This is a genomic window from Burkholderia sp. IT-111MI5 (genome assembly GCF_949752865.1).
Classification (GTDB): Bacteria; Pseudomonadota; Gammaproteobacteria; order Burkholderiales; family Burkholderiaceae; genus Burkholderia; species Burkholderia pyrrocinia_C.
This window is the reverse complement of the sequence record NZ_CATKIF010000012.1, coordinates 1-57,671: the sequence shown is the minus strand read 5'-3', so window position 1 is coordinate 57,671 and position 57,671 is coordinate 1. Positions and strand designations below refer to the sequence as shown.

The 57,671-nt window shown below is 62.8% G+C and carries 37 protein-coding genes and 2 pseudogenes (1 of these 39 running past the window's edge); 9 read left to right on the top strand and 30 right to left on the bottom strand.

What is annotated here, in order from left to right; translation table 11 throughout:
- A protein-coding gene (locus ACM6JT_RS14850) for a hypothetical protein (protein WP_034183690.1) crosses the window boundary here: on the bottom strand, positions 1 to 724 show its 5' portion. Its footprint begins 254 nt before the window's first position; the window shows 724 of its 978 coding nt (coding positions 1-724); it begins with the start codon at positions 722 to 724; its stop codon lies beyond the left edge, outside the window.
- A 121-nt stretch (positions 725 to 845) separates the two neighbouring features.
- Between ACM6JT_RS14850 and ACM6JT_RS14845 the strand changes: the two genes are divergently transcribed.
- The 4 genes from ACM6JT_RS14845 (at position 846) to ACM6JT_RS14830 (ending at position 7,878) form a co-directional block, all read left to right on the top strand.
- Positions 846 to 1,691, top strand: coding sequence for a M15 family metallopeptidase (locus tag ACM6JT_RS14845; RefSeq protein WP_131947073.1), 846 nt, complete (start codon positions 846 to 848; stop codon positions 1,689 to 1,691).
- Positions 1,692 to 1,992: 301 nt separating this feature from the next.
- On the top strand, positions 1,993 to 5,937 hold the full coding sequence (tssM, locus tag ACM6JT_RS14840) for a type VI secretion system membrane subunit TssM (protein WP_175750195.1): 3,945 nt from the start codon (positions 1,993 to 1,995) through the stop codon (positions 5,935 to 5,937).
- On the top strand, positions 5,934 to 6,923 hold the full coding sequence (tagF, locus tag ACM6JT_RS14835) for a type VI secretion system-associated protein TagF (protein WP_034183687.1): 990 nt from the start codon (positions 5,934 to 5,936) through the stop codon (positions 6,921 to 6,923). Before tssM ends, tagF begins: the two co-directional genes overlap by 4 nt.
- A gap of 4 nt (positions 6,924 to 6,927) precedes the next feature.
- Positions 6,928 to 7,878, top strand: a complete 951-nt coding sequence (locus tag ACM6JT_RS14830) for an OmpA family protein (RefSeq protein ID WP_131947071.1) — start codon at positions 6,928 to 6,930, stop codon at positions 7,876 to 7,878.
- 93 nt (positions 7,879 to 7,971) lie between these two features.
- Here the strand turns inward: ACM6JT_RS14830 and ACM6JT_RS14825 are convergent, their stop codons facing one another.
- The 15 genes from ACM6JT_RS14825 to ACM6JT_RS14755 form a co-directional block, all read right to left on the bottom strand.
- A complete protein-coding gene (locus ACM6JT_RS14825; protein WP_034183685.1) occupies positions 7,972 to 10,251 on the bottom strand; it encodes a phospholipase effector Tle1 domain-containing protein in 2,280 nt (759 codons plus the stop codon).
- On the bottom strand, positions 10,244 to 11,080 hold the full coding sequence (locus tag ACM6JT_RS14820) for a DUF3304 domain-containing protein (RefSeq protein WP_034183684.1): 837 nt from the start codon (positions 11,078 to 11,080) through the stop codon (positions 10,244 to 10,246). Before ACM6JT_RS14820 ends, ACM6JT_RS14825 begins: the two co-directional genes overlap by 8 nt.
- A 132-nt stretch (positions 11,081 to 11,212) precedes the next feature.
- Complete coding sequence (locus tag ACM6JT_RS14815; RefSeq protein WP_414856758.1) at positions 11,213 to 12,049, bottom strand: hypothetical protein; 837 nt, start codon at positions 12,047 to 12,049, stop codon at positions 11,213 to 11,215.
- Positions 12,046 to 12,894 (bottom strand): DUF3304 domain-containing protein, encoded by an 849-nt coding sequence (locus tag ACM6JT_RS14810; RefSeq protein WP_152603991.1) that lies wholly within the window; start codon positions 12,892 to 12,894, stop codon positions 12,046 to 12,048. The genes ACM6JT_RS14815 and ACM6JT_RS14810 overlap by 4 nt, the downstream gene beginning before the upstream one ends.
- Positions 12,854 to 13,903: a DUF4123 domain-containing protein gene (locus ACM6JT_RS14805; protein WP_051983800.1), complete on the bottom strand. Its 1,050-nt coding sequence runs from the start codon at positions 13,901 to 13,903 to the stop codon at positions 12,854 to 12,856. The genes ACM6JT_RS14810 and ACM6JT_RS14805 overlap by 41 nt, the downstream gene beginning before the upstream one ends.
- Complete coding sequence (locus ACM6JT_RS14800) at positions 13,903 to 16,461, bottom strand: type VI secretion system Vgr family protein (protein WP_414856757.1); 2,559 nt, start codon at positions 16,459 to 16,461, stop codon at positions 13,903 to 13,905. Before ACM6JT_RS14800 ends, ACM6JT_RS14805 begins: the two co-directional genes overlap by 1 nt.
- Before the next feature lie 67 nt (positions 16,462 to 16,528).
- Complete coding sequence (gene tssA / locus ACM6JT_RS14795) at positions 16,529 to 17,650, bottom strand: type VI secretion system protein TssA (protein WP_407971115.1); 1,122 nt, start codon at positions 17,648 to 17,650, stop codon at positions 16,529 to 16,531.
- Positions 17,651 to 17,694: 44 nt separating this feature from the next.
- A complete protein-coding gene (tssH, locus tag ACM6JT_RS14790; protein ID WP_414856756.1) occupies positions 17,695 to 20,364 on the bottom strand; it encodes a type VI secretion system ATPase TssH in 2,670 nt (889 codons plus the stop codon).
- A gap of 44 nt (positions 20,365 to 20,408) precedes the next feature.
- Positions 20,409 to 21,509 carry a type VI secretion system baseplate subunit TssG gene (tssG, locus tag ACM6JT_RS14785; protein ID WP_034183679.1) on the bottom strand — a complete coding sequence of 367 codons (1,101 nt, stop codon included), beginning with the start codon at positions 21,507 to 21,509 and terminating at the stop codon, positions 20,409 to 20,411.
- Positions 21,473 to 23,308 (bottom strand): type VI secretion system baseplate subunit TssF, encoded by a 1,836-nt coding sequence (gene tssF, locus ACM6JT_RS14780; RefSeq protein ID WP_105392229.1) that lies wholly within the window; start codon positions 23,306 to 23,308, stop codon positions 21,473 to 21,475. The genes tssG and tssF overlap by 37 nt, the downstream gene beginning before the upstream one ends.
- Positions 23,309 to 23,384: 76 nt before the next feature.
- On the bottom strand, positions 23,385 to 23,870 hold the full coding sequence (gene tssE, locus ACM6JT_RS14775) for a type VI secretion system baseplate subunit TssE (RefSeq protein WP_034183677.1): 486 nt from the start codon (positions 23,868 to 23,870) through the stop codon (positions 23,385 to 23,387).
- A 62-nt stretch (positions 23,871 to 23,932) separates the two neighbouring features.
- On the bottom strand, positions 23,933 to 24,436 hold the full coding sequence (locus tag ACM6JT_RS14770) for an Hcp family type VI secretion system effector (protein ID WP_006477093.1): 504 nt from the start codon (positions 24,434 to 24,436) through the stop codon (positions 23,933 to 23,935).
- Positions 24,437 to 24,506: 70 nt separating this feature from the next.
- Positions 24,507 to 25,997, bottom strand: coding sequence for a type VI secretion system contractile sheath large subunit (gene tssC / locus ACM6JT_RS14765; RefSeq protein WP_039320274.1), 1,491 nt, complete (start codon positions 25,995 to 25,997; stop codon positions 24,507 to 24,509).
- A gap of 15 nt (positions 25,998 to 26,012) precedes the next feature.
- Positions 26,013 to 26,528, bottom strand: coding sequence for a type VI secretion system contractile sheath small subunit (gene tssB / locus ACM6JT_RS14760; RefSeq protein ID WP_006484395.1), 516 nt, complete (start codon positions 26,526 to 26,528; stop codon positions 26,013 to 26,015).
- A 47-nt stretch (positions 26,529 to 26,575) separates the two neighbouring features.
- Positions 26,576 to 27,223, bottom strand: coding sequence for a tetratricopeptide repeat protein (locus ACM6JT_RS14755; RefSeq protein ID WP_072442952.1), 648 nt, complete (start codon positions 27,221 to 27,223; stop codon positions 26,576 to 26,578).
- Between the two features lie 374 nt (positions 27,224 to 27,597).
- Between ACM6JT_RS14755 and tssJ the strand changes: the two genes are divergently transcribed.
- From tssJ to icmH, 3 genes are all read left to right on the top strand, one after another.
- The gene (gene tssJ / locus ACM6JT_RS14750) at positions 27,598 to 28,209 is read left to right on the top strand and encodes a type VI secretion system lipoprotein TssJ (RefSeq protein ID WP_034183675.1); all 612 of its coding nucleotides are present in this window, start codon (positions 27,598 to 27,600) and stop codon (positions 28,207 to 28,209) included.
- Between the two features lie 102 nt (positions 28,210 to 28,311).
- Positions 28,312 to 29,658: a type VI secretion system baseplate subunit TssK gene (gene tssK / locus ACM6JT_RS14745; protein ID WP_034183674.1), complete on the top strand. Its 1,347-nt coding sequence runs from the start codon at positions 28,312 to 28,314 to the stop codon at positions 29,656 to 29,658.
- Entirely contained in the window at positions 29,655 to 30,437 is a 783-nt protein-coding gene (gene icmH / locus ACM6JT_RS14740) for a type IVB secretion system protein IcmH/DotU (protein WP_034183673.1), read from the top strand. The genes tssK and icmH overlap by 4 nt, the downstream gene beginning before the upstream one ends.
- Before the next feature lie 85 nt (positions 30,438 to 30,522).
- On the opposite strand, the gene ACM6JT_RS14735 is transcribed toward icmH, so the two are convergent.
- The 4 genes from ACM6JT_RS14735 to tssI all read right to left on the bottom strand — a co-directional run bounded on the left by ACM6JT_RS14735 (position 30,523) and on the right by tssI (position 39,321).
- A complete protein-coding gene (locus ACM6JT_RS14735) occupies positions 30,523 to 30,840 on the bottom strand; it encodes a hypothetical protein (protein WP_034183672.1) in 318 nt (105 codons plus the stop codon).
- A gap of 304 nt (positions 30,841 to 31,144) precedes the next feature.
- Positions 31,145 to 31,453 (bottom strand): hypothetical protein, encoded by a 309-nt coding sequence (locus ACM6JT_RS14730; RefSeq protein WP_034183671.1) that lies wholly within the window; start codon positions 31,451 to 31,453, stop codon positions 31,145 to 31,147.
- Positions 31,454 to 31,461: 8 nt separating this feature from the next.
- The gene (locus tag ACM6JT_RS14725; protein WP_414856755.1) at positions 31,462 to 36,084 is read right to left on the bottom strand and encodes an RHS repeat-associated core domain-containing protein; all 4,623 of its coding nucleotides are present in this window, start codon (positions 36,082 to 36,084) and stop codon (positions 31,462 to 31,464) included.
- Positions 36,085 to 36,141: 57 nt separating this feature from the next.
- Entirely contained in the window at positions 36,142 to 39,321 is a 3,180-nt protein-coding gene (gene tssI, locus ACM6JT_RS14720; RefSeq protein ID WP_414856754.1) for a type VI secretion system tip protein TssI/VgrG, read from the bottom strand.
- 369 nt (positions 39,322 to 39,690) lie between these two features.
- Between tssI and ACM6JT_RS14715 the strand changes: the two genes are divergently transcribed.
- Positions 39,691 to 40,491, top strand: coding sequence for a cystine ABC transporter substrate-binding protein (locus tag ACM6JT_RS14715; RefSeq protein WP_034183669.1), 801 nt, complete (start codon positions 39,691 to 39,693; stop codon positions 40,489 to 40,491).
- Positions 40,492 to 40,550: 59 nt separating this feature from the next.
- Here ACM6JT_RS14715 and ACM6JT_RS14710 read toward each other — a convergent pair whose 3' ends face one another.
- The 9 genes and pseudogenes from ACM6JT_RS14710 to ACM6JT_RS14670 all read right to left on the bottom strand — a co-directional run bounded on the left by ACM6JT_RS14710 (position 40,551) and on the right by ACM6JT_RS14670 (position 55,380).
- Entirely contained in the window at positions 40,551 to 40,754 is a 204-nt protein-coding gene (locus ACM6JT_RS14710) for a hypothetical protein (RefSeq protein WP_034183744.1), read from the bottom strand.
- 719 nt (positions 40,755 to 41,473) lie between these two features.
- The gene (locus ACM6JT_RS14705) at positions 41,474 to 42,073 is read right to left on the bottom strand and encodes a hypothetical protein (RefSeq protein ID WP_414856753.1); all 600 of its coding nucleotides are present in this window, start codon (positions 42,071 to 42,073) and stop codon (positions 41,474 to 41,476) included.
- Between the two features lie 211 nt (positions 42,074 to 42,284).
- Positions 42,285 to 42,545: pseudogene (locus tag ACM6JT_RS14700) on the bottom strand (GNA1162 family protein); the annotation flags it as partial.
- An 88-nt stretch (positions 42,546 to 42,633) separates the two neighbouring features.
- Positions 42,634 to 42,978, bottom strand: coding sequence for a hypothetical protein (locus ACM6JT_RS14695; RefSeq protein WP_414856752.1), 345 nt, complete (start codon positions 42,976 to 42,978; stop codon positions 42,634 to 42,636).
- Positions 42,979 to 43,501: 523 nt separating this feature from the next.
- Positions 43,502 to 44,422 carry a hypothetical protein gene (locus ACM6JT_RS14690; RefSeq protein ID WP_414856751.1) on the bottom strand — a complete coding sequence of 307 codons (921 nt, stop codon included), beginning with the start codon at positions 44,420 to 44,422 and terminating at the stop codon, positions 43,502 to 43,504.
- A 57-nt stretch (positions 44,423 to 44,479) separates the two neighbouring features.
- Positions 44,480 to 44,839: a hypothetical protein gene (locus ACM6JT_RS14685; protein ID WP_217590710.1), complete on the bottom strand. Its 360-nt coding sequence runs from the start codon at positions 44,837 to 44,839 to the stop codon at positions 44,480 to 44,482.
- 591 nt (positions 44,840 to 45,430) lie between these two features.
- Positions 45,431 to 54,799, bottom strand: a complete 9,369-nt coding sequence (locus ACM6JT_RS14680; protein ID WP_414856779.1) for a hemagglutinin repeat-containing protein — start codon at positions 54,797 to 54,799, stop codon at positions 45,431 to 45,433.
- Positions 54,800 to 54,814: 15 nt separating this feature from the next.
- A pseudogene (locus ACM6JT_RS14675) lies at positions 54,815 to 54,922 on the bottom strand (ESPR-type extended signal peptide-containing protein); the annotation flags it as partial.
- A gap of 71 nt (positions 54,923 to 54,993) precedes the next feature.
- Positions 54,994 to 55,380 carry a hypothetical protein gene (locus tag ACM6JT_RS14670; RefSeq protein ID WP_414856750.1) on the bottom strand — a complete coding sequence of 129 codons (387 nt, stop codon included), beginning with the start codon at positions 55,378 to 55,380 and terminating at the stop codon, positions 54,994 to 54,996.
- 278 nt (positions 55,381 to 55,658) lie between these two features.
- On the opposite strand from ACM6JT_RS14670, the gene ACM6JT_RS14665 reads away from it, so the two are divergent.
- Positions 55,659 to 55,919 carry a hypothetical protein gene (locus ACM6JT_RS14665; RefSeq protein WP_414856749.1) on the top strand — a complete coding sequence of 87 codons (261 nt, stop codon included), beginning with the start codon at positions 55,659 to 55,661 and terminating at the stop codon, positions 55,917 to 55,919.
- Positions 55,920 to 55,994: 75 nt separating this feature from the next.
- On the opposite strand, the gene ACM6JT_RS14660 is transcribed toward ACM6JT_RS14665, so the two are convergent.
- A partial coding sequence (locus ACM6JT_RS14660; RefSeq protein WP_414856748.1) for a ShlB/FhaC/HecB family hemolysin secretion/activation protein occupies positions 55,995 to 57,671 on the bottom strand: 1,677 nt, incomplete at its 5' end.

Below are 57,671 nucleotides of genomic sequence, written 5' to 3'. Positions count from 1 at the left end.
CCTTCCCGGCCGCCTTCGCATTCGCGGTACGCGTCGACGCCGCATCGCGGCGCTTCTTCGCCTGCGCGAGCTCGGCTTCCTGTTCCTTGCGATGCTTGCGGGCTTCAGCCTTCGTCTCGGCCTTCGTCTCAGCCTTCGTGTTGGCCTTGCCTTGCGCGACCTTCGTGCTCTTCGCGGCGTCGGCCTTCGCGGTTTTCGTCGTCGCTGCCGCGGCGGCCGTGGCGGCTGCGGCAGCGCCGGCCGTGGCTGCGCCCGATGCGTCGTCGGCGCCATCGGCGAGCGCGCGCGACAGGCGGCTGTTGTCCGCGCCGGACGCGGACGATGCGGACGCAACGGTCCGGGAAGCCGAATCGTCGTTGACGATCGTGGCCGGCTGCGCGGCGGACGCGCCATTCTGCGCGACCTGCACGGCGGCACCGCTGGCCGGTGCGGCCTTGGCCGGCTCGGCCGCTGCGGGCGCGGCTGCAGCCGTGACAGCGACGGCCTGCTCGCCCGAATGCTGCTGCATGCGCCATGCGCCCCAGCCGCCGACGGCAACCACCAATGCCACGACGGCCGCAATCGGTGCCTTCAGCGAACGGCGCGCCGGTTCGGCGGGCGGCGTGACACGCCCTTCCAGATTCGCGAGAATGCGAGACTGCTGAGCTCCTCCGTTGCCTTCCGGTTTAGTATCGGACAGCAGGCTGGGTGGAGTTTTCGAATTTGAATTTTCCGGCGCACTCATTCAGCGTCTCATTGAATCCTGGTTTAATTCACCGCGATAATATAGCCCGGCCTCTCAAAGCAGCCTGATTCTAAGAGCAAGCATTGCAAAACACAATCAATTCCAATTTCCGGGGATTTCGTTGATTGCCGTCGCACTCGTCGCCTATTTCGCCCTTGCCGTCGCGGTTGCGGCACTGTTGCTTTTACCGGGTATCCGCGCGACGGTTTTCGAATCCGTCGCCCAGTTTCACGGCCGTCTTACGCGCCGTGCGAACGATCGCGCCACGCGTACGCGGAGTCAGATTGTTAAATCGGCAAGCGCTACGCGCGGCGCATTAAACGATGTGCAAAATTTACTGGTTCGGCGGCGCTTGATGATTACGGTATCGGCAGGTATTCTTGCGACGCCGCCATTGGTCGCCATTGCGTTACGCGGCCGGCAATTGTTCCAGTACGACGACACGGCGCGCGTGCCCGACGAGAAGATCGCCGCGCTGCTGCAGGGCGAACAGCTCGTGCCGCCTCCGCCGCTGCCGCCGGAAGTCTTCGCCACCCGGGAAGTCGAACAGGTGCGCCCGGCGCTGAAGGATGCGAGCCGCGACTGGAACCTGCTGGACCCGGATTTCCGTACGCGTTTGCTGCTGGTCTACAAGATCATGCACGAACAATACGGTTATGAAATGGCGCTGCTGGAAGGTTACCGGAGCCCGGAACGGCAAAACCGGCTGGCGCAGATGGGCAGCAACGTGACCAATGCGGCGGCCTTCCAGAGTTATCACCAATTCGGGCTGGCGGCCGACAATGCATTCCTGCGCGACGGCAAGCTGGTCATTTCCGAGAAAGATCCGTGGGCGATGCGCGGCTACCAGTTGTACGGCCAGGTCGCCGAGCAGGTCGGCCTGACCTGGGGGGGCCGCTGGAAAATGATGGATCTCGGGCACGTGGAATACCATAAACCCGGTTTTAAACTGGGACGCGGCAGCTAGCCAGGGCTGCCGGACAGGAAATAATGAGGGCGGCATGGGGCTTTTTAATATCCCGGCAGGAAACGATACGGGCGACGCAAAAAATCGGGCATTCCGGTGCGCGATTTTTTGCGGCCGCCGCTTCCGTTTTAAATCTCACAGCGTCCTTTCATTAATGCGCGCGCCTTCTCCGATGCCGCGGGCGCATTGATGCCGGCCCCCTTCATCCCGTTTGACAGCATGGCGACACATCGCGGCGCCACCCTTGCCGCTCGGCGCGCCTGCGTCGCCTCACCGAATCGCACCGGAACCTGAACGTCCTATGCAACGCATCCTCAACGTGCTGACTCATCCGCGTACGCTCTCGATCGTCGGGATCGTCGCGCTAGCGGCCATCCTCTTCATCGTCGCCGACATGCTGCAGCTGCCGCTCCTGTGGGCGGCGATCGCGTTCGCGGCGATCCTCGCGCTGTGGCTCGTCGTCGCGCTGTGGCGCCGCTGGCGCGTGAAGCGCGCGAACCAGCAGCTCGGCCAGGTGCTGGAAGAGCAGGCGGAAACCGGCAAGATCGCCGCACCCGCCGCCGCCGCGCTCGCGCCCGACGCGAAGACGGCCGACCTCGACGTGCTGCGCACGCGCCTGTCGGACGCGGTGAAGACGATCAAGACGTCGAAGATCGGCCAGGTCTCGGGCGGCTCCGCGCTGTACGAACTGCCGTGGTACATCGTGATCGGCAACCCGGCCGCGGGCAAGAGCAGCGCCGTGCTCAATTCCGGCCTGCAGTTCCCGTTCGCGGACAAGAACAGCGCCGTGATCCACGGCATCGGCGGTACGCGCAACTGCGACTGGTTCTTCACGACCGAAGGGATCCTGCTCGACACGGCCGGCCGCTATTCGGTGCACGAGGAAGACCGCAGCGAGTGGCTCGGCTTCCTCGGCCTGCTCAAGCGCTATCGCCCGAAGGCGCCGATCAACGGCATCATCGTCACCGCGAGCATCGCCGAACTCACCGGCAACCGCCCCGAATTCGCGATCAACCTCGCGAAAAACCTCCGCCAGCGCGTTCAGGAGCTGACGGAAAAGCTCGAGGTGTTCGCGCCGGTCTACGTGATGTTCACGAAGGCCGACCTGATCACCGGCTTCACCGAATTCTTCAGCAGCAGCGACAAGCACGAGTACGACCGCGTGTGGGGCGCCACGCTGCCCTACGAGCCCGACGACAAGCGCGACGTGGTCGCGCAGTTCGACACGCACTTCGAGGAACTCTACGAAGGGCTGAAGGAGATCAGCGTCGCGCAGCTGTCGCTGTCGCGCGGCAACCAGCTGTCGCCGGGCCAGTTGAGCTTCCCGCTCGAATTCTCGACGATCAAGCCGTCGCTGCGCGCGTTCCTCGCGACGCTGTTCGAGAACAACCCGTTCCAATACAAGCCGATCTTCCGCGGCTTCTACTTCACCAGCGCGCTGCAGGAAGGCGAAACCAACAGCGCGGCCGCGCAGCGCATCGCGCACCGCTTCGGCCTCGACGCAACCGCGCTGCCGAAGCCGCACAGCGCGTTCTCGAAGAACGGCTTCTTCCTGCGCGACCTGTTCTCGAAGGTGATCTTCGCGGACCGCCAGACGGTGCGCCAGTTCGCCAGCCCGACCAAGACTCGGCTGCGCTACGCGACCTTCTTCGGCTTCGTCGCGGCGCTCGCGCTCGCGCTCGGCGGCTGGACCTGGTCGACGATCGGCAACCAGCAGCTGGTCTCGAACGTGCAGGCCGACCTCGACAACGTCACGCGCCTGCAGCAGGGCCGCAACGACCTGCAGTCGCGCCTGCAGGCGATGGACATCCTGGAAGACCGGATCGAGCAGCTCGAGCAGTTCCGCCGCGACAAGCCGCTGTCGGTGTCGCTCGGCCTGTACCAGGGCGACCGTCTCGAGCAGCACCTGCTGACCGAGTACTACAACGGCGTGCGCCAGATCCTGCTGGCCCCCGTGTCGCAGAACCTCGCGTCGTTCATGAAGGACGTGAACGCGCACCCCGAGCAGCTCGTGCCGATGACCCGCCCGCCCGAATCGGGCGCCGTGCAGGGCGGCACGATGCCGGTCTCGACGAACGCGGCGGGCGCAGCACCGCAGGCAGGCGCCGCACCGGCCGCGTCCGGCACCGCGCCGGCCGCCGCGCCGCAACAGCCGGCCGCGCCGCAGGGCGGCCTCTACAGCGACGCGTCGCCGACCAACGTGCAGGACGCGTACAACGCGCTCAAGACGTACCTGATGCTGTCCGACAAGCGCCACGTCGAGCAGGCGCACCTGACCGACCAGCTCGCCCGCTTCTGGCGCGGCTGGCTCGAGACGAATCGCGGCAACATGCCGCGTGACGAGATGATCAAGAGCGCGGAGCGCATGATCTCGTTCTACCTCGCCCGCGTGAACGACAACGACTGGCCGATGATCGACGCGAACCTCGCGCTCGTCGACCAGACCCGCGAGAACCTGCGCCGCGTGGTGCGCGGCATGCCGGCCCGCCAGCGCGTCTACGAGGAAATCAAGGCGCGCGCGTCGACCCGCTTCGCGCCGATGACCATCGCGCGCATCGTCGGCGACGGCAACCAGGGGCTGGTGGCCGGCAGCTACGCGATTCCGGGCACGTTCACGCGCGAAGCGTGGTTCGACTACGTGCAGCCGGCGATCCGCGACGCGGCGACCAAGGAACTGCAGGCGAAGGACTGGGTGCTGAACACGTCGACGCAGGACGACCTGACGCTCGAGGGCAGCCCCGAGCAAATCCAGAAGACGCTGGTCGGCATGTACAAGACCGAGTACGCGCAGCACTGGCAGAAGTTCATGCAGGGCATCGCGGTGCAGGGCTTCAGCAGCTTCGGCCAGGCCGTCGACGGGATGAACCGCCTCGGCGACCCGCAGGATTCGCCGATCCGCAAGATCCTCGAGACCGCGTACGACCAGACGTCGTGGGACAACCCGTCGCTCGCGAACGTGGCGATCAAGAAGGCGCAGACGGGCGTCGTGAACTGGGTCAAGCAACTGTTCTCGCGCTCGCAGGCCGGCCAGGTGGCGGCCGCCAACATCGACATCAACGGCAATCCGGCCGACGTGCCGATGGGTCCGGTCGGCCAGGAGTTCATCGGGCTCGCGCGGATCGTCGCGACGCATGACGGCACGTCGATGCTCAAGGGCTACATGGATTCGCTGTCGAAGGTCCGGACCCGCTTCAACGTGATCAAGAACCAGGGCGACCCGGGCCCCGGCGCGCGCCAGCTGATGCAGCAGACGCTCGACGGCAACGGTTCGGAACTCGCCGAGTCGCTGAAGCTCGTCGACGAGCAGATGCTGACGGGCCTCACCGATTCGCAACGCAAGTCGCTGCGCCCGCTGCTCGTGCGGCCGCTGATGCAGGCGTTCGCGGTCGTGATCCAGCCGGCCAGCGCCGAAGTCAACAAGGTGTGGAACGCGCAGGTCTACCAGCCGTTCCAGAACTCGCTCGCGACGAAGTATCCGTTCGCGGCCAGCGCGAAGGTCGAGGCCGGCGCCGGCGAGATCGCGCAGGTGTTCGGTCCGGACGGCTCGATCGCGAAGTTCGTCGGCACGACGCTCGGGCCGCTCGCGGTGCGCCGCGGCGACACGCTCGCCGCCCGCACGTGGGGCGACATGGGCATCGGGCTCACGCCGGACTTCACGAACGGCTTCGCACGCTGGGTCGCACCGCTCGCGGGCGGGGCGGCAGGCGGCGCGGCCGCGGCGTCCGAGCCGCAGACGGTGTTCCAGATCCTGCCGCAGCCGAGCACGGGCACGACGGAATACACGATCGCGATCGACGGGCAGCAACTGCGCTACCGCAACACGCCGCCGCAGTGGACCAACTTCGTGTGGCCGAACCCGCAGGGCTCGCCGGGCGCGACGCTGTCCGCGACGACCTTCGACGGCCGCACGGTGCAGCTCGTCAACGAGCCGGGCCGCTACGGCCTCGAGAAGCTGATCAACTCGGCGCAGCGCAAGCGCCGTCCGGACGGCACCTTCGACCTGACGTGGGTGCAGGGCAGCGTGAACGTGTCGGTGACGATGCGCATCATCAGCACGTCGCAACCGACGGGCGGCGGCGGCGACCAGCCGCAGCAGCAGAGCCTGCGCGGCCTGCAACTGCCGTCGTCGGTCGCCGACGCGAGCGCGGGGGCCGCGCAGAACGCGACCCAGTCCGGCACGGGCACGCCGGGCGCAGCGCCGGCCATCGCGGCCGCCAACGCAACGAATGCACAGGGGGCGCAATGACGCAAACCGTACAGGCGCAAATCGCCTACTTCGGCAAGATTCCGTCGCGCGGCGACTTCGTGAAGAGCCCGCACAATCCGCAGTTGCTGCAGACGCTCGATCGCTGGATCGCGCAGGCGCTCGAACTGCTCGCGGAAGACCCGCGCTGGAAGCTCGTCTACGAGGATGCGAAGCCGATGCATTTCGCGTTCCTCGGCTCGCGCAGCAAGCTCGCGATCGCGGGCCACATGGTCGCGAGCCACGACGTGTCGATGCGCCGCTTCCCGTTCCTCGGCGCAACCGCGCTCGAGGTCGACCGGCCGCTCGCGTTCCTCGCGCGCAGCCCGCTCGCGTTCGCGCGGCTGTGGTCGCGCGTCGCCACGCAGATCCCGCCGCTGCTCGGCAAGGAAGAGCCGCCCGGCGCGCTGCAGGCGCTCGGCGACACGCAGGTGCCGATCGACGTCGGCGGCCCCGGCACGTCGCATGACGGCACCTTCAACGATTTCGTCGAACACCAGTCGCTGTATGGCCTGCAGCAGATGCTGCTCGAAAGCGGCCACCCCGTGCGGCTGCGCGGCGCGATGCTCGCGCTCGGCTCGCTGCTGCGGCCGGTGATGCAAAGCGGCTCGTCGCACATCGAGCGCGGCCTCACGCTGCCGCTGCCGGTCGATCCGTTCTATCGCAGCCTCGTCGCCGCGTTCTGGCTCGAACTGATCGCGCCGTTCGTCGCGCAGGCCGACTTCGAGCTCGCGATCTTCATCGGCTCGATCGCCGAACGCGAACGCCTGATCATCGGCTTCAACGGCGCGTCGGCGAAGACGCTGCTGAGCGTTGTCGATCCGCAGACCTACGCCGCCCACAACATCGACATCGACGATCCCGAGTGGATCGACGCCCATGCGCAAAACGATCACCAGATCAGCAAGCTCGTCAGCTACCTCGACCAACCGCAACTCTCGCTGCGCGTCGCGATCGACGCGTTCCGCGAAGCGTTCATCGGAGGCTGACGGGATGCATCGCACGATTCACGCCCGGCGCCCGCGCTTGTCGCCCGCCCTCGCCGCTCTGTTCGCCGCCGGCCTCGTTGCCAGCGGCGCAGCCTTCGCGCAGAACACCGGCGCGACCGTCACGCCGGTCGGCAACGGCTCGGTCGCGACGACCGCACTGCCGTCGTCAAACCCGAACCCCGGCGCCGCGCCTGCGACCGCGTCCGGCACGCTGGTGCACGGCACGGCCGGCACGATCACGCCGCCGCCCGCGAACGCGGCGCCCGGCCAGGTCGTCGTCGGCGGCAAGGTGCCCGACGAGGCGACCAAGGCCGCCGTGCTGCAGAAGCTGCGCGATACCTACGGCGCGGCGAACGTCGTCGACCAGATCGAGGTCGGCGACGTCGCGACGCCGCCGAACTGGAGCGCGAACGTGCAGAAGCTGCTCGGCGCGCAGCTCAAGCAGATCAGCAAGGGGCAGTTGAAGATCAACGGCACGCAGATCGAGATGAAGGGCGAGGTGCACAACGAGGCGCAGCGCCAGCAGCTCGCGAGCGACATGGCGAACACGCTGAACCCGACCTACACGATCAAGAACGGGCTGCGCGTGTCGGCATCCGAGCAGGGCGTGCTCGACCAGACGCTCGCGAACCGGACGATCGAGTTCGAGACGGGCAGCGCGACGCTGACGCCGCAGGGCAAGCTGATCCTCGACCAGATGGCGGCCGCGCTCGCGAAGATGCAGAACCGCACGGTCGACATCATCGGCCACACCGACAACTCGGGGAACCGGACGTCGAACATCGCGCTGAGCCAGGCGCGCGCGGACGCGGTGAAGGGTTACCTGATCACGAAGAGCATCCCGCCGCAGCAGATGACGACGACGGGCGTCGGGCCGGATCAGCCGATCGCACCGAATGATACGGCGGATGGAAGGGCGCGGAATCGGAGGATCGAGTTCCGGGTGGGGCAGTAACGGATCGATCGGCTGCTCCTTTGCGGGGCAGCACGGCACACGACGGGCGGCGGCAGCGATGCGCCGCCCGTTTTCTTTTGCAGTGAACGGCCCTCAATGGGTGGGGGTTGCGCCCCCCTTGTAGCCCCTCGCCCACTCCTGGCTTTGCTTGGCAGCCTGGTCGATACGCGCGGCTGCAAGATCGTCCTTCTTGCGCTTCTTTGCTTCCTTTTCGATATCGGACGAGCCGAATTCGTCCTTGTCCCGCGTGCGAAAGTACAGCGACGGCGCGAGCACGTGGTCCTGCCAGCTCGTCAGCAACGTATCGTGGACGAGCATGTCGAATAGCGCCATCACGTCCGGCGGAAGCGGGTGCTTGCCGTCGATCCCTTCCTTCCAGGCCGACACGAGCTCCATCTGGGCTTCGGGTAGCATGAACGCCTCGACCGCATCCGCGCTCGCCTTGTTGTTGGAATCCCACGAATCCGGCATGTTGCGGATGCGCTCCGCAGATTGCCGCAGGCCGTCCTGAAGGGACGCGCGGCGCAGCATCTTTTCCGACTCCTTGTGAAGTCGCTCCCACACGGTCGTGTAGTCCTTCGGTGCTTCCGCGATCAGCTTTTCGTAACGCTTCTGCGCCGCGTCGCTGGCCGCTTTCATTCCGCGCAACGTCGCCTGGTCGGCCTGGCTGCGGCTGGCCAGCATGCTCATGTTGATGCCTTGCCGCTGCAGTTCCCAGTCGAGCTGAGACTTCGCCGTCTTGCGCTGCAGGTCGGCGTCGGACATGTTTCGCTTCCAGTCGGCAACCGGATCGGACATCGTGCGACGGAACTCGGGGTCCTGGTAGCGGACGGCAATCCAGCGCAGGAATACTTTCGAGTGCTCGACGAAATCGACACCAGGTTTGCGAGGGATGAGTGCGCGGTAGGCGTCGACGAGTTGCTTGATGCGGTATTGCTTGCCGTCGCAGTTGATGGGGTGAGCGATCGAAAACTTGTCAAAGGTCTTTCGCTTATGGAGGTACAGATCCTCCATCATGTCTATCGCCACACCGGCCTTCAGTGCCTCCAGCAGCATGTCGCGAAGCGGTATCCTCATCAGCTCCGCATTCAGACCGAGCGAACCACTCACCGCACCGCCAACGACATCGCAACTCGTTCCAGGATAAAGAAACTGCTCGCCGCGCGTCTTTTCCAGACTGTCAAGGCGCTGATAGAAACGCATTTCATGAGCAGCAGCGAAATGAACACAGCGCTGCACGCTCGCGGGTATGCCAAGGTGGCGGTCTTTATAGTTTGGTTTGATCAGGCCCATATAAGGCACCATTCCGATCAGTTCGCCAGCCTCTTCCGACATGATCGACGAAACTGCGTCGAATAAACCGACAAACTTGATTTGAATGGAGACGCCGTCGATTGCCAGATCTGTATCGTCCCTGCGCTTGTACTTCTCTGCCAGATCGTTGACGAACGCCCGAGCCAGTACGCAGCCGCGATCCGCGCCGAACACCGATACCTCAATGACGCGGATCTTTGGCATCTTCTGTTTCACTTCTTTGTATGCAGCCTCGAACTGTTTTTTCGCAGCGATAAGGCGGGTATCGACACCCGTTCCGAAGACTTCTGCCATGACCGCGTTGTCACGTGCGATCGGCACATTCTCCATCACCAGTCCGACGAAAAGGCCGCGTGCAACCGCCAATGCCGTCTTGATCGGGTTACCCCTGATATTGGCCTTGGCGTCATTCTTGGCGTTGCGCCACAGTAGCCTGCCGGTAGCCTTGGTCCGTTCCCAGAGTCGTTCCGGCGACGCGTTCAGCACGTTCGTGATGCGCCGTGCCTGTGCGGGAATGCGTTCGATATCCTTGCGGAAATCCTCGAATGCTTTCTCGATTGGCCGGAATGAAAAGTCCCCCCCGAGAATCTCCATCCCCGCCGCCTTGGCGCGCTTGCCAAGGTCGGCCTGATCAATCGGCGCCTTGACTCGCGCATATGACTCGCCAATCTTTTTTGCAGCACCAACGGCTTTCTTCGCCCCTATCATGGCTGCAGCCTTGACTGCATTGCCCACAGCGTCGGTATCGCTGTCGTTGTTCAGCGGTGTACCCAGGCCCGAGTAATAGTAGCGATACCAGAACTGGTTCACAGGCCGTCGCTCGTCCTTCATTTCACGATGTGCTTCCCAGAGCCGCGAAATGTTCGAGTACTGAGAGCTCGCCGAATCGTCAATGTCACGATTGCGGCCAAATGCATCAAAGAAGAATCCCATGCGTATCGTTGCTCCGCACGGCAGGCAATCGCCCTTCGGATACATGGTCGCGTTTTGGCGGGCAACCTGTATGTACACCGATGTTGGAGTCGTATCGTCCGGGTCGAGCTTGATTTTCTCAGCCATGGTTTTTCTCCTCTGCCCGCGGCGGCGGCAAGAGCCCCACGGGAACGGCCGGCACCGCAACCGCCTTGAATTTATCGCTTTTCAGTTCAGACAAAACGCTCTGTGGCAGCGCTTGCATCGACTTCGAGAACGAACCGGGCTTGCTACCGGTAGTTTTCAGTATCTGCTGGACCTCGGGGTGCGTGTCGAATCGGCTATTCACGAGTAGATCGAAATACGCGTACTGCTCAAGATCGTTGACATCGGTTAGCCGGTATTTCAGCCACGCAGCGGCGACAATGCGCGCAATGCGACGATACTGCTGATCCTCGCGCTCGTCGTATCGCTTGTTCAACTGCCCCTGGTAGTGACTCGCAACCCAGCGAGACACATCAATCATCGGAATACGCGAGTCATCCGTCGGCGCGCCGGGAAACTGAAGCTCAACGTGACGATCCGGATAAAAATGAACCGCAAGAATTCGGGTGCCCACATTCTCCGGAACCTTTGACGGAGGCAGCGCAACCTTTGCTTCGGCGTGAAACGTCTGTTCGTCCCCCTTATGCCACTGGTCAACGTCGTAGTAGTCCCATTTGACGGTGAAATCGGTCCCCTTGAGCTGATAGCAACAAGTCACGCCCCCACCGCCACCCGGCATGCTGTCGCCACCGCCGCTAGCCTTGTTGCCATAAGCATCGGTGATCGTGAATTTATCCAGGTTATAGGGCAGATAGTTCTGGGCCATAACCGAAATCCCGCTGTATGTAGGCTCCGACTTGCCGCATGCCGCCATGGCCATCACGAGCAGGCACCCTGCCAGAACACGACTCATCAGACTCGAAAATCTCATTGCTCTATTCACTGATGTTTTCCTTCCGAATATTGCCCAGCATGCCCTGCCGACGTATCGATTGCATCGGTATCGCTCACCTGTGTCGTCAGGCGCCTCCGCCTCTCATTGCCCGAACCGCTCCCGACGCAATCAGCTATGCCGCGCCGCCTCCGCACGCGGCGGCGGCAGCAAGCCGTCCGGAATCAGCGGGACAGTCACGGGTTCGAAGTTGTTGCTCGTCAACGCGGACAGCACATTCTTCGGCAGCGATTGCATTGCCTTCGCGAACGCACCCGGCTGACCGGCCGCCGTCTGCAAGCTGCGTTGAACCCCGGGATGGGCATCGAATCGGCTGTTTACGAGCAAACCGAAGTACGTGTACTGCTCCAGATCGTCACGATCGGTCAGACGGTATTTCAACCACGCAGACGCAACGATACGGGCAATACGACGAAACTGCTGGTCTTCGCGTTCGTCGTATCGCTTGTCCAGTTGCGCCTGATACTGCTTCATCCATCTCACGACATCGACTATCGGCAGGCTTGAATCGTCAAGGATCTTGCCGGGAAGCTGGAACTCGACATGCCGGTCCGGGAAGAAATGCACTTCGAGAATTCGGGAACCCACCTCGTCGGGCAACTGGGACTGCGGCATCGACACTTTCGTCTCGCCGTGGAACATCTGCTTGTCCCCTTTGTGCCATTGGTCGACATCGTAGTAGTTCCACTTGACGAAAAATTCCGTGCCCTTGAGCTTGTAGCAACATTTCACGCTACCGCCCCCCGCTCCCGGTGGGTCGTCGCCACCTCCGCTCGCCTTGTTTCCAAATGCATCGGTAATGGTGAAGCCACTCATGTTGTACGGCAGATAATTCCGGCCAATGACGGAAATCCCGCTGTATGTCGGTTCCGACTTCCTGCATGCAGTCACGGCCACCGCGAGCAAGCCCCCTGCCAGAACACGACTCACCAGAATCGGCAATCTCATTGCTCTACATCCGCCGCATGCGGCGGTGGCAGCAAGCCATCGGATATCGCCGGCACCGCCGCCGCTTCGAACTCGTCGTTTGCCAACACGGACAACACGCGCTTCGGCAGCGACTGCATCGACTTCGCGAACATCCCCGGCTTGCCGGTGGTTGACTGCAGGACGCGCTGAACCTCAGGATGCGCATCGAACCGGCTGTTCACGAGTAGGTTGTAGTACGCGTACTGCTGCAGATCGTCGAGATCGGTGAGGCGGTATTTCAACCATGCCATCGCTACCACGCGGACAATGCGGCGAAACTGCTGATCGTCACGCTCGTCGTATCGTTTGCTCAACTGCGCCTGATAGTGGCTCGACATCCAACGTGACACATTGATCATCGGAATGCGTGACGCATCCATCAGTGCGCCGGGAAACTGCAGCTCGACGTGACGATCGGGGTAAAAATGAACCTCGATAATTCGATCGCCCACCTTCTCCGGTGCCTGCGATGGCGGCATTACGACCTTTGCCTCGGCGTGAAGCGTCTCCTCGTTACCTTTGTGCCACTGGTCGACGTCGACATAGTTCCATTTGACCGTGAACTCAGTACCTTGGAGCTTGTAGCAACAAGTCACTCCCCCTCCGCCACCCGGCAAGCTATTCCCACCACCCGCCTTGTTTCCGTAAGCATCGCTGATCGTAAATCCATCCAGGTTGTACGGCAGATAGTTGTGAGCGATCACCGAAATCCCGCTATACACCGGCTCCGATTTCCCGCACGCGCTCAAAGCGACCGCAACCAGGCCCACCGCCAGCACCGACCTACGCCACGCCACCGCGCGCCTCCAGCAATTCCCGCTCATGCGCATCACGAATCGCATCCCACGTCGCATCGTCGATCGTCATCAGCGCCGTGTCGACGCCGGTTTCCCCGCGTGACGCCGCTTCGAGGCTCGCCTTGACCGCCGGATGCTCGTCGAACTTCGGTGCAACCTGCACGCCCATCACCACGTAGCAGAGCAGCTCCGCTTCGCCGGAGATCCCGTGCCCCGCTGCGCGATCGAGTTGCTCGACAACCTGCTCGTACAGTTCGCCATCGGACAGGTGATCGACCGCCGCCGCCATCGTCTCGCGAAACTTCAGCACGAGCTTGTCCGGATAGCCGAGTTCGATCAGTTGCGCATGCTGCTTTTCGCTCAAGCCCTGCACATCGCCTGCCTGCGCGGCCCCGGCAGACGCCGGCGCATCGTTGCGCCACACGACCTCCTCAAGCCGCCGATTGCGATAGCGGATCTCGCCGAACGGCGCAGCGAACTGCTGCGCCTGCGTATCGCTCCACACCAGCCGTAGCCGTCCGAATACATGATTGTCGAAGAAGAACAGGTAATACGCGCGACCGTTCGGCAGCGCGTACTTCACATATCTGTGCAGATGCGCATCGAGCGCATCGAACGACCACGTCGACCACAGCCACGTCACCGCGTGCAGATCGACCGCATCCAGCCACAGCTGGCGCAGCAGCCGATGTTGCTCGCCTCCCTCGTCGTCGAGTGCCTGGCGGTCGAAGGCAATCAGGTACGGTGCGATATCCGTATAGGCGTCGAGACCGGTATCCGTCCAGAGCGACGCGTAGCGCAGGCCGTGCACCGTCACGAGCTGCGTATCCAGCTCCTGATAACCGCGCGTATCGACGATCGCGTACAGTCGCATCGGCCGGCCCTCGCTGGTCTCGCCCGTCAGCGACGCCTTCAGCGCCTCCAGAAATGCCGGCCATTCCGGCTCCCGCGGATTCGGCGCGGCGTCGACGGCCTCGCTCATGTCGGCTGCATCGCTCCCATCGCCCGCGTTGCCGATGTTGCTCACGTCACCCATCAATCCGCCTCGACCATCGATTCGCGCCCGCTATGCGCATTCAGCACACATTGCTTGCACGTGCCGCCCGGCATGGCGGGCAGCGGATACGGCATGCTCGTCGGGCCGCTGAATGCGTGCTGGGCGCCCTTGATGTCGATCTTCCCCGGCGCGTGAATCTCGATGTTGCCGCCCTTGATCCGCACGTACGCGCCGCCTGAGGTCAGCAGGATCTCCTGTTTGGCGGCCACGTCGACGTTCTCGGTCGACGACACGATCTTGACGACCTTCTGCGCGGTCATCTCGATACTGTCCGCATGCGCCTGAATCTCGACCTTGCCCTTGCCCGCGAACAGTTTGATCCCGGCATTCTGGGCAAACAGGCTGATGCGATCCCTGATACCGGCGATCAACGACTTCCCGCTGGTGATGAAGGTGCTTTGGCCGCTGACGATGTTGGCCTGCTGATCGCCAGACAGGTGCACGCTCTGCTGCGACGCCATCCCGATCCCCGCCGGGCTCGCGAACAGCATCACCGGCTCCTTGAACGCATTCACACTCCCCGTCCCGCCGCCGGCGGTCCTGCCGCCCGACGACGCACCCGCCACGCTGTTCTTCGTGGCATCGGCGAATTGCTTCAGCGCATCGTGCCCGGCACCGAGGCTTTCGGCCTGATGCATTTCACTGACCTGCGACATCGACTCGAGCAACCCGTCGGCATTGGCGAGCTGCTGCTGCGCTTCGCTCACATCGAGCGGCTGGCTGTTCGCCTGCTTCGGATGCGTCGTGACATACAGCCCTTGTGCCGCACGCACCGCACCGTAAGCATCCGTGCGCAGGTCGAAACCCGAGCCGAGATATGCGCCGCGCGTGTTGCCGCTCTGTTCGATCAGATAGCCGAGATGCAGCAGCGAATTCGCGCTGCTGCTGAACAGGCGCGCCCGGTTCTGCCCGGTCGCGTCGTCGAGCACCATCTCGTTGTGACCCGATCCCGCATACTCCTTCGACCGGAAGCCCGACAGGATTCCATCGCTATGCCACTGCGGCTTGGCGGCGCCGTTGTAGACGCGATGCATCACGATCGGCCGGTCGCAGTCCCCGCCGATGTAGCCGATCATCACCTCCTCGCCGACCCGCGGAATATGAACGCCACCATAACCGCCGCCGGTATCCGACTGCACGACGCGCACCCAGCACGACGCGTTTTCGCGACCGTCGCTCTGCCGGTCCCAGACGAACATGACCTTGATCCGGTTCAGTGCGTCCGTGTAGACCTCCTCGCCTTTCGGCCCGACGACGACGGCCGTTTCGAGCTGCATCGCGGGCTTCCGGTGCTCGAACGGGCTGCGATACGGCACGGCCGCGCGCTGCGCTTCGACTTCGACGAGATAGAACCCGGCCGAACCGTCGTCATGCCCGACTTCGAATGCGGCCGCCTCACCGTGGCCGGCTTTCACCTGCGCAAGCCGATCCTGGAGGCTGTGCGGAAAATTCGCTTCGCGGTCCGAGATCGGCAGGTTGTTCTCGATGTACCGCGACACCTTCAATGCCGCGAATTCCCGGTCTTGCGCCGCATCGCGGTCGTGCTCGGGGTGATCCGCCAGCGTGAAGCGCCGGCCGGCGTCGATCCCGCGCACGTCGCCCACGCCGAAGAAGCGCTTCGCGCGCGACTCCCATTCTTCGAGGCGAATCTTCGACAGATGTTCGCCGCGGTCCTGGCCTGCATACGTATACGCCCCGGTGTATTCGTAGATTTCGGCCTGGCCCGGCAGATCCCCTTGACCGGCCTTCGTCGGCAACGTCGTGCCGTTCGGGTTGCCCGGCGAGGACGGCGACTTATAGTCGAACGTACGCGTCGTATGCAACGTGCTCTGCAAGGTCCGCGACGCTGCCCATTGCGTGAAGCCGGCGGTTTCGCTACCCGTTCCCGAGTGGTCGAACCTGACGGTTTTCGGCGACAGTTCATCGACGGCATGCAGGTCATCGGTCACGACGAGCGTGTGCGCGTTGCCGTCCTCGCTATGCCGCCAGAAACCGAACAGCCCTTCGTCTTCCATCAGGCGATGCACGAAGTTCCAGTCGGTTTCGCTCTGACGGCAGTACGAGCGCGACGGCAATGGCTTCGACAGCGCGAACTGATACCACCCCTTGGCCTGCGGATGCGCGTCGAACACATCGGCGAGGATCGCGTCGACGCTCTGGTCCTGCCAGTACCGCATGTCGCTGCGGAACTTGAGGAAGTGCATCCACGACGCGAAAGTCAGCTGGTAGCTCGACAGGCTGCCGTCCGCGCCGAGCCTGCGCGCCGTATGGATATAACCGTTGATCGGCAAATACGACTGGTTCGCCTGCTGGATCCACAGCGTCATCGGCTTCGCGATCAGCGTCTTGAGCTCGATGTCGCTCGCGGTGGAAACGAGATCGAGCGAGACGCTGAAATCGCGCCCCAGTTCGGAACGGGTCACGGCCCGACGCGGCACGAGCGCATTGTTCGGTAACGACGGAATGTCCACCTTCAGCAGGCGGTCCTGCTGAATCAGGCCACCGCGAATCGCCTGTGCCAGTTCGCTCACGTTCATGCGTCAATCCTGTTCTTGTCTGCCGCGAGCCCGCCGGGCACGCGCTCTCAGGTCAACAGGCAGCCGCTCACGACTGCTCGTCCGGCCTCACCCCCAGCAGCTCGCGAATATGCGACAGCGAGCCGTCGTCCTTCACGACGCTCTCGAGCCACTTGTGCAGCGGCATGTCGGCCCATTCGGCCGCCTTGTCGGCAAGGTACGCGACCGGGCTGTGCGGCTCGGTCTGGCGGAAATAACGCGCCACCGCACGCAACTGGTCGACGGCCTGCGCGCGGTTCTGGATGCCGGCGATCATCTGCGTCACCGGAGGACGCAAAGCGGTCTGCGACTGCACGTGGGTCTCCTCGGTCTGAATCGAATTGCCGAATACCGGCTCGATGCGCTCGGGCTGCGCCTGCTGCGCCGCCTGCGTGTGCGGCGCGCTGCCCGTATAGCCCTGCTCGCGCGCAAAGCGCTCGGCGAGCCGGTACACGGTCTCGAACGCGTCGCGCGCCTGCCGGAAGCTCGGCGCCGAATCGCCCGCGCGCTCGACGAGCCGCTCCTCGAACGCATCGAGCGCGAATTCGAATGCCTTCAGGTTCGCCAGCAGCGCCGTGTAGAACGCGATCGACGTCACGCGCCGCGACGCATCGATCTGGTCGATCGACGGCTTGCCGCGCGCGATGTCGTCCGCGTGTTCGGGGTCGCGCTTGATCGACTGCGCGACGTGCTGCGCCACTTCCCAGTCGAGCGTGCTGAACGCGTTCGACGCGCCGTCCGTCAACGGCACCGCGCGCAGCAGCTCGGCCGTGCGGCCGGCCAGCCACGCGACGTTGCCGAGCCGGTACTCGGTGTCGTCGCCTTCCGGCAGTGGATGCACGCTGTCCCAGAACTCGCGGCACAGGCCCTCGAGCAGCGCATAGCCTTCGGTGAGGCCGGTGACGCCGTCCTCGAGCGCGAGCGCCTCGGTCAGCCACACGGCGAGCCGCAGGTCCTTCGTGCGCGTGCGCAGCAGCTCGCCCGCATGGTCGACGACGAAGCCCCAGTCGGCCTCCTTGATCTCGGTCACCCATTCGCCCTGGTCGAGCGTCGGATCGTCGTAGCGCCGCGCGTCCTGGATCGCGTCGAATTCGTTCGAGAACAGTAGGTCGTCGCCGCTGGGCGACGCATCGCTGATCGGCGTCAGCAGGTCGGGGAGATTGATCGGCATGGTTCAGTGAATCCGTTGATGCATCAGATGTCGCGCGCGGGGGCTCATTCGACCGTATAGGCGAATTCGCCCGCCTCGTCCGCGCGCACCGCGATGCGCGCGATGGCCGCGCCGTCGGCGATCCGGCCGAGCACGTGGCCCGCGATCTCCGGCAGCAGCGTGCCGTTCAGGATATGGTCGACGTTACGGGCACCCGAATCGACCTCGGTGCAGCGCGCGAGCACCGCATCGACGAGCGACTCGTCCCATTCGAACGCGGCCTTGTGGTTCGCGTCGATCCGGCGGCGGATCCGCTCGAGCTTCAGCTCGATGATCTCGGCCAGCACGTCGTCGGAAATCGGGTAGTACGGCACGACCTTCATCCGGCCGAGGAACGCGGGCTTGAACGTCTTGTACAACTGCGGGCGCAGCGTCTCGGCGAGCGCGTCCGGATCGGGCAGCTCCTCGGCCGGCTTGTTCAGGCACGCCTGCATCACCGCTGACGAGCCGACGTTCGACGTCAGGATGATCAGCGTGTTGCGGAAATCGATCTCGCGCCCTTCCGCGTCGTCCATCGTGCCCTTGTCGAACACCTGGAAGAACATCTCGAGCACGTCGGGGTGCGCCTTCTCGACCTCGTCGAGCAGCACGACGGAATACGGGTTGCGGCGCACGGCCTCGGTCAGCACGCCGCCTTCGCCGTAGCCGACATAGCCGGGCGGCGAGCCCTTCAGGCCCGACACGCTGTGCGCTTCCTGGTACTCGCTCATGTTGATCGTGACCATCTTGCGCTCGCCGCCGTACAGGATGTCGGCCAGCGCGAGCGCCGTCTCGGTCTTGCCGACGCCCGACGGCCCGACGAACATGAACACGCCGCGCGGCTTGTTCGGATCCTCGAGGTTCGCGGTCGCGGTGCGCACGCGCTGCGCGATCGCGTCGAGCGCGTGGTCCTGGCCGATCACGCGCGCGGTCAGCAGCGGCTGCAGGTTCAGCACGGTGTCGATCTCGTCCTTCACCATCCGGCCGAGCGGAATGCCCGTCCACGCGGCGACGATCTCGGCGACGACGTGGCCGTCCACCTGCAGCGGCACCATCGGCTCGCCGCCCTGCAGCGCGTGCAGCGCCGCGACGCGCTCCGCGAGCTTGTCGCGCGTCGCCTGCACGTCGACCGGCTGGCCGTCCTCGGACGGGCCGCGCGCCTTGTCGAGCGTGTCGCGCAATTCGGTGATCTCGGCGACGATCGCACGCTCGGCTTCGTAGCGCGCGTCGTCCTTTGCGAGTTGCTCCAGCGCCGTGTCGCGCGCGCCGCGCAGCTCGCCGAGCCGCTCGTCGTGCGGCGCGCCGCCCGCTGCCTCGCGTTCCAGCGACGCGATTTCCGCATCGATCCGCTCGATGCGCTTCTTCGTGTCGTCGATCGCGGCCGGCGTCGCGCTGTGCGCGAGCGCGACCTTCGCACATGCGGTGTCGAGCACGCTGATCGCCTTGTCGGGAAGCTGGCGGCCGCTGATGTAGCGGTGCGACAGGCGCACGGCCTCGGTGATCGCGTCGTCGAGAATCCGCACGTTGAAGTGCTTCTCCATCAGGCCCGACATGCCGCGCAGCATCGCGGCCGCGAGCGGCTCGCTCGGCTCCTCGACCTTCACGACCTGGAAGCGCCGCGCGAGCGCCGCGTCCTTCTCGAAGTACTTCTTGTATTCGCTCCACGTCGTCGCGGCGATCGTGCGCAGCTCGCCGCGCGCAAGCGCCGGCTTCAGCAGGTTCGCCGCATCGTTCTGGCCGGCCTGGCCGCCCGCGCCGATGATCGTGTGCGCCTCGTCGATGAACAGGATGATCGGATGCGCGCTCTTCTTCACTTCGTCGATCACGCTCTTCAGCCGGTTCTCGAACTCGCCCTTCACGCTCGCGCCGGCCTGCAGCAGCCCCATGTCGAGCACGTGCAGCGCGACGCCGGAGAGCGGCGGCGGCACGTCGTCGGCCGCGATCCGCAGCGCGAGGCCCTCGACGACCGCGGTTTTGCCGACACCGGCCTCGCCGGTCATGATCGGGTTGTTCTGGCGGCGGCGCATCAGGATGTCGATCGCCTGGCGGATCTCGGCTTCGCGGCCGATCACCGGATCGATCTTGCCGTCGCGCGCGCGCTGCGTGAGGTTGGTCGTGTACGTGTCGAGCGCGGGCGTCTTCGACGGGCCGGCCGCGGGTGCGGCACCGTCGACGGCCGGCGCCAAGCCGCCGTCGTCGGTATCGGCCTGGCGCGGCTCGGCTTCGCTCGACCCTGCCACGATCTCGTCGAACTTGTGCTTCAGGTCCGTCACGTTCACTTCCGCGAACTGCGACGACATCCGCTGCGCGAACTGCGCGAGATCCGGCGCGGTCAGCAGCGCGAGCAGCAGGTGCCCCGAACGGATGCGGCCGAGCTGCGAATCGAGCGATGCGATCAGCCACGCCTGTTCGAACAGCGCGATCAGGTGCACCGAAAACACCGGCGTACGCGTGTTGCCGGTCTTCAGGCGCGTCAGCTCGCGCTCGAGATCCGCGCGCAGCGCATGCGGATCGACGCGGCTCGCGCGCAGCGCGAGCGGCAGGTCGCCCGCCGGCTCCTCGAGCAACGCGAGGAACAGGTGCTCCAGATCGACCTCGTAGTGGCCGCGCGCCAGGCACGCGCTCGCCGCGCGCTCGGCCGCGTGCCGGCACAGCGGGTTCAGTTTCGTGATCAGGGTCTTCAGAGGCGTGCTCATGGCGTCGATCTCAGGTTCGATTGCGTGTTTGTTGTCGTTAGGAATCAGTGAATCACGTGCAGTTCGTAGCGGGCGTCCGAGCGATCCTCGATCGCGTCGCGCGTGCAGAGGAACGCGTCCCAGCCGAGCCGCGAGCCCGCGCCGAGCACGCTCGCGCCGACCTCGGTGCGCTTCAGCACCAGCTTCACCTCGTATTCGAGCGTGACGCCGGCGAGCAGCGTCAGCATCCGTTCGAGCGCGACGGCGTGCGCGCCGCCGGGCAGGAACGCCTCGTAGTCGCGCTTGGACAGCGGGCCGACGACGATCCGCGCGCGCATGTCGCGCTGCCACACGCGTTCGCCGACCAGCGCCGTCGCGCCGAGCACCGCGTTGACCTCGCCGAGCACGCTCAACTGGTCGGGCGGCACGTCGTACCACTTGCCGACGAACTGGTCGATCTTCACCGGCACGCGGAAATAGTCGGACAGCGTGCGCTGCAGGTACGCGGCCGACATCGGCCGGTGCCGCGCGGCCAGCGCGTAGCCGGCAACGGCTTCGTCGAGCACGCCGCCCGCGCCGGCCGCGAGGCTGTCGCGCACCTCGTCGCTCGGCACGCCCGCGATCGCGAGCAGCAGCGGCAGGTAGCGCTCGTCGCGGTCGAGCTCGTAGTGGAACGGCAGCCGGTATTTCTTCCACGCCGCATAGAACAGCGCGGTCGCGCGGTTCGAGAACACGTCGAAGAACGCACGCGCCGCGTGGTCGCGCTTCAGGTGCTCGCGCGCGACGATCTGCTCGGTGTAGTGCAGCGGCAGCGCGCCCTGCCCGCCGAGCAGCCCGAAGAACGCGGGCGTCAGCTCGACGTGGCCGAGCTCGCCGGCCGCGAGCGCGGCACCGCGCTGCTCGCCCGAATCGAGCAGCGTGCCGTCGTCGCCAAACGAGCGCGCGCCCTCGATCTCGCTCGGCGGAAAACCGAGCGACAGCGTGTTGCGGAATTCGATGCGTTGCGCGACCACATCGCCCTGCCGCCATGCGCCGGGGGCATCCGACGCCTGCCGCGCGAACAGCCCTTCGAGCACGCGCACCGCCTGGAAGAATTCGAAGCGGTGCGGCTCGTCGAGCAGCGCGTCGACTACGCCAGGATCGATTCGCCGGTCCGGGGCTTGCATCGGATGATCTCCTCGCCGGTGCGTTTCGACACGACGACTAGTTGAACGAAACTGTTGAGGTGGACGTAAAGCCCGAAGAAGCTGTCGAGCACGCGCACGAACGACGCGAGGCTCGCGCCGACGAAGTGTTCCTCGTCGATCGTCAGGCGGATCTCGATGCCGCGCACGAAGGTCGCGAACGGCTTGCCGGGCAGCCACTGCACCGCGCCGCGCTGCTCGATGCCGGCGAGGCCGTCGATCTGGCGCATCGACACGGCCGTGCGTCGCAGGTCGTACAGCGTCAGCATTTCCTTCAGCGGCGCGAGGCCGTGCGCGACCAGCGACACGTGATTGAGCGCGAGGTGCGACACGAGCCGCCAGTGCGCGGCGCGGCCGCGCTCGAAGCGCACGCTCTGCGTCGGGCGGCGCAGCATCGAGATGCCGCTGGTCTGCGCGCCGCCTTCCTGGAACAGGTCGCCGCCTTCGAGGCCGAACGCGAGCATCGCCGGCAAGTCGCGGTTCGTGCAGGTGAGGTCGAGGCTCAGCGTGTCGGTCTGCGGCGACGTCGGCTCGAAGTCGATGTCGACGATCGAGATCTCGGTTTCGTAGCCGGGGCTCTTCTGCGCGACCCAGTCGTTGCGGCGCGCGAACCAGTAGTGACCGATCCGCGCCGCTTCGCCGTGATGCAGCGAATAGAACGGCCGGAACTCGATCACCGATTCCTCATGCGCCTGCTGCCTGACGAGCTTCACCGAGTCGATCGAGTACACCTCGTACGCGAACGCGCGGCGCGCCTCGGCGATCACCGGGTAGGACACCGCGCGGTGCGTGATGCGGATCGGCTCGCCGTGCTGCCGGAACAGGTTGACGATCGGCGTGCAGAACAGCCGGAAGTGGCTTGCCGTCAGCAGCTCGAGCAGCCGCGCGACGTGCGAATCGCTGCGCACGTCCTGCAGCACCAGATGCAGCGTCGCGCGCTGGCAGCGGCCCGACGCGCGCGCGATCGCCGCGAGGTCGAAATCGACGAAATCGAACTTGTCGGGGAACGCGAAGTATTCGGTGAGCAGGCGATACGCGGGATGCGATTTCGCCGGGTAATCGATCAATGCGTCGTCTTCGTCGAAGCCGGCCTGCTCGATCGGCAGCTTGCGCAGCGCGGTCCAGCGGCCGTTGCGTTCGGGCTCGACATACGCGCCGAGCACGTTGACGAACAGGCAGTCGGTCAGCGCGGCGACGAACGACTGCTCGCCGTGCAGATGCGCGCGCAGCGTCGGCACCTTCAGCGCGCCGAGATCGAGCTGCGCAGCGAGCGACTCGAACGTGATCGAGATCACGCCCGTCGCGTTGGACGGCAGCACCGTCGCGCTCGGCGCGAGCGCGACCGGCGTGTAGCGCGCTTCCGAGATGCGGATCGGCGCGAGCGTCACGTCGTAGGCGGTGCGGAAGCGGCACTGCACGCCGCGGATCGGGCGGCTCTTCAGCTCGGTGCCGCGGCCGATCACGACCGGCTCGGTCTGCTGGCCGGGCGACGCCGGCGTGAACTGCGCGATCGAGCACGACGGGAACGGCCGCAGGTAGTGCGGATACAGCACTTCCAGCAGCGCTTCGGTGAATTCGGGGTAGTCGTCGTCGAGCTTCTTGTTGATGCGCGCGCCGAGCAGCGCGAACGACTCGATCATCCGCTCGACGTGCGGATCCTCGCAATGCTCGCCGGACAACGCGAGCCGCGCCGCGATCTTCGGATAGCGTTCGGCGAAATCTCGCGAATAGCGCCGCAAAAACGATAATTCGCGCTCGTAATACGGCAGCAATTCTTCCATCGACGACCCCGAACCTCAATATTTCCTGCCGGACCTGATCGACCACCGGGCGGTCCGGCCCGCTCGGCGGCTTGATTTACTGCATTCTCGCGGCGCGTGCGCGCGTGACCGAGTACTGCAGCGTCGACGGCTGCAGCATCGCGTCGAAATTCACCGGCTCCTCGGCCGGGTGCACGACGAGCAGCGCCTGGATCGCGAAGTAGAGCGCATTGGTCGCCTGCTCGTTCAGCTCGAACGTCACCTGTACCTGCTGCAGGCGCGGCTCATGGCGCGCGATGGCCTGCTGGATCGACTTGCAGATGAACGCGCGGTCGTAGTGACTCGCGAGGCTCAGCCCCGCGAAATCGTTCAGCCCGTAGGTCAGCACCGATTTCTGGCATTCCGGCAGCGCGGCCAGCTCGTTCTCGGTGTGCGCGATACGGGTGTTGAGGATCGCCTCGACGTCGCGGGCGACCGTGGTCTTGAGCTCGTCCAGCGACAATTGCCGCATCGCTGCCGAGGCCGGCAGGTGCGGTTCGTCGTCGAACAGCTTGTCGAGAAAACTGGGTTCGAATCGTTTCATCGGCCGGTATGAACTACGAAAACGGCAACGGGACGCCGTGCGCCCCGTTGCCGCAACCGACCTTAGACCGCGTAGGTCTTGTCGTTCTTCGTCAGACTCCAGGCGCCCTGCGTGTTGCCGCCCTGGTTGCCGCCGATCTTCTGCTGGGTTTGCTTCCACTGCACGGCCGCGTACTTCAGCGAGAACGTCTCGAGCGGCAGACCTTCTTCGCGAACGCTCGGGGCGATGCTCGAGATGATCACGTACTTGAGCTTGACTTCCAGATACTGCACGCGCTTGCCTTCACCGTCTGCGCGCGAGAAATGGACCGTCACCTCGTCGAACGTGGTGCCGCCCGAAGCGTGCTGGTACAGCAGCGGGCTCGACGAATCGATTTCCTTCGTGAAAATCATGTCGCCGTGCTCGCAACGCGTCATCGTGTGACCGCCAGCGGTCGATGCGGTTGCCGAACGCGGCTGAACGATCGAGTGATCCCACGATTTCAGTTCGATCCAGCCCTGATGGTCTTTGTCCGCGGATTCGCCCTTCACCGCCGGACTACCAAACTGCAAGTGCATATGTAACATGGCCCTTCGACTCCCCAAAGAGGTGGTTTTAACGTCCTACCCAGGCGGCCCGCCCGGGCGATTTACTCGCTTATGAATTTGCCGGTTTGGGCAGATCAGCGACAAGTCGCAGAGAAATCGAGAGTTCGTCGAGCTGAAAGTGCGGGCGCAGGAATGCGACCGAACGATACGAGCCCGGCTTGCCCGGAATCTCCGACACTTGTATGGATGCCTCGCGCAGCGGGAATTGCGCTTTCTGTTCCTGCGAGGCGTTGTCGTCGAGCAGGACGTACTGCGAAATCCACCGGTTGAGGAAAGTCTCCACGTTCTGCGCCGATGCGAAGCTGCCGATCTTGTCCCGCATCATCGCCTTCAGGTAGTGCGCGACGCGCGATACCGAGAAGATGTACTGAAGCTGGGCGGACAGGACGGCGTTCGCATTCGCGCTGTCGGTGCTGTATTTCTTCGGCTTCTGCACCGACTGCGCAGCGAAGAACGCGGCGTAATCTGAGTTCTTGCAATGGACGAGCGGGATGAAGCCGAGGTCGCTCAGCTCCTTCTCGCGGCGATCGGTGATCGCGATCTCGGTCGGGCACTTCAGCGCGACTTCGCCGTCGTCGGTCTTGAACGTGTGGGTCGGCAGGTCCTCGACGAGGCCGCCGCCTTCGACGCCGCGGATCGCCGCGCACCAGCCGAAGTCGTCGAACGCGGCCGTCAGGCGCGCAGCGAACGCCCACGCGGCGTTGCACCACAGGTACTTGTCGTGCTCGGTGCCGTCGACGTCCTCGACGAAGTTGAAGTTCTCCGCGGTCTGGCCGTCCTTCGGATTGAACGGCAGGCGGCCGAGGAAGCGCGGCAGCGTCAGGCCGACGTAGCGCGAATCCTCGGCGTCGCGGAACGACTTCCACTTCGCGTATTCGACGGTATCGAACACCTTGCCGAGATCGCGCGGCTTGCCGAGGTCGGAGAACGACTCGAGGCCGAGCAGCTCGGGCGACGCCGACGCGATGAACGGCGCGTGCGCGGCCGCCGCGACGTGCGACATCTGCTCGATGAAGTACATGTCTTCCGGCTGGCGCGAGATCTCGTAATCGCCGATCAGCGCACCGAACGGCGAGCCGCCGAACGTGCCGAATTCTTCTTCGTAGACCTTCTTGAACAGCGCGCTCTGGTCGAACTCGCTCGCACCCTTGAAGTCGCGCACGAGGTCGCGCTTCGGTGCGTGCAGCGCCTTGATCTTGATCGTCTGGCCCGTATTGCTTTCCTTGACCAGGTAATCCATCCCGCGCCACGTGCTTTCGAGGCGCTGGAATTCCGGCGCGTGCATCACCGCGGAAAGCTGCGTCGAGATCAGGCGGTCGAGTTCCGCGACGCGCGCGTCGATCGTGGCCGACAGGTTGTCCGACACGATCACCGTGCCGTCGAGCACCTGGTGCACGAGTTCGCCGATCAGGTCCTTCGCACGCGCATGTTCGGAATCGGATTTCGCGACCTTGCTCTTCTCGACGATGTCGTCGAGCAACGAGGTCCCGGCGGCGTATTCCGCGCCGCTGGCTTGGGCCGCAGCCGTTTGCTGGTTCATCTCAACACTCCGTCGTCATTCGCCGTCTTTGTCGCCGCCGGTGCCCTTCGCGAGCTCCTGCAGCTGCTGCGTGTTCTTCAGCACCTCGGACAGCAGATCCTCGAGCTTGTCGTTGCCGGCGAGCTTGTTGCGCAGGTCGGCGAGCTTCGAGCGCGCCTCGAGCAGGCGGCGCAGCGGCTCGACCTGTTCGACGACTTCGTCCGGGCTGAAATCCGACAGCGAGCGGAACTTCAGGTCGACCGCGAACTTGCCGCCTTCCGGGCTCAGGCGGTTTTCCACCTGGAACGCGGCACGCGGCTCGATCGCCTTCATCACGTCGTCGAAGTTGTCGCGGTCGATATTGACGAACTTGCGGTCGCGCAGCTTCGGCTGCTCGATTTCGGACTGGCCCGCCAGATCGCCGACGACCCCGACGACGAACGGCAGTTCCTTCACCTCGATCGCGTCGCCCTTCTCGACCTCATAGGTCAGCTGGACGCGCGGCGGCCGTATTTTCTGCAAGCTTTTCTGAATGCTTTCTTTCTTGGCCATCGACGGCTCCCAGGTTAGTTGTGGTTTTCGCGTCAGTTGCTTTCGCGTCAGTTGCGCAGCGCGCTGAACGGGTCGGCGCCGCCTTTCTGCGGCGCGCTGCCGCTCGACGTCGGCGGGGGCGGAGGCGGCGTCGTGGCGCCGCTGTCCGCCGGTGCCGCCGCGCCGGCTGCCACCTTCGGGCGGTGAATCGGGCGGCGGATCTTCTTCGTTTGCGATTTCTGCTCCGGCGGGAACAGCGCCGATTCGCCCAGCGTGTCGCGCAGTTGCTTCGCGAGCGTCTGCGCGTCCGACTTCGCGTCGCCCGCGAGCGACGCATCCTGGCGCAATTCGCCGAGCGACTGCGTCGCGATCCGCAGGCCGGCGACGGCCAGCACGCTCTTCGCCTGCCGGTCGGTCGCGTCGCGCTGCAGCGCTTCCTGGGCGGCGACGATCGCCTGCCCGTAGTGGTTCTGTGCGAACTGGATCTGCGCGATGCGCGACCACGGCTCCTCGCGCGTCGGATCCGACTTCGCGAGCTGCTGGTACAGGCCGAGGGCCTTGTCCTGATCACCCGACTTCGCAACGGCGTCCGCATCGGCCAGCGACTTGTTGAAAACCTCGGCGCTCGGCGGCGTGGTCGACTGGCTCGCACAGCCGGCGATCACGCCGCAAGCCAGCACTACCCCAGACAGTTTTGCGAAGAGACGGTCTTTCATCGTTATATCCACCGGCGCGTGAGTTTTAAAATCGTTGAGAATCTGGTTCTTTTGCTTTGCAAGAAGCGCGCGGGTATAGTACCGATCAATTTTTCATAATTCAATCGTCGTGTGAAGAGTAATTCCTTTTAAAACCGGGCGCTACCCCCTCGAATGACCTCTCGCTGCGGGCTCGCGGCGGTTTTTCCTTCGGCCGGGATGCGCAAGTTTTACTGGCCGCACGACGCGCCGCCCGGGTGGCGGAAAAAATTTCCGGGCGCTTGCCGCGACGCAGGCGTGCTTAATAGTTGAGCGATTCAATGTCGGGGATGCGCGGCGAACGCGGAAATACCCGGCAGTTTTGACAGGGATAAAGGCGGCACGCCGGAAACACGATGAGATCGTCCATGATTCGCTACGCGCTGCCGCTGGTTGCCTGCGCCCTTCTGGCCGGATGCGCGGCCGCCCCGCTGCTCGGCTCGGCCGCAAGCGCCGTGATGCAGGCCGCCGGCATCGGCAAGCCCGAGCTGCCGGACTCGCAGAAGCCGCCGCGCAATCTCGGGATCACGCTCGCCGCCGCGCCGAACCTGAATGCCGCGACCGACCACAAGCCGCTCGCGCTCGTCGTGCGGCTCTACGCGCTGAAGGATCCGACGTCGTTCCAGCAGGCGCCGTTCGACGCGTTTACCGATCCGACCAAGGAAAAGGCCGCGCTCGGCGCCGACCTGCTGAATGTGCGTGAAATCACGCTGATTCCGGGCCAGCGCTATACGGCGACCGAAAAAGTCTCGCGCGAAGCGCAGGCATTCGGCATCGTCGCGCTGTTCCGCGATCCCGCACTGCAACGATGGAAACTGACGTTCGATCCGGCGAAGTCGGAGAAATCCGGCATAATCATCGGCCTGCATAATTGCGCGATGACGGTCACCGACGGCACCGTCATCGCACCGCAACAGGGTGCGCCTTCACAACCGCTGAATATGCTTTCCTCGGTGTCCTGCGGTTAAACATGACGCACGAATGTCAATTAACAAGAGTTAACAATTGGCGATTTAATTCGGGCACGAACAAATCGATTACATCGCAACGCCACATTAACCGGATTTGACATGAGTTATTCGGCCAAGGTGCTGTGGGGGGAAGGGCTGTTCCTCCGGCCTCAACACTTTCAGCGACAGGACGCGTACCACGAGGCGCGCCTGTTCGAGTCCATCCAGGCGATCCAGCCGTACAACTGGGGCGTGCGCTCCGTGCGCATCGACCGCGACGCACTCGGCAGCAACGTGCTGCGGGTTGCCGATCTCGCGCTCGTGTTCCCGGACGGCGCGCTGTATGCCGCGCCGCAGGCCGACGACCTGCCGCCGCCGATCGCGCTGGACACGCTGCCCGACGGCATCAACGAATTCGTGTTCTATCTCGCGCTGCACCCGCTGCGCGAGAACGGCACCAACTACAGCGACGATCCGGCCGCAGGCTTCATGACGCGCTTCGTCAGCGAGCAGACGAGCGTCGCCGACAACTTCACCGACGCGGCCGAAGCCGACATCACGTTCCTGAAGACGCAGGTCAAGCTGATCGCGCACAGCGAACCGCGCGACCAGTTGCTGTCGGTGCCGCTCGTGCGCGTGCGCCGCACTGCGACGTCCGGTTTCGAGATCGACGACAGCTTCGTGCCGCCGTGCCTCGCGATCGACGCGTCGCCGATCCTGCACCAGCGGCTGCGCCAGCTGGTCGACGCGCTGCAGGCGAAGGTGAACGCGCTGTACGGGTTCCACCGCGAGCCGTCGAAGAACATCATCGAATTCCGCTCGGGTGACATCGCGTCGTTCTGGCTGCTGCATACCGCGAACGCCGCGTTCGCGACGCTCGCGCACCTGCACCAGCACGCGGCGCTGCATCCTGAGCGGCTGTTCCAGGAACTGCTGCGCCTCGCGGGCCAGCTGATGACGTTCTCGAAGGGCTATACGCTCGCCGACCTGCCCGTGTACCGCCACGACGATCCGGGGCCGAGTTTTGCACGTCTCGACCTGATGCTGCGCGAACTGCTCGACACCGTGATCTCGACACGCTACTTCGCGATCACGCTCGACGAGGTGCGTCCGTCGTTCCACCTCGGCCGCCTCGATTCGGGCAAGATCGACGACAAGACCGAGTTCTACCTGGCGGTGTCCGCGGACATGCCGAGCGTCGAGCTCGTCGATGCCGTGCCGGCCCGCTTCAAGGTCGGTGCCCCCGACGACGTCGACAAGCTCGTGCTGTCGGCGATGCCCGGCGTGCGGCTGTCGTACACGCCGCAGGTGCCGCCCGCGATTCCGGTGCGGCCCGGCGCATGCTATTTCTCGCTCGATTCGCGCGGCGCGCTGTACGAGCGCATGCTGCAGGCCCAGTCCGCGATGATCTATGCGCCGACTGGCATCAATGACCTGAAGTTCGAACTGATCGCGGTCACATCATGAGCTACGCGCCTTCCCTGTTCGGCGACAACGCGCCGGCACCCATGCATACCCCGGCGTCGACGGACTCCGCGTTCCAGGCCCGTTCGCTGCTCGACTTGCTGTACGACGGCTTCTTCATGCTGTTCCTGCTCAAGAACGGCCGCGAGCCGGACAGCGCGAGCGAGTTCAGCACGCGGATCCAGGAATTCCTGTCGGATTTCGAGCGCGGCGCGAAGAAGCTGAATATCGCCGCCGAGGATGTGTACGCCGCGAAGTTCGCGTTCTGCGCGGCCATCGACGAGATGGTGCTGTCGTCGCAGTACAAGATCCGCACGGACTGGGAGCGCCGGCCGCTGCAGCTCGTGCTGTTCGGCGAGCAGTTGGCGGGCGAGAAGTTCTTTCAGTATCTCGAGGAATGTCGTGCGCAAGGCGCGGCGCGGCTGCAGTCGCTCGAGGTGTTTCATATGTGCCTGCTGCTCGGGTTCCAGGGGAAGTATCTGCTCGAGGGGCCGGAGAAGCTCGCTTATCTGACGGCGCGGCTGGGGGACGAGATCGCGCATATGAAGGGCAAGCGGGCGCCGTTTGCACCGCATTGGCCGTTGCCGGATCAGATCGCGCACCGGTTGAAGCGCGAGGTGCCGGTTTGGGCGATCGGGGCGGTGTTTGCGCTGGTTGCGCTGCTTGGGTTCCTCGGACTCAACTCGTATCTGAAGGACAAGACGCTGCAGGCGCTCGCGCCTTATTCGCAGGTGATCAAGGTGGGGCCGGAGTCGGCTAATTTGACGATTTCGTTGCCTTGATGGGTGCTTCGCGAGAGCGTCGCCTCATGAGGAAAAGGACCGCTGAGCGGTCCTTTTTTTGTTTCGGCGCGCTCGTTGCGCGTCGTCAGAAAAGAATGAATGCGTCGTTTTCGACGTAGAACACGAACGCATCGAACAACTGCGCAAGCGTAGGTTCGTCGATCTGGTCATGCGCGTTGATCACGATGTCCTCGATCGTTGAGCTGTTCAATGTGATCTGCCAGCCGGGTTGGGTTGCGATGACGGGCGCCGTGTCTTCGTCAGCGTCCTTCGTGTCGTCGGAGAATGCGCCCTCGGTATCGGGCGTCCACGGCATCGGCGGGAGGTAGAGCCATCCGGAGAAATCGCCGGGGTGTTCGAGAATGTGTTTCAGCGACACTTCGGTCGCGGTGGAGATCGACATGAGTATTGCGGTTGAAACTGGGTGAATGCGTCGCAGTGGTCGTGAAATCGCGGCGGCAAACCGTGATTATGCCAATTCCACGCCTGTGAGATCGGTCGGCTGTTGTTGTGGATCGATCGGCTCGATGCGCATCAATCGAAACGCTGTCGGATCGACGCGAACTTCGATCCGACGCACTGCTCGGGAATGAAGATGACGGCAATGCTCACCGCGAGATCACGGCGATGCGCATAGCGCCCGCCGTACCGGACGAACACCTGCACATGCCTCAACCATCCGGGTTGCGCCGGAATTGCCGAGCCGGTCAGGCGGCTCTTCTCAGATATTCGTCAAAGCACTTTTCGCAAACAGCGGTCAGCCCGTCGAAGACAGCCGCATGCTTTTCTTCGAAATCTGAGCCAAATGGCGCGTCACCAGGCTCCGGCAACCCGAACCGTTGCGCGATATCCGTCGAGACGAAGTATGAGATGTCGGGGAGCCCATCTCCCAGCCAGTCGATGTCGTACCGGAACATCTCCAACCGGACACCGTCCTTTTTCATGTCGGCCGCGATATCGCTCGAAACATGTACCACTCCGGATGCGCCATGCGACTTACACAGTATCCTGCCCATATCAGATCCTATTGACGTCGTCCGTTCGCAATCAGCCATTTAATGGTTTCGCGCGTCGTGGTCGGTACATTCTGCGCCCCACCGGCTCGCAGAATGTCTCCGACGTGCGTCACACAACTGTTGGTGTTTTTGTCATACACCTTGCCGTCACGGCCCAAGCGGCTGGCCTGGGCCTGGTAGGCAGCGGTAGCGTCCGGCAAATCGACGTGAATTGTATTCTGAACCGTAGATGCAGGCGCGAGATACTGCCCCGTAATAATAGTGTTGTGCTCATCGTCCACAATCACCTGGTGCGTTCGCAAAGTGCGCCCTGAATCCGGAACCACTTCAACATCGAAATGTGGCCCGTGCTCATTGCGCGACTGCCGAACGATGGCCTTCCCCGGACAAAGCCCGAGCGGATCGGTCCATTGAATCGGGTTCGGCGCATACTGATAAACGTTGATGCCACCCGCCAATCCGATCGGATCTCGGCTGACGAATCTGCCGATTTGCGGATCGTAGTACCGATGCCGGTTATAGGCGAGTCCCGTCTCCTCGTCGACCTGTTGCCCCTGGAACCGAAGTGAATTCTTCGGCACAATCCCGGCCGCCTTCGACGCCTGAGCGATCACCTCGCGCGCTTCGCCCCAAGCCTTGTACGAGGCCTCCCACACCACATCGCCATAGTCGTCGGTCAGCAATTGCGGCGTACCGATCTGGTCGCAGTGGTAATGGAACAGCTTGGCGTTCGATCGTCGCTGCGGCACCTTCTGCAGCGGATCGTCTTCCGGCACGTAGCGATCGGTGCCTTTCCATTCCGGCGTCGCGATGCCGTCCACGGGTTCGGCCACGTACTGCGCAAGCGGTACGAACGTTTTCGGCTCGTAGATATAGTGCGTACCGCGCTCCGCATTACTTTCGTACGCGAGCATATCGCCGTCCCACCCGAACACGGTCCTCTCGCCGTTTACCTCTTTCGCGATCCGGCGACCCAACGCGTCATAGAAATACCGCGATTGGCTCTGCCGCGACGTCTCGGCAACCCTCGACGCCCGCAAACGGTTGAATTCGTCCCACTCGTATTCCTGCTCCCCTGCCGGCGTATGCTTGCGCACCGGATTCCCGCGCGCGTCGTACTCGAAATGCATCCCGGCGTAGGCCTTCAGCAGGTTGCCGAGCACCTTCGACACTTCACCAGGCAACGTATTCTCCGGCCTGACCGGACTCGGTCGCGAAGCCGTGGTCACCGGCTGCGCCGGATCGATGATGTTGCTGGCCGGATCGAACGCGAATCGCTCCTTCGCGACCGGACTGACGGCTTCGATCAGGCGTCCGACCGGATCGTATCGATAGTCGACTCCCCCTTTTCGGCTGTCTTCGATTCGCGACAACTGCCCGGCCGCATCGTAACGATACCGACGCTCCGCGAAAGGCACCTGCGACGTCGACCGCTGCAGCGTCTGTTGCAGTATCCGTCCAGCCGGGTCATAAGTCGTGCGCTGCCCGACTTCGCTCGACAGCACCCGCCCCGTCTCGCGATGCAGGTCGTCGCGCTCGAACTGCACGCGCTCCTCGCCATCGAGCAGCATGCCGTGCACATGTCCCGAGCCGTATATCAACCAATCGATCGCGTGGCCGTCCGGTCGCACGGTCCGGCGCCGATTGCCCAGTTCATCGTATTCGTGATGCCAGACGTAGCTGCGCCGCTCGCCGAACAGATCGTACGCGTGATGCTCGCGCACCAGATTGCCAATGGGATCGAAGAAAAACTGCACGCGACTGTATCGGTTCACCGCCTCGATCAGTCGGCCGCTCGGATCATAGGCAAAGCGTTCTTCACTCTCCCCGGAAATCCGCTTCAGCAAACGACCGTTTACGTCGACTTCCAGCGAGGTCACGCATCCCGCATCATCGACCGCAATGAGGCTGCCGCTTTCCTTGTCGCGTTCGTAGCGAGTCGACTTGCCGTCGAAGCCGACCTGCTCGGTCAAGCGCCCTGCTTGATCGTAGTGAAACCGATGCGTCGCGAAATTGGCATCCGTCAGCACCGACAACCGCCCCACTGGGTCATAGCGATACGCCAGCATCTGCCCAAGCGCATCCGTGCGGCTCGCGATCCGGCCGACCGCGTCATAGCTGTATCGTATCGATCGATTCAACTGGTCGGTATGCCGCAACAACCGGCCCTCGGCGTCGTGATGCACCTGTTCGAGACCGGCAGGCGAACGTATCTCGGCCAATTGCCCATTCTGGCCATAGCCATAGGCCGTCACGCCACCCGACGCATCCTTCGCCTCGATCACTCTGCCAATGTCGTCATATCGCCACTCGGTCTTCTTTCCGGAGCAATCCGTGTAGCTCGTCAGTTGCCCGGCATCGTTATACCCGATCGCCTTCGATCCGCCCTTGGCATCGATAACACGAGTCGGCAGCCCCTTGTCGTTGTAGCTGTATGCGGTGGCCTGCTCCAGAGGGTCGAGCATTTCGACAAGATTGCCCGCGTCGTCGTATTTGCGGTGCCAAACGTGCCCGCTCGGATCGACGACACGAATCATCTGATTCTTGTCGTCGTATGCCATTTCAACGACGGTGCCGTCCACACGCTCATGCCGGACCATATTGCCGCGCGCGTCATATTCCATCCGCTCGATGCTGCCGTCCTGTCGAATATGCAGGACCAGGTTGTGATGCTCGTCGCGCCGGAACCATTCCTCGTTGCCGTCCGGATACACGACCCGGTACACGTATCCGTGGATATTGAAGTAATACCGCGTCATCTGACCAAGCGCATCGGTCACGTACGTGAGGCGAATGTTCGGATTCCACGCAAGACGGATGTCGAGGCTGCCGTCATCGGCATACTCGCGGACGCACTTCGCGTTCGCATTATCGTCCGCATCCGCGCCGTCCCATTCGAGCGTCATCCCACGCCCCGTGCGATCGGTATAGCGCGTAACAAGATGTCGATGGTATTGATAGGTGCGCGCATTGCCATGGCGATCGACCGCACGAACGAGATCCCCCATCCCGTCGTATTCGTAGCTCGCGAGCGTGCGGCGCTCGCCGTCCTTGAGTACCTGTTCGATTTGCACGATCCGGCCATGCCTGTCGTGCTCGAACGCGAGCACATTGCCGCTCGCATCGATCAGTCGCGCAAGACGATCGAGTGCATCGTAGTCGAGCGTAATCGCGTTTCCGGCACGATCCTTCTGCATCGCCAGCCGAAAGACATCGCCACGGCGCTCGTACACATGCAACGCTACGTGACCGTATGCAACCGTCACCCACGTATCGTCGAGACGCGACAACGTCAGTTTTTCTGACAAATCATCGTGTACTTCGCCGGCCGCGAGCGCACGATATTCGATACTGCGCCCCTCTGCGTCGCGATAGATCCATTGACCACCCTTGATGTCGATGCGGGTCGTATAGGGTGTGATCCACCGCGCCCCCAACTCACTGCCATCGTATGCGGAGAGCCTCGAGCGGTACCTGCGCTCCCACACGAGAGGCAATGCACCCGGCAAGTCAAAATCCTTGTGCGAGAACGTTTCGTCCCCGAACGCAAAGTCGATAGACGCGGGCGACGACCCAATCGGGCACCACTGACAGCCACTCTTCCCTGGCCCCTCCACCGGCGCCTGCCCTGTGTTCGCCTCCAACCCTTCCTGCCCCCGCGTCTTCCGCGCCTGGCTCCTCCCTGCCGACTTGACCTCCGCACTCTGCTCATGCAGCTTCGCACGCGCCTTCACCCGCCCGACAGCCTCGATCAACTGCAAGACAAGCCACATCATCTTGCCTTCCTCGCTGCCGGCCAGCGAGCGGATCGACGACGCGACCTTCGGCGCCTGCGTCCTCAGAAACGTCACCGTACTGCGAAACGGCTCGAGCCACGAATCCGGCGCTAGCTTCGCCGCCGTCCCGACTGTCGCATTGCCGACCGTTTTGCCGAGCGCCTTGTAACCCTCATACGCAAACGCGAGCCCGTCACCCACTCGGCTCGCGCTGTACCACGGACGGTTGTCGCGCATCTTCTTCGCGAGCTGCTCCGCGCGCTTCAGGTTGCCGCTGTTGTCGAACAGCTGACCGTGCAACGCCTTGTCCATGCCGGTCGCAATCGCACTCATCAACTCTTCCGCCTTCGACGCACATCCGTCGAGCAGCTTCACGAGACCGTTCTTCAGCTTGTCGAGGAAGTCCTCGATCTCCGTCGCACAGGTCGCGTTGATATGCGTAATGAGCACGGAAATGATCGCCGCACCGAGATTGCCGCGCGTGATCAGCAACTGGTTACGCACGAGCGCGAGCAGCGGACGCGCCGACATCCGGAATGGCGCGAGCGTCGGCGGAATCGGAATGATGCCGATCAGATTGATCGCGAGGCCCATGTAATCGAGCACCTGCCCGCCGCGTTTCTCGATGATATGGGCGATATCGCCGAGCGCATCGAGCGCCGCCATGATGTTGCCGACGATCGGCACTGCGCCGGCAACCGTCTTCACGTCCTCGAATGTCACGTGGTTGCCGCTGATCTTGCGCAGCCATGCGTCGAAGCGATCGCCCCCCGCCGCGACATCCTTCGGCGAAATATCACTGAGCCAGGAAACAGCCTGTTCCTTCTCTGCGCCCGGTGGAAGTTGTTGTGCCATGTCGTTTTTCGTTCAATTCGCGATTTAGTTGTTCTTGACGGCTGACGCGCCGCCCTCTCAGGATTTCAGCGGTCCGCCGAACCCGCTCGTCGGCAGCTTCATGCCGGTCGCACCGGCCGCCGACGCCACCGTCGTCGCGCCCTTGCCCGCAATCCCCGCGACACCGGGCAATGCGCCCTGCAGCGCCCCGGATGCTGCGTTCGCCGCCGGCGCGGCCAGCGCCGCGAGCCCGCCTTGCCGTGCAGCCTGCACCATCCCGGCCACCTGCTTCGCGGCACCGCTCAGGCTCGAAGCCGTCTGCAACGCAGACGCCACGCCCGCCCCACCCAGCGCAGTCGCCGCAGCCGGCAACGCGGAACTCGCCAGCCCGCCCAGCGCAGCGCCTGCGCCACCGCCGCTCACGAGCCCCATGGCAGCCGTTGCCGCTGCAGGCGTCATCCCCTGCAACTGGCTGGCAAGCTGCCCAGTCGCCGTGGCCTGCGCGGCTTCCGGCGATGGCTCGGCGGGCTCCGCCGGCCACTTCGCCTGCTTGAAGTAGTTCGCCGGCTGATCCGACTCGCGCGGGTCCTTGCCGAACTCGACTCGCACCGCACCGGGCGGCAGCCCGCTCACGACCGTGTAGCCGCTGTTGTCGAGCGCACCCTTCTTCAGCACCGCGCCGTTCACGTCTTTCACCGTGAACAACCCGCCCTTCACGGCCTCGCCGTTCACGTACTTGTGAAACAACTCCAGTTGCCCCGGCTGATCGGGCCGCGGGCTCGGCAACGGATACCCCATGCTCGCCGGCCCAGCGAACGTATGCGACGCGCCCTTCACATCCACCGCACCCGGCGTGTGAATCTCGATGTTCCCGCCTTGAATGCGGATATACCCGCCGCCGCTCGTCAGCAAGATTCCCTGATCGGCCGCGATTTCAATCCGGTCGGTCGCCGACACGATCTTCACCGCCTTCTGCGCGGTCATCTCGACGTTGTCCGACTGCGCCTGGATCTCGACCTTGCCCTTGCCCGCGAACAACTTCATCCCCGCGTTCTGCACGAACAGGCTCAGCTTCTGCCCGATGCTGCCGATCAGCGACTTGCCTGCCGCAACATGCACGCTCTGCCCGCTCGCGACGTTCACGTGATCGTTCGCGACCACATGCACCGACTGCTGCGTCGACATCCCGATCCCCGACGGGCTGCCGAACAGCATCACCGGTTCCTTGAACGCGTTCGCGTTGCCCGTGCCGCCGCCTGCCGTGCGTCCTCCGGCGGCGCTGCCCGATGCGCTGTCCTGCGTCGCGTCCGTGAACGCGCGCATCGTGTCCTGCGCGTCCTTCAGGCTTTCCGCCTGATGCTGCTCGCTCACGCCCGACATCGCCTCGACCAGGCTCTCGCCCGTCACGAGCTGCTGTTGCGCTTCCTTCACGTCGAGCGGCTGGCTGTTCGCCGCCTTCGGATGCGTGGTCATGTACAGGCCCTGGCTCGCCCGCACCGCGCCGTACGCATCCGAGCGCAGGTCGAACCCGCTGCCGAGATACGCGCCGCGCGAATTGCCGCTCTGGTCGATGATGTAGCCGAGATGCAGCAGGCTGTTCGCGCTGCTGCTCATCAGCTGCACGCGGTTCTGCCCGGTCGCGTCGTCCATCACGAGCTGGTTGTAGCCGCCGCCCGAATACTCTTTCGACCGATATCCGGACAGGATCCCGTCGGTATGCCACTGCGGCTGGTTCGCGCCGTTGTACACGCGCCCGACCGCGAGCGGCCGATCGCAATCACCGCCGACGTAGTCGATCAGCACCTCCTCGCCGATGCGCGGCACGTGCACGCCGCCGTAGCCGCCGCCGGTATCCGACTGCACGACGCGCACCCAGCACGACGCGTTCTCGTTGCCCGGGTTCAGGCGGTCCCACACGAACTGCACGCGAATCCGGTTCAACGCGTCCGTATAGACTTCCTCGCCCTGCGGCCCGACGACGATCGCCGTCTCGAGATGCATCTCCGGCTTGTGATGCTCGAACGGGCTGCGATACGGCACGCTCGCGCGTTGCGCTTCGACTTCGACGAGATAGAAGCCGGTCGAGCCATCCTCGTGCGGCACGCGAAATGCGGGATCGGCGCCGTAGCGCTCCTGCACCTGCGTCAATGCCTCGCGCAGACTATATGGAAAGTCCGCGCTGTCGCTCGCGACGGGCAGGTTGTTCTCGATCCACCACGCCACCTCGATCGCGGCGAATTCGCGCTGATCAGCGGGATCGCGATCGTGCTCGGGATGGTCGGTCAGCGTGAAGCGTCTGCCCGCATCGATCGCGCGCACGCCACCCGCGCCATGGAAGCGCTTTGCCTGCGACTCCCATTCCTCCATCCTGACCTTCGTCAGATGGTCGCCGCGCGTCTGGTCCAGGTATGTATAAGCGCCCGTGTACTCGTAGACTTCGAGCTGGTCGGGCAACTCGCCCTGGCCGCCCATCGTCGGCAGCGACGTGCCTTTCGGGTTCGACGGCTGCGAAGGATTCTTGTAGTCGAACGTGCGCGTCGTGCGCGTCACGCTCTGCAGCGTACGCGTGCCCGACCATTGCGTGAACGCGTCGGCCTCGCTGGCCGCGCCGCCGTGATAGAAGCGCACGGCCTCCGGCGACAGCGGCGCGAACGCCTGCAGGTTGTCGGTGATCACGAGCGTATGCGACTTGCCGTCGTCGGCCTGCTGCCATGCGCAGTAGAGCCCTTCGTTCTCCATCAGCCGATGCACGAAATGCCAGTCGGTGTCGTGCTGGCGCGTGTACGACCGGTTCGGCAGCGGCTTCGACAATGCGAAGCGGAAATGGCCCTGCGCCTGCGGATGCTTGTTCAGCACGTCGGAAATGATCTGGTCGACGGTCGCGTCGTTCCAGAGCCGCTGATCGCGGCGGAACTTCAGGAAATGGGAGAAATCGGCGAACGCGAGCTGATATGTCGTGAGCCCGCCGTCGGCGCCCAGCCGGCGCGCGGTATGCACGTATCCGTTGATCGGCCGGTAGCTGCGGTCGCCCTGCTGAATCCACAACGTGACGGGCTGCGCGATCAGCTTTTTGAGTTCCAGATCGCTATCGGTCGACAGCACGTCGAGCGTGAACTCGTACGCGCGCCCGATGCGCGAACGGCCGACCACCCGCTGCACGGTCAGGACATTGGCCCCCAACGGCGTGTCGAGCTTCAGCAGCCGGTCCTGCTGAAGCAATCCGCCGCGCAATGCGGCAATTGTGTTCTGCATGTTCATGACTACGGCCTTTTCTTCTTTTGACGCGCCCTCGGATGGCGCCGGCATTTGATTCCGCTCGCGCGATTTTACAGAAAAATTACAGCACGAACCCGAAATATGACCTGATTTAAAAGAACATTTCGAGTGCAATCGGAAAATATCCGAGCGGGAGTGCTCGCCGAATTGCTCCCCCCAGCCGAGCCGATTCCTGTCCACGCCACAGTAAGTCAGTCGCCTCTCCCCATGAAATCGATTGCAATCAGGGCCAATTCGACTTTCGGCGCGGCGCGGTTGCGAGTAGTGTCTACGTGCCCGTATTGCGGCCCACCGGGGCCGGCCGGCGCCCGGCGCTCACCACAACACCGTACTGAACACTGGAGATCTGCGATGAAACGTTCGAAGTTCCTGCTGTCGGGCCTGCTGCTCGCGTCGGCCCTCGGCTTCACGGCCGTCGCCGCGCACGCTGAAGACCTGCTCGATTCGGTGAAGAAAGCCGGCGTGCTGCGCGTCGGCCTCGAAGGTACGTATCCGCCGTTCAACTCGCGCGGCACGTCGGGCCAGCTCGAGGGTTTCGACGTCGACGTCGCGAATGCGGTCGCCGGCAAGCTCGGCGTGAAGACGCAGTTCATCCCGACCGAATGGAGCGGCATCATCGCGGGCCTGCAGGCCGGCAAGTTCGACGTGATCGTCAACCAGGTCACGATCACGCCGCAGCGCAAGGAAGTGCTCGACTTCAGCCAGCCGTACACGTACTCGGCCGCGCAGCTGATCCAGCGCAAGGACGACACGCGCAACTTCAAGTCGCTCGACGATTTCAAGGGCAAGAAGCTCGGCGTGACGCTCGGCACCAACTACGACCAGATGGCGCGCACCGTGCCGGGCATCGAGGTGCAGACGTATCCGGGCGCGCCGGAGAAGCTGCGCGACCTCGCCGCGGGCCGGATCGAGGCGACGCTCGACGATCGCCTGATGCTGCCGTACATGATCAAGACGTCGAACCTGCCGCTGCGCGCGGGCGCGGTGCTGAACGGCGGCAAGCAGGAAATGGCGATCCCGTTCCGCAAGGGCAACCCGAAGTTCGAGAAGGCGATCAACGACGCGCTGGCTTCGCTGCAAAAGGACGGTACGCTGAAGAAGATCTCGATGCACTGGTTCGGCAGCGACGTGACGGTGCCGGTCGCGCAGTAAGCGGTTCGGCGTTTCGATGCGTCACGCCCTTCGTCTCGATGAAGGCGTGACGCTTCCTCTCAGGCCGCTTCGTCGAAGCGCGCCAGCAGCATCTGGCCGATCGGCGTCAGCGCCGGGCGCACGGCTACCGCGCTCATGCGCACCTGCGTATCGACGACCAGCCGCTTTTCTACCAGCACGGCGAAGGCCTGATTCGATTGATCGACGCTGTCAGGCGCGCGCGCAATGCGCAGCAGCATCGAGAATTCATGCGGACTCAACATGGTCCAGGTCTCCTGATCGTCCTCGATCCGGTTCGAATCGGCGTCGATCATGTTTTCGAATGAAATGGTGGAAGGCATGAACGGTGCGCCGCCGGGAGCGAGATCCCGGTTGCCCGCCTGCGACGCGGGCACGTCGTCGGAAGCAGGTTGCGCACATCTCGGTTCCGGCGATGCCGCCACGACGGGAACGTGCAACCTTATGGGCGCATCGTGACGCGACCGTGACAGCAAAACGGGGGCGCAACGGCGCGCGCTTTCCCGCGTTCCGTTTCGCGCCCGTCAGCGCGGATCGACCGAATACGGAATGCCGCTGCGTGCCGATTCTCCCGCATGGCGCATGCAGCGCACGACCACGTTCACCGCACGCCCGAGCGGCATCCCTGACTTGGCTGCATGTGAAGTGCTGTCGCACCTCTTGACCGAGAAAGTGCCTCTCTCGGCATGAAATACCGAGCTTACCCAGCGCCTCTCGAAATCGTTGCTCGACCCTTCTTCGCTCACACTCCAGGCACGATACCGTACCGCGCATCGCAACCGTGCCGATACGCGTGAATTCATGGCCGAACGCGCAGCGAAACAGGTAGGCAAATTGCGCACCGTTCCATTGCTCGGTCAGCAGCGTGAGCCCACGGTTGCCCGCGATTTCGCGCAGAAGCGAAAATGCTTCATCAGAATTTCTGCGCGTGCGCTTTAGTGGTGTGGTACTGCTCATCGTGTCGCTAAGCTTCGCACCTCTCTTCATCAATCTCCGGCAGCATCGTCGGATCAAGCAAGATCCGGTGTTGCGTGGGGTTGCGCTCGCACACGAATTCGTTATGTCGAGGCCCCTCGCGCGGACCGACACTACGCAAATTCATATGCGAATGACACCAGGGACATGTAGCTGCGAAGGTACTGAGGTGTATTCGCCCTTTCGCACCCAGCTCCACGAAGTGCCTTCGGCTCACTGGCTCAAACCGACGGCGACGCAGTGCAACGACCAAGACCCATGAAATCGCTCCGATAACCATTGAAAAGAAAAACAGCGAACCCCAAGACGCATATTTCTGTTTTGCAAAAGGGGAGTACAAAGTGAAATACAGTCCGAGCAGGCTCGCCAATCCTGTCACAATCCCGAACACGCTCAATCGTTCGGCTTTAATCGATGCGCCACCTAGCGCTGCAATCCGCCGGACCGCCAATTGCTCGAGCGTAAACCGTGGCTCGCCACCTTCACTTCGCTTTCCGCCGCCGACGTTGATTGTCGCTCCACGAAAATCGCCGACACCAACGTTCAGGCTTCCGTCGCCATGCTGAGAGCCCGTATTCTCGTTAGTCATTGCCACCTCACAGTACCCACGTTGCCCTCAGCAGCATTTCAGATCACCCAAGCAATCCTATCCAATCGCCCCACATTCCGGGTCAACTCGTGCGTTTGATCTGCAGTTTGCAGGTCGACTCATAACAGCGACACTTCCAGTTTTTCTCGTGCTGATTCGGGTGAGGAACGCATGTGAAACGCTCCGCGTGCCCACACCAAGAAAAACGCTGTCAATCCGTTCCGTACCTCGATGACCTCGGGCCGTACAACAAGCCGTTTGGCGGTCCGGCCGACAGTAATCGGTTGCTCGTCAGTGCTGCGACAGCATGGCCTTCGTCCGACAACGAATGCGCCACCTGCTTGACGGCTGCCTGCACAAGCACGCCGACAATCCTGAATGCGCCTATGTTGACGTTGTTACTCATTTCCTTACCCGTCGCTCCTCCATTGTGCCGCCAAAGCACATCGCCGCTCCTCAGATCGACGAGCTGGCCGCAATTGCAGTTGGGGAGAGGGAACTATGAAAATCAAAACCATCCGATTCGCCGTCCGGGTATCAGAAATTCGGATACCTGATACTCAATTCACCTTTTCCAACAAGTAATACTCTATTCTGCTGTCGTAGCTCCACTTTAGATCAAGAGTATACCAATTTTGCTTAAATTCAATTTCCCTGTTATTCCAGACCCCCGAAATCCCACCAGAATTATACGGCTTTATCGTCGCCGACCTCAGCTCCCAGTATGGATAACTACCTCCAATGAATTTATAATCCCCACATTCGATCAACCCAACAACATCAAATGACCTCTTATCAACCCTGCATGCAGCCGGACTTTCTGCATCGAGGACTCTGCCATTTTCGCCAATATACTTAAATACGGGCTTACCGAATTCACTACTCGAAACTTCGAGCGACTGCAATCTTCGATTGGATGGCCCTCTGATTACGCGATACGTCCCATTAAATTTCAAAACATTAGAGACATCACTCCCCGAAAGTACAGTATCGCGAGGCACCAGCTTACTTGGATCGTACGCACAACCAGCAATAATAATCGAACAAACGAATCCGGCCACACTCAAAAATCGAGAAATCACAACCTTCACCTTAAAAACCATTCATCAACGCCATCAATTAACCTACACCTTACCGATTACCGACGTCGAGGATTGAACAGGCCTCGCAATATCCCCTCAAGACTTATCGTCCTTTCCATACGTACGCTTCGCCTTTCGCCACTGGGACTGTCCAAATGGCTTGATTTTAAGCATGGCGGCGCGACTCGCGAACCCACCAATTAGCGCCAGACCAAATCCGAGGAGCGCAATCCCTCCCCCAACAACCGTCGGGGGGATGAATTTAAAGGCACAAAACATCAGCACAAATCCAAAAACTATAAAGGCCAATCTCAGCCAGCCTGTGAAGTTACCGTCCTCAATCAGCTTAATTCTTCGCACCTTTTCCTCCACCACCAGCCGGCACACTCTTTACAACACTTTGCCAATATGACGTGATTGAATTTTGCAACTTCCCAACATAATCGTCATTGTTAAACGTATTGCCTATCGCGTTGACAATCGGTCCGATCACTGGATATTTCCCAGAAACATAATTTGACAACACGTTAACCCCACCGCCAACCCAATACTGACCGACATTGGGATTCAATACCTGTCCCACTGCATCTGCACCTACCCCCACCACCGTGGTCGCGTACGATATTCCTGCGAAAGCTGGAGCGAGCGGTGTAGGCGCGGAAGCCAGCGCCCCGGTGGTCGCTCCGATCCATCCGGCCGTTGTCGAAGTAGCTGAGGCCAGATCAGTCGTGGTGGATTTGATATATCCCAGATCGGCTTGATTAGGCAAGCGAGTAAACGGCCCTGTTACCGTGCCACTACTCTTTGCGTTCGATGCTCCCGTCGCAGATGCTGAGTATTGTTGCACGAGAGGGACATCCGCGCCATTTGTGTTCTTCAGAATAAACGTCTGCACTTCGGGATTGGCTGATCCTGGGATTTGCGCCCAAACTGTCTTGCCCGTGTTCTGGTTTACGCCAGCGTTCACCCATTTCGACCCGTCGTCGGGCTTAGTTCCCTCCACCGTGGCTGCAGCTCCGCTCTCGAACACCCCATTCGCTGCGTAGCCCATCTGTGCAAGTTGATTTGCAATATCAGTGGACGTCACGGGAGACCCGTCTGCATTTTTTACTCCTTGCGATTTGGCCTTCGCAGCAAGTTGCTCGGCAAGCTTCTTTTCATTCGGATGCAGTTGTCGGTTAAATCGATCTACGGATGCCGAAGTCAACGCCCCCGTCCCACCGCCGACAAGCGCCCCGGCCCCACCAGTGAGCAGGTTCGAGGTCACGTTGCCGAGCAACTCGTCGACATTTGCATTGCCGGTCGGCCCCGTCTCCTTGATCGACTACGCGATTTCATTCAGTTGCGGGGCGAGCTTCGCCGACACGCCCGCACCTGCCGCTCCACCAGCCGCACCCAAGCCACCGCCGGTCAACCCGCCCGTCAACGCACCGCCGGCAATATGCAGCGCAACACGGTTGTCCCCGCCTTCGGCCCAACTGTCGGCTGCCTGCTGATACCGTGCCTTGAGCGTCGGATCGGTCGCATTATTCGCGTTCGTCTGTGCCTCGTCCCGCTTCCTGTCCGCATAGCTACCAATCTGCTTCGCGATCGCTTCCGACGCCGCTTGCGCTGCGTTGATCAGATCCGACTGGCTGCTCAACACCTGTTGCAGATCCGGGGTCTTGCCGACCGCGCCATTCAAGCCCGACGTGTCACGATTCAGCGTCGCTACATCCTGCTTCTGGTTCGCCTTGTCCGTGATCGTGATGTTGCCAGCACTGATTGCGCTTTTCGCGGGTCGCGCTACTGCTGTCGCTCTCGCTCACATACAGTGGCTGACCGCCACCCGTATAGGTTGAAACCCGTAGACTGATGGATCAAATGACCGCGTTCGCCAAATATTCGCCCATATTCAGCACAACCACGATAAGAATTTCCTCAAGCAGATTGTGGAAGTGATAGTTATTTGAGCCAGAATGCATTGAACTCTATCCAACTACGCTACTAGCATAACCTCGCCACAGTGGTCATGACTTGAACCAAGGCCCGAACTTCTCCGGGTCATCACTCAACAGCCCTGCCTTGCGCAGCGGCTTTGGCAGGTGCCTCGCAAAAACGAAGAACAAGATAATGAATAACGGCAATCCAATTGAAAGTAGCGCTATAGTGTCATCCATTTTGAATGCAATGCGGCATAGTCCGGATACAAGGAAGGACCAACAGCCAGCACCGACTGAAGATGCGAGGCATACAGTGAAAAAAATTTGGGACGTTGCATATAATCTACGCCAGTTCACTTTTCACCTCCACCTCGAATGTCGTTGACAACGGCTGCCCCCTTCGAGCCAACGCCGTAAAGCAAAAACCCCTGCGTCGTACCATATGGCCACGGTTGCTTAAGAAAAGGAAGCAAATTTACATTATTAATGCGCGGAACGGTTACGCCAAACATAGAAACCGGCCGATTCAATCCATCAGCAACGCCCACGTTCAAAGGCACCGGAGCCTTCAAGGCGAGAATGGCCATTCCAAAATTAATTCCGTCATACACGGCGCTTCCCCATTGCGGAGAAAGTTGATTAAATCCCCAGCGCAATGGGTTATCTCCCGGCTCGCTGATTCCGTTGTAGCGTTTATACAAGCCGCTACCGCCTTCTACGACTTCACTCAATCCAAACGTGGTCATCCAGCCACCGACGGCACATCCAATACCACTCGTGCAAAGAGCCGCACCAGTTTTCGCCGTCATTCCACCAAGGGCGATTTTAGTCGCATCTTTTGCCACACCCACCGGATCGTTCTTGATGGCGTCGCCACTTTTCTGCAGAAAAGTATATTCGAATAGACCCGAACTCTTCTGTTGATTCACCCAGTCGAATTCTTTGGTAAGCGACGCCGCTTCAACCTCGCTCACAAAATTCTTGTTTCGGTCATCGCTACCTACGGCATATTCCGCCCAGCATTTGACGGCATAACAAGCGGCACGCGTAAGGCGCTCTTCCTCTTTCTTGTCGCCGTTCGCCTTGTCGTGAATCGCCTTCTTCTCGTCCTGATTCAACTGCCGGTTGAACCGATCCACGGCCGCCGAAGTCAACGCACCCGTGCCACCGCCGACGAGCGCACCGGCCCCACCGGCCAGCAGGTTCGAGGTTACGTTACCCAGCAGCTCGTCGACATTCTTGTTGCCGGTCGGCCCAGCATCCTTGATCGACTGCGCAATTTCCGTCAGTTCGGGCGCAAGCTTCGCCGATACGCCGGCACCCGCCGCACCGCCAGCCGCGCCCAGTCCGCCAGCCGTCAGGCCACCCGTCAACGCGCCACCCGCAATATGCAGCGCAACACGATTGTCGCCACCTTCGGCCCAGTTCTTCGCGTCCTGCAAGTACTGCGCCTTGAGCGCCGGATCATCGGTCGCAGCGGCTGCGTCGCGGGCGGCTCGTTCCTTCTTGTCCGCATAATCGCCGATCTGCTTGGCGATCGCCTCCGACGCCGCCGTCGCCGCGTTCATCAAGTCCGACTGACTGGACAGCACCTGTTGCAGGTCCGGGTTCTTGCTCACCGTCCCATTCAAATTCGACGTGTCCCGGTTCAGCGTCGCCACGTCCTGCTTCTGGCCCGCGTTGTCCGTAATCGTGATGCTGCCGTTGCTGATCGCGCTTCGCGTCGTCGCGCTGCTACTGCCGCTTTCGCTCACATACAGCGGCAACGCGCCGCCCGTGTTCTTGCCGTTCGTGTTCGTCGGCCCGTGCGTCGCATAGTTGTTGCCGCCGTCGCCGATGCCGCCGCCTGCGCCTACGCCGACGCTGCTGGCGTTGTAGTCCGAGTGGTTCTGGATGTCCGAGAAGGACAGCGTTCCGGTCGTCAGCTGGTTCTTGTCAGGCGTCGCCGTGCTCGCGATGTACGCTCCCTTCAGGTCGGTGTTGCCCTTGACCGTCACGTCAAATCCACCGTCCCCGGCCTGGATACCCGACTGCTCGTTCACGCCGGCATAGTTGCCGCTCGCATGACCGCTCTGCGCGCTGAAACTCGCGCTGCCGCCGCCCTGGCTGACGCTGAACCCGCCGCCCGAACTGCTCTGGTGAGCTTCGCTGCGGCTCGTATCCTGCACCGACGCGAGATTCAGGTTACCGCCAACATCCGCGATCACCTTGTTCGCATTGACGTTCGCCCCGACGATATTGGTGTCGCCGCCGCTGATGATCGTCGCGGTACTGCTCGCATTGATGTGCGTGTTGTTCTGCGTCGCCGCATCCGAGTTCGCATCGCCGTGTGCGCGCGACATTGACGCCGACACACCAAAGCCACCCGTGCCGTACGACACGCCCACGCTCGCGCTCTTCGACTCGTTCGTGCTGCGCGTGCTGTCGGTATCCGTGCTGTTGACCAGATTGACCTTGTTCGTCGCCTGCAACAACACATCCTTCGCGGTCACGTCCGATCCCTGGATCGTCACGTTACCCTGTCCGGCGTTCTTGTCACCCGTCGCGACGAAGGCGGCCGTACCGCCCGCCTTCACGCTGCTGCCGTTGTTCTGCGTGCTGTTTTCGGTGAACGTCGACTTGCTGTGAGACGAGCCGAAACTCAATTCGACCTTCGCCTCGACCTTGCCCTTCGGATCGTTCAGCGCATTCGTCATGCTGCCCGTTGCGCCGACCAGATCGACCATGCCGCCCGCCGCCGCAATCGCATGCAGTGCTGCCGCCCGTCCGTCCTGACTACCGCCCGCGCCCTGCGCCTGTTGATTCACGTTCTGGATCGCATCGATCACCGGCGACTTCACCGCCAGCGTGAAACCCGAACTCTTCACCTCGTGCGTTTCTTCGTGATGACGATCCGTCTGCGACGCATCGATCGTCACTTCCTTCGCGACGCCCGTCACATCCTTGCCGGCGACAATGTCGGAGCCCGTCACATGCAGCTTGTTGCCAGCCACCATCGACACGCTGCCGTCCGTGCTGCCGATCAGGCTGCCCTGCGAACCCTTCACCGTATCGCGGCTGGTATCTATCGTCTGGTTCGTGCCATACGAGATTCCGGCGCCTGCACTACCGAGGCCGGATTTCTTCACGTCCTTGTAGTGATATTCGCTCGAGGCCGTGTCCGCCGTCGTAACCGTCAGGTCGTGTCCTGCGGCGAGGCTCACGTCGTTGGTTGCAGCGATCGTTGCGGCCTTCGCCGTCAGGTCGTTGCCAGCCTGCACCGCAACCGTGCTGCCCGACAACGTCGTGCCGACCGCATTGGTGTAACTGCTCGAATCGATCGTATGCGTCGATTTCGACGACAGGAAGCCGTTTTCTTTGTGATAGTGCTCGTCGTTCGCGCTCGCGCTCTGTTCACCGGCCTTCAGGTTGACATCGCGCCCGGCGCTGATGCCAATCGCACCCTGCGCATTCGCATAAGCTGCCGTCGCGTTCACGTCGTGGCCAGCCGCAATCGCCAAGTTGCCACCCGTTGCGATCTGCGTGCCCGTGTCGCTCGACGCCGAGTGTTCGGCGTGATTGCGGGCGTCCCACTTCACCGCGTCCTGGCTGCTCTGGCGAACCGCGTTCAGATTGACGTCGTTGTTCACGGCCAGCACTGCATCGCCGGTCGTTGCAATTACAGCCGCGTTGGCGTTCAGGTCTCGACCGGCAACAGCCTGAAGCGTACCCGCATTGACCGTCGATACACGATCGATGCCGGTCGCACTGCCATTCGCAGCCTTCGCCGAACTGGTCGTGCTCGTCAGGTTGAGGTCGCGGCCAGCCGACAGCGCCACCGTATTGCCTTGAATCAATCCACCGAGATTATTGAGATCCTGGTTCGCACTCGCGAGCACGGTTCCTCCCGACACCGTACCGCTGTTGTCGATCGAATCGGCATGAATGATCGTGACGTTGCGGCTGGCGATCGTGCCCGAGTTCTTGTACGCACCATCCGAATCAATGGTGACGTTCTTGCCGGAGATGATCGTGCCTTCGCCAGTCACGTCCGCCGCGTTCGCGTGCAAATACACCTGCGGCACCAGCACCGTCTGCTGACTACCATTCGGCAACGTCACCGTCTGATTCACGAGCCAGACGATGTCGCTCGTCAGTGCGGCCATTTGCGCGTCGGTCAGCGCGGTGCCTACGTTCAGCCCGAACTGCTGCGACGCCTTCACGCCATTCGCCATCAGCGCTTTGTATTCGCTCTGGTTGTCCGTGTAGTCGCCAATGAAACGCTGGCCAGTCGTCTGAATGATCTGTTGCTGAATCAGTTGCTGCTCGTAGAAGCCATCGCCGATGCGCTTGAGGACCGTATTGGGGTCGACCTTGAGCGCATCCAGCATCGTGTCACTCGACAGCCATTTCCGGTAATCGGTAAAGCGCGGGTCCGTCTCGATCAGGAAGTGGCTGCCCGGGTCGCTCGTGACCTGATACAGCGCGTTGTTGGGCAAACGCGTGTTCGGCGTCACCGTGCGCACGACGACATCGCCCACGTTCGCCTTCACGGCCGATACGTTCCCCACACCGACACCCGACACGCCCGAGCCAATCAGCGCTTGCCCGCTAACATCCTTGCCCGCCACCGGCGTCACGCCGGTACCGCTTGCGCCCTGCGCAGCGGACGTCGCCGCGGCCACGCTCTTGATCGGATTGGACGGTTTGCTCGGATCGGTCAGCACCACCGGCAGATCGATCGTTTGCGACGGAATGGCCGGCGAGTAGTTGGTCGTCGAGGTCGCGCGTTCGTCGCCACTGAAGGCGCCGCCCGACTGGACCCAGGTATAGATCGCCTTGCCCGAGCCGGTGAACGTTTCAGTACCGGTAGCACCGATGTTCTGCACGTTCGTCGGATTGTTGCCGTCACCGGCCACGATCTGACTCTTGTCGTTGACACCGGACGGAGTGTTGATCGTGATATGGCGGCCAGCGGTGATCGTGCCGGGTTGCGAAGCCGTTACCACGTCCTTGGTCGATTTCACGTCAACCGTGTAGACGGTATAGGTCTGCACGAGCCGGCTCGCAACGTCCCCGTTATACCCAACGAGCGCCTGGTTCAGGTTCTGATAGGCGGCAACGGTTGCCTTGTACCACTGCTGGAACGGTGCGCATGCCGCGTTGGTCGAGGTCACGCACGACGGGCTCGGGGGACCGAAGGGATCCGGTTTTGCACCCGTTACGTCAGCTTCCGTCGGAGCCTTGATAGAAAACCAGTCACTACCGACGTTGCTTCTACCGGTCACCAGCGCTACGCCCGGAGACATCCAAAACGGCCCCGACGTAGTCCAAGCCGAATTGGCATCAGGCGGTGGCGTCACACCGAACGTCGTCCAAATGTCGGCAGGCACGGTCCGATAAGCTCCGGTCTGCGAAGCCGTGTCCCCATTCGCGAAGTTCGTCGCGGGATATGCAGTGTTATCGATCTTGCCCGCCACACCATTCATCGTGTACTTCGCGTACTCGGCGAACGGATACTTGGTCGATGGCAGCAGAATGAACTTCTGGTCGTCGTCCAGTGCCCACTGGTAGTCCGTGCCCGGATGAATTTCCTGGCTGTTCTTCTGGTACAGATAAACGGTCGACGGATCGATCTTCTCGGTCGAACCTGGAACCTGATACCACAACTGGTTGCCACTGGCAGTCGTGACGGTCGACGTCTGGAAATTCGAGTTCAGGTTTTCGAATCGATTCGCGGAGATCGTGATGTCACGGCCGGCGTCGATCTGCGCACCGTTGTTCGTCACGATCTGCGCGCTGCCGGTTGCCTGATGGTTCGCGTCCAGCGCGCCGCCGACGCGGATGTCGTTGCTCGCGTAGATCAGTGCATTGTTCTGGTTTTTGAGTGTCTGCGCGCCAATGTCGAGGTCGCCGCGCGACGCAATCACGCCGCCCACGCCTTGCGCGTTCTGGTCGTTAACGACTGTGTTCGCGCCCACCGCGACCGTATCGCCATAGATCCGGCCACCGGCGTTCGTGATGGTGTCCCCCGCCGTCACCGTCGTGGTACCGCCATCGATCAGACCTTCGTTCGTAATCGACTGGTTCGCGTGGACGTTCGTAGCGCTCCCACCGAAAATCTCGCCCGTCGCGCGGTTCCGAATGGAATTGGCGTTCACATTGGCAACATTGCCGGCCGACAGTGTGCCGCTGTTGTCGAGCGCGCCGCTGGCAGTCGTCGTCAGATCATGACCCGCGACGATCTGCCCATTGTTGGTGAGATTGCCTTGCGTCGTTACGTTGACGTCGCCCGCCGATTGGAGCTTGCCGTCGTTGTTGAGCGTACCTGTCGAGACCGCCAGTTGCTGACCGCCATTGATGTCGCCCTGGCTGTTGATCAGCGTGTTCGACGCCGTCAATGTTGCCGTGCTTTTCGACTGGATGCTGCCCGACGTGTTGTCGATCGTCAGTGCGGTGAGCTTCGCATCCTTGTCAGCGCGGATAGAACCGGACGTATTGTCGATCGTCTGGTTGGCGTTAAGGGTAACGCTCGCGCCCTCCATCCCTGCAGTCAGCCCCGGCACGCCTGCCGTTGTCGGCAACGTCGAATTGGTGGTCTGCGCATTGCGAATCGTATCGCCCGTCACCGACAGCGCACCGCTCGCGTGCATGGCCCCGCGCGTATTGTCGACAGTCATACCGGACACCGTTACGTCCCGGTTGCCGCCAATCTGGCCTGCCACGTTCGACACCGTACCGGCGCTTCGTACGGTCAATGCACCATCCGCCACGAGCGAACCCGCATCGTTGGTCACGGATGCGGCGTTGACGGTCGCCGCACCGCTTGACGAGATTGCACCACCTGCGTTGCTCAGCGCTCCCGTTGTCAGCGTGACGCCATTGCCGAGAACCTGACCGCCCGTGGATTGCCCTGCCAGTACGCCGTTGTCGAACGTCTGGCCGTGCGTATCGACGTCGACCGCTCCCGTTGCCTGCACCAAGCCCGACCGGTTATCGAATGCTCCCGACCGGCTCGTCAGTGATTGGCTTGCCGCCACCTTACCGAGCGTGTTGTCAATCGCCCCCTGTCCGGACGCGAGCGTGACGTTCGCTCCCGTGATCGTGCCGCCCGAGTTCAGCAATCCCGCATTGGTCAGGGTCGTGTCGCCCGATGCCAGCAGCTTGCCACCAGCGTTGTCCGTTGTGCCAGATGTCGCCACTGCCAACGCGCCAGAAACCGAACCGATGGTGCCGCCGTGGTTCGACACGGTCTGCGCCGTCACGGTCGTGTCGTGTGTCGCCGCGATCGTACCGCCTGCATTCGTCAACGCGCCTGCTACAGTGAGCTTCGCCGCATCCGCCGACACCGTGCCCTGCGAATTGTCGAACGTACCGGCCTGCGTGTTCAGCGCGCCAGCAGCGGTAATCTTGCCCTGGGTATTGTCGAGTGCCTGCGAGACGGTCAACGTCATGTCGCCGGTAGATGTGCCGATCTGGCCTGCACGGTTGCTCAGCGTCGCGGCTGTTGCCGACAGCCCGGTTGCCCCCACCAGCTTGCCGCTATCGTTCGACACCGTGCGCGTTGCGGTCAACGACAATGCATCCGACGATGACCCTATCTGACCGCCCGCATTGACGAGATCCCCCGTCTGGATTTGTGCACCTCGCACGGCAGTCATACTGCCGTTCGAGTTGTCGATCGTGTCGCTTGCAACGACGAGTGCATTGGCCGAACTCACCGTGCCGCCGGTGTTCATCAGAGACTGCGTCGCACGCAGCGTCGCGTCGCCGGTGGCCGATCCGATCGTGCCCGCCGCGTTGCCAATGCTGTTTGCCGTCACCGACAGACCATTGCCGCCGACCATGGCGCCGGACTGATTCGAGACGGCCCCCGTCGCCGTCACGGTCAGCGCGTCAGTGGTGCCGATCTTGCCGCCCGTATTCACGACATCGGCCGCCGTGATCTGTGCGGCGTGCGCGCTGATCGATCCGGCCGCGTTGTCGAGATGGGCCGTGTGAATCGACAGGTCGTTACCCGACGCAACCTTGCCGTTTGCGTTGTTCAGCGATTGCGTGACGTCGAGCGAGGTATTTCCCGCCACGGAGCCAATCTGGCCCTGTGCGTTAGAAACCGTATTCGCCGTCAGCGTGAGACCATTGCCACCTGCGATCTTCCCGTTGTCGTTCGACACGCTCCCGGTCGCCGTCAATGTCAACGCGCCCGTCGAGGTGCCGATCTCGCCCGCCACGTTCGTGAGGTCGGTTGCAGCGATCTGCGCCGTGCGCGCAGTCATGTGCCCCTGCGTATTGTCAAGCGCGCCAGCCGAGTTCAGGGAAAGCGCATCCGCCGCCAACGTACCGGACCGGTTCGAAACCGATTGCGCGGTCACGTTCGCCAGGTTCTGCGAACTGATAACGCCTGAGTCGTTAGCGAGTCGCCCCGCACTCAGCGTTACATTCTGACCGCTCATCGTACCGGCGACGTTCGACAACGTGCCATTCGTCGTGACGTTGACTGCACTGGTCGCGTTCACGGTCCCGTGGTCGAGCGTGACGTCGTTTGCGAACAGATTGACGTTATCGCCCGCTGCCAGCGTGCCGCTGCTCGTCACGTTCGCAGCGCGCGCCGTCACCGAGCCACCACCGACGAGATTGCCTGCGGAATCTGCCCCCGCGTATGCCTGCCCGCTATTGTTGAACGACGTGGCGGCTGTCAGGTTCGTGTTGCCGCCCGACGAAATCGTTCCGGCGTTCGACAATGCCTGAGACGCGTTCAGATCGGTGGTCTGCGTACTGACAATCGTGCCTTGCTGGGCGACGTTGGTGCCATCGATCCGGGTGTTCGCGGACGACTGAAGACGCGCCGTCGGCGCAATCGTCACATCGCCGTTGTTCGAGACTTGAATATCGCCGGTCAGTGACGTGACCGAACCGGCATCTCGCACCCCCACGCCGGCCTCGGTCCCGATCATCCGGACGCTATTGGCAAACATGCTACCCAACGCTTGCACGTCGATCGCGACGCCCGGCGCTGCGCCGGTGCCGGTCTGAGCCTGCGCAGTGTTGCTCGCATAGTCGACCCGGTTCGCACCCGCCACTGCGTTGATCGAATCCGCCCACACCTGGCCGTTGATCGTCATCGCGCGCGCGATCAGGTCGATCGCACTGCCATGCGCATCGAGCCCTGCACCGGCGATGCCGATCTGCCCCTGCGTCACGTTGAAACCGGCCAACGTGCCATCCGGATTGAAAGTCGACACGCCGGTCGTCAGCGTCACACGCGGAACATTCAAAAATCCGCAACCCGCACAGGTGATGCCTGCCGGATTGGCGATCACGAGATTCGCGCGATTGCCCGCGATCTCGGTCGGCCCGAGCAGTTGACTGGGGTTACCCGACGTAACCTGGTTGACGATCACGCGCGCCGAGTTGTTGCCAAGGAATGGGTTGCCTTGAACCCAGCCGGCGAGCTGCGTCTGTGAATCCCGGCCGCTGTTGACCAGCACCGCGCCCTTCGTCCCGACGTTGTACTGCGTGAAGTTGTTCAGCGAGACGCCGTTCTTCGGTGCAGTAATGTTGACAAGCGGTACGCCCGATGCAGACACGCCGACGACCGGATGGGTCGGACCGCTTCGATCGGGCGTGATCGGCAGCGTTGCCTGCGCTTCGGCGACGAGCGGCTGCATGCCGAACGTACAGAGTGCGGCAAACGCGGTTGCGCGTGCCGCAAACCAGATCGAGATCCCGGAATCCGTCGACATAGGTCGAGTGGCTCGCCGCACGCGAGCGCGTTCACCGCCCCCGTGCGCCGATGCGTATTCGTCAACCGCTACCAGCATGCCGCGCACGGCACTGAAGACCAAGCGAAAGATTCCGGAATTCATAATCGTTTTATTCTTGAATGCATGTCAGGCCGGCCGTCCACGTATCGCGCGAATGACCGCCCCCACTCACGTTACTTGCAGCTCAGTGCCACCAAGCCGTTGATGTTGCCCGTCGTCGCGGCCGGGATGCCGTACGACACCACCAGATACGGCTGCTTCGCGTCCGTGCCCATGACCGTGCTCATCAGAGTCGATTTGGTTTTCGAGCTCAGCTCCGTCAGACCAATCGCAGAGGTTCCGACGAACGACTGGTTCTGGTCGCTACCGATCGAGTACTGCAGATTCAGCGTGTAGTTGATGGCCGGATTACCAAAGGTATCGGTACCGGTCGTCAGCGTCGCCGCGGCGCCATTCAGCGAACCCGGGGCCGTATTGCCGTCCGCCGACGTCGGACGCGTTGCGAAGGCCAGCGAGCATTGCATTTGCACAGGCGAGGTCGTGTCGATCGCAACCGGCACACCGATTGCCCATACTTGCCCCCTGGTTGGCGTTATATGCAGCCCCCGAAGAATCCGCACCGTCGGCCCAGCGGCCGAGTGCGATGGCGCCATTGCCAGCGAGGTCCGTCACGATGCCTTTGGTCAGGGTCTTGATCGTGCCCGACGAGTCATACGGAATCGCGACATAGGCACCCGGTGCCTGCTCCTTGAGCGTCGCGGTAGGCTGGGTCAGGGCTCTGAGCGTGTAATTCCCGTTCGGCATCTGCCCACCGTTCCACGATGCGGGCGGCATCAGAATGCGGACCGTCGAAACCTGGCTCGAGATCGATTGCGATTGCCCTTCCACCCGAATCGTCGACGACGAAGACGCACTCCCCGACGGCGCTCCGGTCGATGACGTGCCATTTGATGCGGCGCTACTGCCGCTACTGCCGCTACTGCCGCTACCGCCGTCGTCACCGCCACCGCATGCGCTCAATCCGATCGCTGCCACCACCGCAAACGTTGCCGTCGCGGGGCTTGCAAAAGCCCACGCTTCTCGTACAGGTGCTGCATAGTCCTTCCTTCTTCTGATTGACGATCAACAAGACACCGAGTCGAGATCGACACCCGCTCGGTCTCCCCAGCTACGCTTAGAACAATGTGCTGACCTGGAACAGCAGCGTCGGCGAACTCGTCTTGAAGCCCTGCGGCTTCGACAACGGGAACCCAAGCGACACGTCGTAATTCAGTGCGGCACCGAGCACGTTCTTCGGTGCGAGATTGCCGCGCACGCCGACGACGGCGCCGACCAGTGTTTCGCCGAGCAGGTACTGTGCAGCGGGCCCTCGCACGCGCCCGGCATCGACGCCGGCATAGAGCGCCTGCGTGCCGACAGGCGTCGGCACGTACCAGTCGAGTTCGTTGGAAACCACCCAACCGCTCTCGGCAGCCAGTGTCAGTTGCTGATCGAAGCCACGCACGGCGTAACGCGTGCCGATCGTGAAATAGTCGGAAGGGGTTAATGGCGTACGCGCGTTCTGCATGTTCCAGCCGAACTGGTACGAGAACGTCTGACTGCCGATCTTGAAAGGAACCTGGGCGCTGAGACTTGCCAGCTCGATCTGCGTCTTGCCGTCGAAGTCGGGCGTGCCAACCACCGTGCCCGAATTACTGGACAAGCCCGGCAGCGATGCGCGCCAGGCAAACGAGCCGTCGAGGACAACATTGCCGATGTACTGGCGATGTGCGATGCCGAGCTCGTAGCCGATGATGTCGCGATGCTGCACGGGAAGGTCGACACCATCCAGCGAGTTGCGACTGATTTTGTGGAATAGGTTGCCGTGGATCTCCGTACGCGCGTGTGCGTTTCGATAGATCACACCCGACAGGCCGGCCTGAAGCTGCGATTGCACGCCGCTGTATTCAATCGGCGCATCGAAGCCGGCCACCGTCTGCTTATAGCGGGAGCGGCTCGCGTTCAACGTCAGCATCGCATAGCCAACCGGCACGCTATAGTTAGCAGACACCGACTGATTGCCTTTGTCCGATGCGCCAAAGTTCGCATTCGTCGTGCCGGCAATTTGAAGCTGGTCGTAGAGATGAAACGGCGAATCGAACGTGAACGAGCCGGACAGTTCGTACTTGCCCGTCGAATCGAGGCCCGCGTTGTCCGTACCGATAACGGCATGCCAGCGCTTGCCCGTTCCGGGGTGAAAGACGAGTTCGGAGTCTCCCGGATTAAGACCGGGCGCGATGTCGAACGTAGCATCGGACTGGGATTGCAGACGACGCAGGTTCTCCAGCCCTTGATCGATATCGCGCTGGTTCAACAGCGCACTGCCTGAAGTCGGCAGCGCCGCGCGCAACCAGCCAATCGTGGGCTTGTCGGCTCGGACCTCGCTGATGCGTCCCGGAACGACACGCAGCGTCAACGTGCCCGCTTGCAACGATTGCGTCGGCACGAGAACGCGAGATGTCACGTAACCGCGATCGATCAGCGCATTATTGGCAGCATCCTGAATCTGCTTGAGTGCGGTCTTGCCGACACACTGGCCCACGACCGGCTGAAGGAAACGCACGAGCCAGCCGAACGTGTTGTCCTCCAGCGCGATTTCCTTGATCGGAAAACACGGATTATCGAGCGGCAGGTTCGTGACGCTGGGTACCGAAGTCTTCTCTCCAGTCGGCGTCAACACATTGGGGCGTGGATTCAGCTCCTTGGTGGCCTCAAGTTGCTGCTGCTGCAAACGCTGGATTTGTGGGCCGGACGTAGTTTCGGATGGCGGAACGCCTTGGGCTAGCGCAGAAACGCTCGCCAACGCCGAAAT

Excerpts from the sequence above, each read along its gene's own strand:
- ACM6JT_RS14770 (WP_006477093.1), bottom strand. The coding sequence starts at position 24,436 with ATGTTACATATGCACTTGCAGTTTGGTAGTCCGGCGGTGAAGGGCGAA.
- ACM6JT_RS14680 (WP_414856779.1), bottom strand. The coding sequence starts at position 54,799 with ATGTCGACGGATTCCGGGATCTCGATCTGGTTTGCGGCACGCGCAACC.
- ACM6JT_RS14715 (WP_034183669.1), top strand. The coding sequence starts at position 39,691 with ATGAAACGTTCGAAGTTCCTGCTGTCGGGCCTGCTGCTCGCGTCGGCC.
- ACM6JT_RS14705 (WP_414856753.1), bottom strand. The coding sequence starts at position 42,073 with ATGACTAACGAGAATACGGGCTCTCAGCATGGCGACGGAAGCCTGAAC.
- tssM (WP_175750195.1), top strand. The coding sequence starts at position 1,993 with ATGCAACGCATCCTCAACGTGCTGACTCATCCGCGTACGCTCTCGATC.
- tssE (WP_034183677.1), bottom strand. The coding sequence starts at position 23,870 with ATGAAACGATTCGAACCCAGTTTTCTCGACAAGCTGTTCGACGACGAA.
- tssH (WP_414856756.1), bottom strand. The coding sequence starts at position 20,364 with ATGAGCACGCCTCTGAAGACCCTGATCACGAAACTGAACCCGCTGTGC.
- tssA (WP_407971115.1), bottom strand. The coding sequence starts at position 17,650 with ATGCCGATCAATCTCCCCGACCTGCTGACGCCGATCAGCGATGCGTCG.
- ACM6JT_RS14825 (WP_034183685.1), bottom strand. The coding sequence starts at position 10,251 with ATGGCTGAGAAAATCAAGCTCGACCCGGACGATACGACTCCAACATCG.
- ACM6JT_RS14725 (WP_414856755.1), bottom strand. The coding sequence starts at position 36,084 with ATGGCACAACAACTTCCACCGGGCGCAGAGAAGGAACAGGCTGTTTCC.
- ACM6JT_RS14755 (WP_072442952.1), bottom strand. The coding sequence starts at position 27,223 with ATGAAAGACCGTCTCTTCGCAAAACTGTCTGGGGTAGTGCTGGCTTGC.
- ACM6JT_RS14735 (WP_034183672.1), bottom strand. The coding sequence starts at position 30,840 with ATGTCGATCTCCACCGCGACCGAAGTGTCGCTGAAACACATTCTCGAA.
- ACM6JT_RS14830 (WP_131947071.1), top strand. The coding sequence starts at position 6,928 with ATGCATCGCACGATTCACGCCCGGCGCCCGCGCTTGTCGCCCGCCCTC.
- ACM6JT_RS14710 (WP_034183744.1), bottom strand. The coding sequence starts at position 40,754 with ATGTTGAGTCCGCATGAATTCTCGATGCTGCTGCGCATTGCGCGCGCG.
- tssI (WP_414856754.1), bottom strand. The coding sequence starts at position 39,321 with ATGAACATGCAGAACACAATTGCCGCATTGCGCGGCGGATTGCTTCAG.
- ACM6JT_RS14805 (WP_051983800.1), bottom strand. The coding sequence starts at position 13,903 with ATGGGTGACGTGAGCAACATCGGCAACGCGGGCGATGGGAGCGATGCA.
- tssJ (WP_034183675.1), top strand. The coding sequence starts at position 27,598 with ATGAGATCGTCCATGATTCGCTACGCGCTGCCGCTGGTTGCCTGCGCC.
- ACM6JT_RS14815 (WP_414856758.1), bottom strand. The coding sequence starts at position 12,049 with ATGAGATTGCCGATTCTGGTGAGTCGTGTTCTGGCAGGGGGCTTGCTC.
- ACM6JT_RS14800 (WP_414856757.1), bottom strand. The coding sequence starts at position 16,461 with ATGAACGTGAGCGAACTGGCACAGGCGATTCGCGGTGGCCTGATTCAG.
- tssF (WP_105392229.1), bottom strand. The coding sequence starts at position 23,308 with ATGGAAGAATTGCTGCCGTATTACGAGCGCGAATTATCGTTTTTGCGG.
- tssK (WP_034183674.1), top strand. The coding sequence starts at position 28,312 with ATGAGTTATTCGGCCAAGGTGCTGTGGGGGGAAGGGCTGTTCCTCCGG.
- tssB (WP_006484395.1), bottom strand. The coding sequence starts at position 26,528 with ATGGCCAAGAAAGAAAGCATTCAGAAAAGCTTGCAGAAAATACGGCCG.
- ACM6JT_RS14665 (WP_414856749.1), top strand. The coding sequence starts at position 55,659 with ATGCGGACCGTCGAAACCTGGCTCGAGATCGATTGCGATTGCCCTTCC.
- ACM6JT_RS14730 (WP_034183671.1), bottom strand. The coding sequence starts at position 31,453 with ATGGGCAGGATACTGTGTAAGTCGCATGGCGCATCCGGAGTGGTACAT.
- tssG (WP_034183679.1), bottom strand. The coding sequence starts at position 21,509 with ATGCAAGCCCCGGACCGGCGAATCGATCCTGGCGTAGTCGACGCGCTG.
- icmH (WP_034183673.1), top strand. The coding sequence starts at position 29,655 with ATGAGCTACGCGCCTTCCCTGTTCGGCGACAACGCGCCGGCACCCATG.
- tssC (WP_039320274.1), bottom strand. The coding sequence starts at position 25,997 with ATGAACCAGCAAACGGCTGCGGCCCAAGCCAGCGGCGCGGAATACGCC.
- ACM6JT_RS14820 (WP_034183684.1), bottom strand. The coding sequence starts at position 11,080 with ATGAGATTTTCGAGTCTGATGAGTCGTGTTCTGGCAGGGTGCCTGCTC.
- tagF (WP_034183687.1), top strand. The coding sequence starts at position 5,934 with ATGACGCAAACCGTACAGGCGCAAATCGCCTACTTCGGCAAGATTCCG.
- ACM6JT_RS14810 (WP_152603991.1), bottom strand. The coding sequence starts at position 12,894 with ATGAGCGGGAATTGCTGGAGGCGCGCGGTGGCGTGGCGTAGGTCGGTG.